This is a genomic window from Methylobacter luteus IMV-B-3098 (genome assembly GCF_000427625.1).
Classification (GTDB): domain Bacteria; phylum Pseudomonadota; class Gammaproteobacteria; order Methylococcales; family Methylomonadaceae; genus Methylobacter; species Methylobacter luteus.
In genome coordinates this window covers 3666210-3723880 of sequence record NZ_KE386569.1, presented here as the reverse complement: position 1 = coordinate 3723880, position 57671 = coordinate 3666210, and the positions used below count along the sequence as shown (strand labels likewise).

Here is a 57671-nt window from a genome sequence, read left to right as displayed (position 1 = left end):
CGAAACCAATGCCCAGGCGCGCGCCATCCGTACGGTAAACGCAGTGGAACCGACACCCGGCGCCAATCTCTACCTGACACTGGACATTGATCTTCAGAAAACCGCCTATGACGCGCTGGACACTTATAATGGCGCCGTCGTTGCCATTGACATCAAAACAGGCGGCGTTCTGGTATTCGCCAGCCGCCCCGGATTTGATCCCAATCCGTTTGTTGTCGGCATTAGCAACAATGCCTATCAGGCGTTGCAATCATCCGACGATCGGCCGCTCTACAATCGCGCATTACGGGGCTTGTATCCGCCTGGCTCAACGCTTAAGCCATTTGTCGGTCTGGCAGGACTTGAATATAACGTGATAGATACGCAGCACAGAATTTTCTGCCCGGGCTTTTATCAACTCCCGGGCGTCAGCCACCGCTACCGGGACTGGAAAAAGTGGGGCCACGGCTCGGTTAATTTAAACGATGCCATCATGCAGTCCTGCGACGTTTATTTTTATAGTCTGGCGTCCTCTTTGGGCATCGATAACATACATGATTTTTTACAGCAGTTCGGCTTTGGCGAGAAAACCGGCATCGATCTGGTCGGGGAAAAAGCGGGCTTGCTGCCATCTCGCGACTGGAAACGTCGACAGAGAAATCAGTCTTGGTACCCAGGAGAAACATTGATCACAGGCATTGGCCAGGGATTTACCCAGGTAACGCCATTACAGCTTGCCAGAGCCACGGCAACACTGGCTAATAAAGGCAATATTGTCACGCCGTTTCTGGTGGACAAAATCGTCAATACCGATACCACTACGCATGGCCCCGAAGCCCATAAAGGCGCCCTGCCGATTAAACAGGAAAACATCAATAGCATTCTTGTCGGCATGGTCAATGTGATCCATGGCGAGCGCGGAACAGCCAAGCCCATTGGCAAGGGCATTAATTATAAAATTGGCGGAAAAACGGGAACCGCACAGGTTTTCAATATCAAACAGGACGCCAAATACAACGAGAATGAAATCGACTTCAAACTGCGCGATCATGCGTTATTTATTGCATTCGCTCCGGCCGATGATCCTAAAATTGCAGTAGCGGTCATTGCCGAAAACGGTAGTCATGGCGGTTCAGTTGCAGGACCGATTGCCGGAAAAGTCATCAAGCAATATTTAGAGAGCGAAAATGAGAACTGAAACTCGCAGAGAACAATTCGAACCGCCTTCAGCTTTAGGCAATCTGCTCAGAAAACTGCATATTGATGTCCCTTTGTTTATCACGCTGTTCCTGGCGGCCATAGTCAGCTTCGTGATTCTTTACAGTGCCGGCAGCCAGAATATGGGCATATTGATGCGCCAGGCGGCCCGAGTCGGGCTAGCCTTTGGATTAATGACGCTGCTGGCCCATGTCAATCCTTATCAGTTTAAACGCTATTCGGCTGTGCTATTTGCCCTGGGCATTTTATTGCTCATCGCCGTACTGATCATGGGACAAATTGGCAAAGGCGCTCAACGCTGGCTGGATCTGGGCTTTTTCCGTTTCCAGCCGTCGGAAATGATCAAAATCACGACGCCCATGATGATTGCCTGGTATCTGGCCGAGCATTCACTGCCGCCCAAATGGAAGCAGCTTTGCATAGCCGCCGTACTGATCGTGATTCCGACTTTATTGATTGCCAAACAGCCGGATCTGGGAACCGCTTTGCTGGTGGCCAGCTCTGGCGCCGGCGTGCTGTTTTTTGCCGGTCTTTCCTGGCTTTTCATTCTGGCCGTTATTGCCATCTTGACCTCTCTAACCCCCGTTGTCTGGCATCTGATGCACGACTACCAACGCGACCGGGTGCTGACCTTCTTAAATCCCGAAGCCGACCCGATGGGCCGAGGCTATCACATTATTCAATCGAAAATAGCCATTGGCTCCGGCGGCATCTACGGCAAGGGCTGGCTGGGCAGCACCCAGTCGGAACTGGACTTCCTGCCGGAAAGCTCGACTGATTTCATTTTCGCCGTATTTGCCGAGGAATTCGGCCTTTTTGGCTGTTTGGGCCTGCTGGTTCTGTACCTGCTTATTATCGGCCGCTGTCTGTATATCGCCTCGCAAGCCCAAGATACCTATAGTCGATTATTAGCGGGCAGCCTATCCTTTACCTTTTTTGTGTATGTGTTTGTTAACATCGGCATGGTCATAGGCATTCTGCCTGTCGTGGGCGTTCCGTTGCCGTTAATCAGTTACGGAGGCACATCAATAGTGACGTTACTGGCCGGATTCGGTATCCTGATGTCCATCCATACCCATAAAAAACTTTTGCCGAACTGATGAAATTGAAAAATACGTTAAGGCGCATTCTGTTAAGCGGCCTCTGTTTAACCGCAGTCTCCTGTACCGCCACCATCAAAGAAACAGACAACAAGGATGCATTTATCCAGCAGATGGTCGCAACGCATCAGTTCGACGAATCCGAACTTAACGAACTCTTTCAATCGGTTCAAATAAAGGAAAACATACTTAAAACCATCTCGAAGCCGGCCGAAGGACTGCCCTGGTATAAGTATCGCAATATATTTCTAACCGAATCACGCATTGATGGCGGAGTGAAGTTCTGGCGAGAAAATGCGCAAGCGCTAGCTTCCGCCGAGCAGCAATATGGCGTTCCAGCAGAAATTGTTGTCGCTATTATAGGCGTTGAAACCCTCTATGGACAAAATACCGGCAACCATCGCGTCATCGATGCGCTGTCCACACTGGCGTTTGCCTATCCTCCGCGCAGCAAGTTCTTCCTCGGTGAACTTGAAAACTTTCTGCTGCTTTGCCGCGATGAACATATAAATCCCCTTGAACCCACCGGCTCTTATGCCGGCGCCATGGGTATACCGCAATTCATGCCTAGCAGCTTCAGAAACTATGCGATCGACTTTGATCACGATAGCCGCCGCGATATCTGGCATAACAATAACGATGTTATCGCCAGCATCGCCAACTACTTTGCCCAGCACCAGTGGCAACCGGGCCGTGCAATTGCTTTTCCGGTCAAAGCCAAAGGCGAAAAGTATAAGCCCATGCTCAAAGGCGACCTTAAGCCTGATTTAACTATTGCAGAGTTACAATCCCTTGATGTTGATACATCAGTATCATTACCTTTAAACAGCAAAATAAAACTTCTTATTTTTGAACAAGAACAAAACGAAGAACTCTGGGCTGCTTTAGATAATTTTTATGTGATCACCCGTTACAATCACAGCCCTTTATATGCTATGGCGGTTTACCAGTTAAGCCAGGCCATTTCAAACAAAAAGGCTTCAACATATGAATAAAATCATAGTCTCCATCTCCTTTTTCATTCTGAGCAGTTGTGCTACAGAGCAGATAGAAAACATCGAAACCTCTAAATCCGAGCCGGCTTTTAAAACTGTCGTTGATTCATGGTTTCATCCATCATCAGGAGACGAACAGAACGGCGCTGTATCCAAGGAAGCGTCTGAACAAGAAAATCTGTTGCCCAGTATCGCCCAATATCTGAAAAAGGGCATTGCTTCATGGTATGGCCCCCGCTTTCACGGCAAAAAAACCGCTAACGGTGAAATATTTGACATGTATGCCATGAGCGCTGCATCGAAAACACTGCCGATTCCGTCGTATGCTCGCGTAACCAACCTGGAAAACAAGCGCAGCGTTATTGTACGCATCAACGACAGAGGGCCTTATCACGGCAACAGAGTATTGGATCTGTCCTACACCGCCGCCAAAAAGCTGGGTATTCATAAGGCCGGAACCGGAATGGTCGAAATCAAGCCTTTAGCCCCTGAACAGGCCTTGCCGCAATTACAAGCGTCTGCGGCCAAGCAGAAAAAACAGGTTTATTTGCAAGTAGGTGCTTTCGGTAGCCAAAGAAAGGCCTTGAAGTTACAAAATAAAATCATTGCCCACCATTTGCCTCAACCTGAAATCCTGTCCTCTACCTACAAGAAAGCCACGCTTTATAAAGTTCAAATGGGCCCTATAAAATCGGCAGATGGTGCGGATAAACTGAATGAACAATTGGCAGAAATAGGCGTAACACATACTCAATTTGTCACAGAAACCAGACAAAATTAAAAAATCACATGGTACAATATAGGGCAACGATTTACCGAGCCCCTACCAGTACCTAACCATGATGTTTTTAAAAAGTTATACCCGCTTCTACTTTTTTATATTTTTTGGTTTACTGCTTGCCGCTTCCCAGGCGAACTCAGCAGATGAAGATATTTTAACCCCGACGGCACCCGCCGTTGCTGCAAGTGCTTATATATTGCAGGACTATGCCACAGGCAAGGTATTGGCGGAAAACAATGCCGATGCCAAAGTCGCCCCGGCCAGTCTTACGAAAATCATGACCGTCTATGTGGCATTCAGGGAACTCGACAGTGGTCACCTGCATCTGGAAGACAAAGCCACCATCAGTCAAAAAGCCTGGCAAACGCCCGGCTCGCGCATGTTTATTGAAGTCAACAACCAAGTCTCTATCGAAGATCTGTTACATGGCGTGATCATCCAATCAGGCAATGATGCCAGTGTCGCTTTAGCAGAACACATAGGCGGCAATGAGACGACATTCGCCGACATGATGAATCAGCATGCGGCGCGCCTGGGTATGGTCAATACCCACTTCGTCAACAGCGACGGATTGCCTGACCCGGATCATTACACAACGGCGCGCGATCTCGCGACGCTGACCCGGGCTTTAATCAAGGAATTTCCCGAGTACTACCGCTGGTTTTCACAGAAAGAATTTACTTATAACAAGATCAAGCAGCAAAATCGGAATAAATTGCTCTGGCGCGATGAAACAGTTGATGGCGTTAAAACCGGATTCACTGATGACGCCGGCTATTGCCTCGTTGCTTCTGCGTTAAGAAATGATATGCGTCTGATTTCTGTCGTGATGGGGACATCGAGCCCTAACGTCAGAGCCAACGAAAACCAAAATCTGCTGAATTACGGGTTCCGTTTTTTTGAATCGCACCGCCTCTATCAGGCCAAAACCCCTTTAACCGAGGCAAGAATATGGCGAGGTGACAGCAAAAATGTGTCACTTGGCTTGTCAGAAGATCTTTTTGCCACAGTTCCGCGCCGTCACTATAAAGATCTGAAAGCCGTTATCAATGTCGATAAAAATATTACCGCTCCCGTTAAGGAAGGCGAAAAATTCGGCTCGGTGACAGTCACCCTGGCAAATGAAGTGATTACCACTAAAGACCTGGTAGTGCTTAAAGCCGTGGAGAAAGGCAACATTCTTCAAAGAATTTACGATCAAGCCCTGCTGTTAATGGAAAAATAATGGAAAATAAAACGGTTTATTTAAACGGTCAGTATCTGCCTCTTAATGAAGCAAAAATATCGGTTCTTGACCGTGGTTTTTTGTTCGGTGACGGCATCTACGAAGTCATCCCAGCCTATCGTGGACAGTTATTCCGCTTTCAGGAACACATGGAGCGACTGGAAAACAGCCTTAGTAATATTCGATTGATTAATCCCCATAGCCGCGAGCAGTGGCTGAAGATTCTGACAGAGCTGCTGAGCCCAAGCGGGGACCAATATATCTATCTACAAGTTACACGCGGCGTAGCGCCTAAAAGAGACCATGCGTTTCCGGAAAAGACCGAGCCTACCGTCTTCGCCATGTGTTCAAACATAGTGCCGTTTGAAGGGCTTAACTCCGGCGTTAAGGCAATCAGCCTGGATGACAGCCGCTGGGAGATGTGCCATGTCAAGGCAACCACATTGCTGGCTAACATCCTGCTTAGACAACAAGCCGTGGAACAGGGCTGCGCTGAAGCCGTTTTAGTTAATAAAGACGGCTACGTGACCGAGGGCGCGGCAAGCAATATTTTTGCCGTTGTCGACGGCGTCTTGATTACTCCGCCTAAGAGCTGCGAGATATTGCCGGGAATTACCCGTGATGTCATTCTGGAAATCGCTCAGAAAAACAACATCCCTTACCGTGAGGAAGTTATTTCATTAGAGTCCTTGAAATCAGCCAGCGAGATCTGGTTAACCAGCTCCACACGCGAAATCATACCGGTTGTGGAATTTGACTCTCAAAAAGTGGCAGACGGCAAGCCCGGCCCGGTATGGCAAAACATGCATCGGCTTTTTCAAGCTTATAAGCAGTCCCAATCATGAGCGAAGAACAATCTCTTTTAGAATTTCCTTGCCAATTTGCTATTAAAGTAATGGGCAGAACCAGCCCGGATCTTGATGTGTTGGTCGTGGAAATTGTCCGCCGCCACAGCCCTGATCTCAGGGAGGGCGCCGTGACGTCCCGTCCCAGCAAGGCCGGCAATTATACCGCCATTACCGTGATAATAGACGCATCAAGCCGAGAGCAACTGGATGCCATCTACCGGGACTTAACAGCCAGCCCGCATATTCTGATGGCATTGTAGGCGAGGTTGGCGTAGCATGACCTGATGTTTTGCTGGCGAAATAATTCTCCAAAACATTTCTAATCACCGATACACAGGGAACCGGGCGACTACTCGGTATTATCTATGTTTCTCCGCGGCAAAAGCCCGTCCAATACCATGCAGATAATGATTCGAAACCTGGGTTTGCAGCATTACGAAACGACGTGGCAGGCTATGCAGCAGTTCACGCTGGAACGTACTGAAGAAACGGTCGATGAAATATGGATCGTGGAGCATTTTCCTGTTTATACACTGGGCTTAAACGGCAAACCCGAGCATCTGCTCGATGCAGGCGCTATCCCCGTCATTCGTTCCGACCGGGGCGGCCAAGTCACTTATCACGGCCCCGGTCAACTGGTCATTTATACTCTACTGGACATTAAACGGCTAAAAATAGGCGTCAGGCAGCTGGTAACGATTCTGGAGCAAGCTATGATCAGCGCTTTGGCCGGCTATGGCATTACCGCACTCGCCAGGACTGAGGCGCCCGGCGTCTACGTGGACGGCAAAAAAATCGGTTCAATTGGCATGCGAATTAAGAAAAATTGCAGCTATCACGGCCTAAGTTTCAATAACCAAATGGACCTGAGCCCTTTTGACTCTATCAATACTTGCGGTTATCCTGAGCTGGAAGTGACCCAATTGGCTGATCTGGGTGTCGCTGTTAAAAATTCCGAACTCGCCTTGCCTGTTATCCAGGCCATAACCACGGCTATACAACAATGACTCATCAAGCGCCTTCCCGTTCCACGCCCGAATCTCATCAACGCAATGCCGAGAAACTGGCAAGAATTCCGATCAAAGTCGAGCAGGCCCAGACCACTTTGCGCAAACCCGAATGGATACGCATAAAAATATCGGCCAGCGATGAAGTCAACCGGATAAAACAGTTATTGCGCCAAAACCAGTTGCATACGGTTTGCGAAGAAGCCGCCTGTCCTAATTTGGCAGAATGTTTTCAGCATGGCACCGCGACCTTCATGATCATGGGAGATTTATGCACGCGCCGCTGTCCTTTCTGCGATGTTGCCCACGGCAAGCCACTGGCGCTCGACAAAGACGAACCGCAACATCTCGCCCAGGCCATTCAAACGTTGGCTTTGAAATATGTCGTCATTACCTCTGTGAACCGCGATGATTTGAAAGACGGCGGCGCGGGCCACTTTGCCGACTGCATCGGAGCGATTCGACAATCGACACCGACAACCAAAATCGAAATTCTGGTGCCGGATTTTCGTGGCCGCATGGATAAAGCCATTGCAATACTGGCCGGGCAACCCTGCGATGTATTCAATCATAATCTGGAAACGGTTCCCAGGCTGTACCAGCAAGCACGCCCCGGCGCCGACTATTTGGGATCATTGCAATTACTTCAGAAATATGGCGAGGCGCAGCCTCAGACTCCCATCAAATCTGGACTGATGCTCGGCCTGGGAGAAGAACCGTCTGAAGTCCATCAGGTTATGAAAGATTTACTGGACCACGGCTGTTCCATGCTGACTCTGGGCCAATATCTGCAACCCAGCAAGGCTCATTTGCCGGTCAAGAGCTATATTACTCCGGAACAATTCGAGGAATACAACGCTACAGCAAAGACATTAGGCTTCAAACAAGTTGCCAGCGCGCCATTAGTCAGATCATCTTATCATGCTGACGCCCAGGCTAAAGCCGTTATAAGCGAATCATCTGATTAACCAGCCGACAAATACTTATAGAAGAGCGCCGGACGCCCAATTGCGATTGAAAAAACATGCTTTCTGTGGCCAAATCGAGGACTGACTGCCCACTTGCTCGGCAAGACTTTTAACAATTCTATCGACAAAACACTTCGGTATACCCGGAGGATTAACATATGGCAGTGAAAATTTCTCGTTTTCTGCCGATCTACTGGCTGAACTCATCGGAATTCCCGCGAAAAAGCGAAGATGAAGCATTAAATGCAGCCGCCCTGTTCGGAATAGATGAACAGAATCAGGCTACTTTTGCCCAAGCGACCGTTAAACTAGCTTCCTGGCGCATATCAACCGGGGTTAAATATAGAACTACGCGCTTGGTACACTGTCCGCACTAAATCAGTGCTGGAGTCGGCGGGTCTTATTCCTTGTTCAAAAACAGCCTTAGCTATAGCTTCATTAACACCACCTCGAACATAACAATTTCCGCTATGAGATTGAGCCGGGTCTGGACTTTGCGCTCGGCCGACTGTTTTACTCATCCTTAGGAACCAGTCAACGTACCTTTGATTCAAAGAATCTGTAAATGCTTTCAACTGGGCCTGAAACACAATTTCGCTACTGATGCCGTTCAGGCAATCAGAGGGCCTTGCAGCAAAGCTGGAATAAACGAGAAGACTTTAATCAGGCCCAATTATTCTACCGGTATTGCTTCTGATGTCTATCAAGAGAGTGTCTAAGTGTCTAAAATTTTCAGCCTTATTCTATTCTTCTGCACATTATCGGCTTGTTCGGGCTTATTGTTTTATCCGGATAAACCATTAGTCAGAACGCCTGAAGCGCTAGGGCTTGCTTATCAAGATATCCTGTTGGAAGCCAGAGATAGCTTGAAAATACACGGCTGGTTTCTGCCCGCGCAAGGCGACTTAAAAGGCAGCGTCTATTTTCTGCATGGCAATGCTCAAAACATTAGTACCCATGTGCAAAATATAGCGTGGTTGCCACAATACGGTTATCAGGTTTTTTTAATCGATTATCGAGGCTTTGGCCGCTCAGGTGGCGCGCCTCGTCTACCGGAAATTTTTATGGATGTTGAAGCAGGTTTTAACTGGCTGCTTGACCATGCCGACCATAAACCCATATTTTTATTGGGTCAAAGCATGGGCGCCAGTCTGGGCATCTACTTTACGGCGACAAATCCTGAAGTTAAACGACATCTTGCCGGCATCGCCAGTGATTCGGCGTTCAGCAGTTATTTTGAAATCGTCCGTCATGTGGCCGCCTCTAATTGGCTTACTTGGCCATTCCAGTATCCTGTAGCCTCGCTAATGAACTATCCTTACAACCCGATTGATGTCATTGCCGACATCTCGCCTGTTCCGCTATTACTGACTCATGGTCGCAAGGATTTCGTCGTGCCTTTTTCACAAGGAGAGCAACTTTACCAGGCGGCAAGACAACCTAAAATGATGATCCAATCGGAAACCGGTCATAATGAAACCTTTCATCTTCAAAACAACCGTTTGAACTTATTAAATTTCTTACAACAACATAGCTTGACTCAGCAAGCGTGGCCCAGCCCGATAGTAAAATCTGAAGCCGGCCTTTTACAAAAATTCTAGATATAAAAAAGCCCCAGCTGTTTTCATACAGCCAGGGCTTGCTTAAAGCGACAGGCTTTAAGACAGCACGATTACATCATGCCGCCCATACCGCCCATGCCACCCATGCCGCCCATATCCGGCATGCCATGGCCTTTTTCTTCAACCGGCGCATCAGCAACCATGACTTCTGTAGTAATAATCAGACTTGCAATAGAAGCAGCATTTTGCAGCGCAAAACGGGTTACTTTGGCAGGATCAAGAATACCCATTTCGATCATATCGCCATACTGACCAGTTGCTGCGTTGTAACCGTAGTTACCTGTGCCTTTAGCGACCTCGTTCAGTACCACAGACGATTCGTCACCGGCATTGGCAACGATTTGACGTAACGGCTCTTCCATCGCGCGACGCAAAATGTTGATACCAACATCTTGATCGTGATTGATGCCTTTCAGGCCTTCCAACGCTTTCAGAGCACGAACCAGAGCAGTACCACCGCCTGCAACCACGCCTTCTTCAACCGCTGCACGGGTAGAGTGCAGCGCGTCTTCAACGCGTGCTTTTTTCTCTTTCATTTCAACTTCAGTTGCCGCACCGACTTTAATAACAGCAACACCCCCGGCTAATTTAGCCAGACGCTCTTGCAATTTTTCTCTATCATAATCGGAAGTTGCTTCTTCAGCTTGTTTGCGAATTTGCGCAATTCGGCCTTTGATGCTTTCTTCAGAACCCGCGCCATCAATAACCGTGGTATTTTCTTTGCCGACTTGGACTTTTTTAGCAGTACCCAACAAGTCGAGTTCCGCTTTTTCCAGAGACAGACCGACTTCTTCAGAAATCACAGTACCACCTGTCAGAACAGCGATATCTTCCAGCATGGCTTTACGACGGTCGCCAAAACCAGGTGCTTTGACCGCCGCAACTTTAACGATGCCGCGGATCGTGTTAACAACCAGAGTCGCCAGCGCTTCGCCTTCCACATCTTCGGCGATGATCAATAATGGACGGCCGGATTTGGCAACGCCTTCCAGTATCGGTAACATGTCGCGGATGTTGGAGATTTTTTTGTCGTACAGCAGGATGAACGGATTATCCAGTTCAGCGCTCATGCTGTCTTGGTTGTTGATGAAGTAAGGAGACAGGTAACCGCGGTCGAACTGCATGCCTTCTACGACGTCCAGTTGATTATCCAGACCTGAACCTTCTTCCACAGTGATGACGCCTTCCTTGCCGACTTTTTCCATCGCTTCGGCAATGATTTGGCCAACAGATTCGTCAGAGTTTGCAGAGATAGTACCAACTTGTGCAATCGCTTTGTTATCTGTGCAAGGTGCAGCTGAAGCTACGACAGACTCAACGGCTTTAGACACGGCCAAATCGATACCGCGTTTCAGATCCATTGGATTCATGCCAGCGGCAACGGCTTTTAAACCTTCATTAACGATAGCTTGGGCCAATACAGTCGCAGTGGTTGTACCATCGCCGGCTACATCGGAAGTTTTTGAAGCCACTTCCTTGACCATTTGCGCGCCCATGTTTTCGAATTTATCTTTCAATTCGATTTCTTTCGCAACCGATACACCATCTTTAGTAATGGTCGGTGCACCGAAACTTTTGTCCAATACCGCATTACGACCTTTTGGGCCCAGCGTTACTTTTACTGCGTTTGCTAAAATGTTAACGCCTCTCACCATGCGGCTACGTGCGTCATCGCCAAACAATACGTCTTTTGCTGCCATTTTTATTCCTTAATTTTTTAGTTAAAAATGATTGTGATTAATAAGACTCAGGCTTAAGCTAAAACGCCCATGATGTCTTCTTCACGCATAACGATAAGCTCTTCACCGTCAACTTTAACTTCGTTGCCGGCATATTTGCCAAACAGTACTTTATCGCCGACTTTAACATCCAATGCGCGGACATCGCCGTTATCCAGCACTTTACCGTTACCTACGGCCAAAACCACACCTTGGCTTGGTTTTTCTGCCGCAGAACCAGGCAGAACAATACCACCAGCGGTAGTAGTCTCCTCTTCAACACGTTTAACAATCACTCTATCGTGTAACGGACGTATTTTCATCAATGTCTCCTAACAGTTAAATATAAAAGGTTAATCCAGTTGTTAGCACTCTCTGGCAATGAGTGCTAATAATAATCAGCTTTTGCAGTCTGTCAAGTTCTTTGGCATCATCTCTTATCCTCATACGCAGACCACACGACTAATGAATGACAACCAACTTCTACGCTATAGCCGTCAAATCATGCTGCCTCAAATTGATATTGAGGGGCAGCAAAAACTCCTGGAGGCCAGGATACTGATCGTCGGCGCCGGAGGTCTTGGATCCCCTGCGTCAATCTATCTGGCCGCTGCCGGTGTCGGTAGCATTACGATTTATGATGATGACGAAGTAGACTTATCCAATTTACAAAGACAGATTGCTCATCACACCAGCGATATAGGGACTGACAAAGTAATTTCAACCCAACGGACACTTAAAAATCTAAACCCGGAAGTCAATGTGCAGGCACTGAAACAGCGACTGGTGGGCGAACAGCTTGAAATAGCCGTGGCATCGGCCGATGTGGTATTGGATTGTTCTGATAACTTCTCGACACGCTTCGCCATCAACAGCGCATGTGTCAAACATCGAAAACCGCTGGTTTCAGGCGCGGCCATACGTTTTGAAGGCCAAGTAGCTGTATTCACACCGGGCAGGAACGACAGCCCTTGCTACAACTGTTTATATAATTATGATGGCGAAGAACAACAGACTTGTGCAACCAATGGCGTGATAGCGCCTATTACAGGCATTATCGGCAGCGTTCAGGCACTGGAAGCCATGAAGCTGATTATGAATATCGGGGAAACGCTGACCGGTCGGTTACTGCTGCTAGACGGTTATACGATGGAATGCAATACCATGAAACTGCGAAAAAACCCTAACTGCCCGACCTGCGGTATCTTTTGAATTTTTATGGTTTGAGATGGACTTTCCGGACCTCCAGGGGCATCCGGAAAGTCCAAAATGATGTATTACTTTTTGCTAACGAACCCCTTGACTAAACTAATCGCTTTTTCCGCTAAATCATTTATCACAGACGGGCTGTCGCCATGCGGTTCGGTTTCACCGAAAGGCTTGGCGTTTCTCTGTGAAAACTTATAAATGAAATAACCCAGTGGCGCAAACGAAAACGCCGCAAGAAGGACCATGCCTAAAAACAGCACAATGACTCCACTCATAACACCTCCTCATGATTTTATCAATATCTATTATTATTCTTAGGTGAAATTGGATAATACTCTCTATATATGAAAAAAAACACCCCGAACAAATCAATTAAAAATCAAATAAATTTAATCATTTTTTTATCGTTTTCGATCAGTAGCCGAATTCCGCAGAAGACAAGAGCTCCCTGCCAAAAGTTGCGTAAAAAAACTGTTCATCGTATACTTCGGGCCAGCTTACTTGATCAAGCTAGCCTATAACATAAAAATCTTCTGGAGGTTAATACGATGAAATGGGAAACACCAAGTTATACAGACCTGCGTTTCGGTTTCGAAGTTACAATGTATATCTATAACCGTTAATCCATTCGGTTCAGATTAAAAAGGGGCTCCGTATGGGCCCCTTTTTTTTGCCTGCTTGCTTTTATTCCCGTATCATTCATTTCTTCACGGATTTTAAATATCTTTCAAACTATGAAGATCAGAGTTTTAGGTTCAGGCGCTGGTGGCGGCTTTCCTCAATGGAACTGCAATTGCCATAATTGCCACCGCTTGCGCCATAATCAAATGAACGGCAAAGCCCGTACCCAGTCATCCATTGCCGTAAGTACCGATAACAGAAATTGGCTGCTGTTCAATACTTCTCCCGATATTCGCGCACAACTGGAAGCTTTTCCTGCTATCCAGCCTAGAGAAGGCGTCCGCGATACCGGTATCAAAGCTATTATGCTGATAGACAGCCAAATTGATCATACCACCGGTCTGCTCATGCTCAGAGAAGGCAAGCCACTGGAGGTCTATTGCACCGACATGGTCAAACAAGACCTGACCACAGGCTTTCCTCTGTTCAACATGTTGGCGGATTACTGTACCGTCAATCATCATCCGATTCCCGTCGACGGCAGCTGCTTTACCATTCCGGGCATTAATGACTTACGCTTTTATACTCAAGCCTTAAAAAGCAAGGCACCGCCCTACTCGCCGCATCGACATGACCCGCACGAAGGCGACAATATCGGCGTTATTATCGAGCAGATATCCACAGGCAAAAAATTGTTTTATTCTCCGGGCTTGGGCGAGATTGAGCCTCATGTCATGGCGGCCATGCAAACTGCGGACTGCCTAATGGTAGACGGCACATTCTGGACTGAGGACGAAATGTGCACGCAGCATATCAGCCCTAAAAAAGCACGCGAAATCGGCCACTTGCCGCAATCCGGCCCGGGCGGCATGATAGAAGTATTAAACGGCGTCGAAAAAGCCCGCAAAATATTGATCCATATCAACAACACGAATCCGATACTGGACGAAGATTCCGAGCCGCGTAAGACACTCGATGCGGCCGGCATTGAAGTATCTTATGACGGATTAGAAATTGATTTATAGAAGGTACATTATGAGCTGCTCTGACAACCAAGCGTGGACCAAAGAAGAGTTTGAAGCCCAACTGCGGGGCATGGAGAAGTATTATCACATTCATCACCCTTACCATACGCTGATGAATGAAGGCAAACTCACTAAAGAACAGCTACAAGGCTGGGTTGCCAACCGCTTTTATTATCAGGTCAGCATTCCCATTAAAGACGCTAATATTTTAGCTAACTGCCCGGACCGTGAAACACGCGCGCTCTGGGTTCAGCGCATTCTGGATCATGACGGTCATCCTGGCGATCCCGGCGGCATTGAAGCCTGGATACAACTGGGCATGGCGGTCGGCTTGACGCGCGAAGAAATCACTTCACAAAAATACGTCCTGCCGGGTGTTCGTTTTGCCGTCGATGCTTATGTGAACTTCGCGCGCAGGGCCGAATGGCATGAAGCAGCCAGTTCATCGCTGACCGAACTGTTCGCGCCTAAAATCCACCAGCAACGCCTCGACAACTGGCCCGAACATTACCCGTGGGTAGACAAGGAAGGCTACATCTACTTCCGAAAACGCCTGACTGAAGCGCGGCGCGATGTAGAGCACGGCCTGACGATTACACTGGACTGGTATAAAACCCGCGAACAGCAAGAGCGCATGATCCAAATCCTGAAATTTAAACTGGATGTGCTCTGGACCATGGCCGATGCAATGTATATGGCTTATATTCATAATATGCCGCCATATTTCAATATTGAAGCATAAGCGAACTGTAAATCTATCAAACCATTTTCATCGCAGAGGCACAGAGAAAGCATTTAACATTAAACTCAGTGCTCTCTGCGGTTTTTGTTTTCAGGGTAATGACGAGATTATTTTCCAATCTTCTTCTCGTAACCAACCACTACCGAACGATCAAAATGACTATCAATCCCGATCTCCCCTTCAAGTTTTCACCCATGCACCGACTGCAATGGGAAGAAGTCCAGCAGAAAGATGTTATTCTCTATCCGGAAGGCATGGTGGAGCTTAACCAGAGTTCCGCGGAAATCCTGAAATTGTGTGACGGCACGCGCAATCTTGCCCAAATCGTCAATGATCTGGAACAGAAATTCGCCACCACGGGTCTTACCAATGATATTACCTCTTTCCTGGAAATTGCTTTAAAAAATGGCTGGATTCAACAAAACTAAAATCACACCGCCTCGCTGGCTGCTGGCGGAACTCACCTATGCCTGCCCGCTGCAATGCCCTTACTGCTCCAACCCGATCGACTACGCGAAACACCAGTCCGAATTGACGACGGAAGACTGGAAACGCGTACTGAGCCAAGCGCGCAAAATGGGCGCGGTGCAACTAGGCTTTTCAGGCGGCGAACCACTGACACGTAAAGACCTGGCCGATCTAGTCAAACATGCACGGGAACTGGGTTATTATTCCAATTTGATCACCTCAGGTTACGGCCTGACCGAAGAAAAAATAATTCAGCTCAAGGAAGCGGGGCTCGATCATATTCAGGTCAGCATTCAGGCCAGCACGCAGGAATTGAGCGATCATCTGGCCGGCACGGAGTCCTATCAACATAAAAGAGAAGTCGCGCATCTGGTCAAGAAACACGGCTATCCGATGGTGCTGTGCGTGGTCATACATCGCGAAAACATCCATCAGATGCCTCAAATACTGGAGATGGCCGAAGAACTCGGTGCTGATTACCTGGAACTGGCTAATACTCAATACTATGGCTGGGCGCATGCCAACCGCGATTTATTACTGCCCACCAAAGAACAGTTCGAGCAAGCCGAGCAAATCGCTCAGGCCTTTAAAGAAAAAGTCGTCGGCCGGATGAAAATTTACTATGTCGTACCGGATTTCTATGAGGACCGTCCCAAAGCCTGCATGAACGGCTGGGGCACGACGTTCCTGACCATCGCCCCTGACGGTGCCGCGCTGCCTTGTCACTCCGCGCGCGAACTGCCGGGCCTCGATTGCCCCAACGTCAAGGACTACAGCATTGAACAGATCTGGAACGAGTCAAAAGCATTCAATTTCTTCCGCGGCTTTGAATGGATGAACGAACCGTGCCGCAGTTGCCATGAGAAGGAAAAGGACTTCGGCGGTTGCCGCTGTCAGGCCTATCTTTTGACGGGCGACATGTACGATGCTGATCCGGTCTGCAGCAAATCGCCGAACCACGCCGTCATTCAACACGCAATAGATTCTGCCAGAGCTACAGCCTTAGCTGCCGATGAGAAACCGCTGATTTTCCGCAACAGCAAAAACTCGCGCACCTTATCTTAAAAAACTGCACGCATCCAGGGCCGAATTCATTCGGCCCTGGACAATCTAGCAGCCTGCATTAAGCCTACAGCCCCTGCCAGGGTTCATATAAACCCTCCACATTGACACCGAACATATCCAGGACCCGACCCACGGCTTCATCAACCATCGCCGCCATCGAGTCCGTTTTACTGTAAAAAGCCGGCATCGGCGGGAAGATAATGCCACCCATTTCGGTCACAACGGCCATATTCCGGATATGGACCAGATTCAGTGGAGTTTCCCTGGGCATGACCACAAGCCGGCGCCGCTCCTTTAATACGACATCGGCGCCACGCGAGATCAGGTTGTCGCCAAAACCATGCGCGACCGCAGCCAGCGTTTTCATTGAGCATGGCGCGATAACCATGCCTTCCGTCTTGAAGCTTCCACTGGCAATACTGGCAGCAATGTCATCAATACCATGCACCACATCGGCCAACTCATACAGCTCTGAGCGCCCCATATCCAGCTCATGCTTCAGATTCACAAGACCGGCCGATGAAATCACCAGATGCGTTTCCCAGTCGTCCAGCTGCAGCAATACCTGCAACATTCTTACACCATAGATCGCGCCGGTAGCGCCCGTCATGGCGATGATCAAACGTTTTTTATTCATCTATTCAAATAAACCTATGAGGTAAAAGCCCGCTTCTCAGCAAATTTATCAGTCGCTGAAACCAGCGCATCGACCATTTCTTCGCCTTGGGCGACATGCCCGGAATTGGGCAGGACAATATATTCAGCCTCGGGCAATACCTGATGCAGCTTCATGCCGGCTTCCATGGGACACACCAGATCATTGCGCCCATGAATGATGGCAGTTGGAATCGGGCGCAACCTGTCGCAATTCTCCAGAATCTGATTCTCGCGAATAAAATAATGATTTCGGGCGTAATGCATTTCCATGCTTACTTGTTTGACCATTTTTTCCGTGACATGATCGGTTTCCGAACCGGGCCGATAATCCCTGCCTAAAGCTACCTGCCCGCCCCATGCCATCCATGCCTTGGCGACACGGCGCTTTGCCACTTCATCATCACTCCATAATGCATCGCATATCCCTTGCACCGGATTTTTGCGGCTCGATTCGGGGATACTTTCAAGCAGGTGCTGCCATTGTTCAGGATAAATCAGCCCTGCGCCTGATTTAGCGAACCAGTCCAGATCCTGCCGCCTTACCAGGAACACACCGCGAATTATCATGCCCATCACTTTCTCGGTATGCTGCTGTGCATATAGCAATGCCAGCGCACCACCCCAGGAGCCGCCGAACAGCAGCCATTGATCGATGCTGAGCCGTTTGCGGATGCGTTCCATATCATCGATCAGATCCTGTGTGGTATTGCCTTCAAGCTCGCCGAACGGCACAGATTGACCGCAGCCGCGTTGGTCAAACAGAATAATGCGATATTTTTCGGGATTGAAAAAGCGCCGGTGATCAGGCTTGGTGCCGGAGCATGGCCCGCCATGCAGAAAAATCACCGGCAGGCCGCCTGGATTGCCGGATTGCTCTACATAAACAACATGTTTGCTACCGGTTTCCAGAAAAAATGTTTGGTAGGGCAGGATTTCAGGATAAAGGGGTTTCATGGCTTATAGCATTCATTTTGCTTGGCTTCTGCGAGCGCAGAAACCAGAAAAAATGCTATTTTACCTTGAGCCTTTCGCCTTGCGCTTATTTTTTCTCCGTGCATAAAAAAAGGGAGGGGCACACCCTCCCTTTTTTATAGGATCAGTTTTTAAGTTCTTAGCTTAGAAGCCTATTCCTAAGTAACCACCGGCTGTGAAACCATCGGTATTTACCCCGTCAGCAGCCCCACCGGTTAGATGGTAACGGGCATCAGCACCGATGAAGATATCTTTCCATACTCTGTAATCCGCACCGCCACCGAACATGATGCCTGGATTCAACACGGTAATAGACTCAGAGGGCGGACTGATAACGTGCAAACCTAAACCGACTGGGATGACCCAAGGTCTGAAGTCACTGCCTTCCATGAATTTGATTTTAGGCGCTGCGGTCAAAGTTAATTGATTGACAGTCACAGAACGAGGATTTAAAGCGCCGCCAGCTAACTGAGTTGGCATATTTGCTAAAGCATTTCCTTGTACATTCGCGCCAAACTCTTTGTATTCGAACATCAATTCAGCCAACACTTGGGTATTGTCCATCAACCCCCAGACATCATGAGTCAAACCAAAATCAAAACCTGCACCGATATACCATGCATCGGTATCAGACTGATCTTGGGCACCAACTGGCGCTACAGTACTTTCAATGGAAACACCATTTCTAGCGTTATCTGAGTGAGCATAACCGCCACGGAAGAAAAGAGTATTATCGTGGTGATCGTCTGCTTCAACAGGTTGAGATTTAACCGATGTCATCCATTGATCCAGTTCCTGGACTTTTTCAGATTCTGCGGAAGGACGAGTTGATTCAGCTTTGACGCGGTTCAGTTCAGACTGCATGGACTGCATCATTTGTTGCATCTGGTTCATTTGGGCTTCTAGTGCTTCGGCCCTGCTGTTGGCAGACTCGGCAACTCGCTCTGCTTTGGAATGAGCGACTGCTTGTGGAGAAACCAGGGCACCCGCCATGGTTAATGTTGCTGTGGCGATACCCAGCGCTAATTTAGTTTTTGTAAAAGTCATTACTTCCCCCTCATGAGGTGGTTGTTATTATTTATAAAATTTGCCTTCTTACAACAAAGCCTTTTTCACGGGCTAAATATAGCAGTAAAACTGATTCGCTACAAGTTTTAACATCAATTTTTTTGCAAAAAAAAGTCCTTAATTATCAATAAGTAATCAAAGAAGATTAGTTTTATTTATTAATTTGTATTTAAAAAACAACAGATTTGTCTCAATGTAGCCTCTTAAGCTCGACTAAATTTTTTGCCGTGCTGCGCAATCTTTTGGGTAAGTTATAATGCAAATATTTACCATTAGCAGCATATTTGCTTATCCAAATATTTTTTATCTTATGAACAACAAAATCCCGGATATTACTATTATAGGCGGGGGCGTTATCGGCCTCTTAACCGCTCGTGAATTTTTCCAGGCAGGCGCTACAGTGACTGTTATCGAAAAAAATCAGATCGGGCGGGAGTCCTCGTGGGCCGGCGGGGGCATTTTGCTGCCGCTTTATCCGTGGCGACAACCGGATGCAATTACGCGACTGGTCATACAAAGTCTGATTTTATATCCCGCGTTGGCTTCGCAACTGAAAGCCGAAGCCGGAATAGACCCGGAATGGAATCCCTGCGGATTGCTGATGGCTAAAAATCCTGATATTGCTGCCGCCACCAATTGGTGCCGCGCTAACGACGTCCGTTTTGAATCAGCCGGCGCCGAATTTTTCAATCTGCTCAATACACAACCCGATAACCCGCTCTGGATGCCTGATATCGCACAGGCGCGCAACCCCCGTCTGGTCAAATCGCTAAAGCAGGACCTGATAAACAAAGGCATCCGCCTGATTGAACAATGCGAGCTAGAAGACGTTACGCTGGCGCAAGGCCGCATTACCTCTATCACCACCAGCACCGGCCAGTTTGCTGTCAACCAATTGATTCTTTGCGCGGGCGCCTGGACCGGACAATTGTTTCAACAGTTTTTTCCGTCTATTGGCCATGCGCCTGAAATCGCACCTGTCAAAGGCCAAATGCTGTTGTTTGACGCCAGGCCGGACACATTGCCGTACATGGTGCTGGATGAAGACCAATACCTGATTCCGCGCCTGGACGGAAAAATCCTGGCAGGCAGCACAGTGGAACAGGATGATTTCAACAAGACTACGACGACGGAAGCCCGGGACCGGCTGGAGAGTTTCGCGTTAAATCTGCTGCCCGCGCTTAAAAACTATCCGCTGATAAACCATTGGGCCGGTTTACGGCCGGGCACCAAACATGGCGTGCCGTATATTGATAAGCATCCTGAAATCGCTAATTTAAGCCTGAATGCCGGCCATTTCAGAAACGGATTGGCGATGGGGCCCGCTTCGGCGCAACTGATGGTCGATCTTATCCTGGACCGCCCTGCGGTTGTGGCGTCGGAACCTTATAGATTATCGAGCCCACATTAGTCAGAAAGCCGCCCAACGGATTTTTTATTGAACTTATTTGCCCGAAGCACTAACACAGCCTATGAATCTTTATCCCTTACTCCGCCCTCTGTTATTTTCGCTTGATCCGGAAACAGCTCATGAAGTCACACTGAAACTATTAAATGCGGCGCATGCGTCCGGCTTATCAAAATTGATCTATCCGGCCATCGAAGACAAACCGGTCAGGCTCATGGGTCTGGAATTCAAGAATCCTGTCGGCCTGGCAGCAGGCCTGGACAAGAACGGCGACTACCTGGACAGCTTGGCCGCTTTAGGCTTCGGCTTTGTAGAAATAGGCACCGTAACACCGAGGCCGCAGCCGGGCAATCCGAAACCACGGCTGTTCAGGCTGCCTGAGCACCAGGCTATCATAAACCGCATGGGGTTTAATAATCATGGAATCGATCACTTGCTGGCACAGGTCAAACAAAGCCGTTACACCGGCATATTGGGCATTAATATCGGTAAGAATTTCGACACTCCGATTGAAAACGCCGTCGACGATTATCTGATCGGCTTGCGCAAAGCCTATAGCTCGGCCAGTTACGTCACGATCAATATTTCATCTCCAAATACGAAGAATCTGCGTCAACTGCAACAAGGCGATGAGATCAAAAGCCTGATTTCCGCGTTAAAAGAAGAACAGCTCAAGCTACAACAGGAACACGGCAAATACGTGCCTCTGGTACTGAAAATCGCGCCGGATCTGACAACCGATGAAATCAATCATATTGCCAAGCTGCTGCTGGAATTTGAAATCGACGGCGTCATCGCCACAAATACCACTATTGCGCGCGACATGATTGCAGGGCATCCACTGGCGCATGAAATGGGGGGATTGAGCGGCGCACCGGTCAAGGATAAGTCTACCGCAGTCGTGCGCGAACTGACCGCCGAATTGAATGGTCGCTGCCCGATTATCGCGGCCGGTGGGATTTTGAGCGCTGCCGATGCCCAAGAAAAAATAGCGGCAGGTGCAAGTCTGGTGCAGATATACAGCGGTCTTATTTATAAAGGGCCGCAGTTGGTAGAAGATATTGTAAAAAGCCTGTGATTTGACCAGGGCGATCAGCGCATCGCCCTGTCACTTGAATGGTTTATTGCCCGGCAATAGACATGCGTTCAACCAGTATTGAACCCGTACGGATATTGCTGCGGTAATCGACATCGCTGCCGACGGCCACGATATTTTTAAACATGTCTCTCAGATTTCCGGCGATCGTGATTTCTTCGACCGGATATTGTATTTCGCCGTTTTCGACCCAGAATCCGGCAGCGCCGCGCGAATAGTCGCCCGTCACCGTATTGACGCCTTGCCCCATCAGTTCTGTCACCAATAAACCGGTATTGAGCTGTTTTAACATGCCCAGATAATCATATTCACCAGGATCAATCGTTAAATTATGCACGCCGCCGGCATTGCCGGTACTGCGCATGCCGAGCTTGCGGGCCGAATAGGTGCCCAGAACATAGCCGCGCAGAATGCCGTTGCTGACGATATCGCGCGTTTGAGTAGCGACGCCTTCGCCATCATAATTGGCACTGCCCAAGGCACCTTTTAAACGCGGTTGCTCGTGAATACGGACAAATTCGGGAAAAACTTGCGTATCGAGCGTATCGAGCAAAAATGATGATTTGCGGTACAAGTTACCGCCGCTGATCGCGCTGATAAACGACCCCAGAAGCCCCGAAGCGACCTCGGCCGCGTACATGACCGGACATTGCCGAGTGCTTAAACTGCGGCCCTGCAAGCGACGGAGGGTCCGTTCAGCAGCTTTTCTGCCGACATCAGCGGCCGACTCGAGATTGTGAGCATTTCTGGACACAGTGTACCAGTAATCGCGTTGCATGCTGTCTCCGCGTTGTGCCAATACAGAACAGCTCAGTGAGTGACGGGTCGAGGCATACCCTTGCAGAAAGCCCAGTGTATTGCCCATAACCCGGATGCCCTGATGGGTATTGACCGATGCGCCTTCAGAATTGCTGATTTCCGCATGATAGCCGCGCGCGGCATTTTCGCACTCGATAGCCAGCGCGATGGCCTCATCGGCGCGCAGATCCCACGGATGACTAAGTTCCAGATCCGGAAATTCAGTCGCCAGCTGTTCTTTTTCCGGTAAGCCGGAATATTCGTCTTCGCTGGTATAGCGGGCAATACTACAAGCCGCGCTGACGGTTTCCCTGATCGATTCCGGCGATAAATCCGTCGAGCTGGCGGAACCTTTCCGCTGGCCGAAGTAGACGGTCACGCCAAGCCCCTGATCGCGATGATGCTCTATCGTTTCGACATCGCCGAGGCGAGCCGTTACGGATAAGCCGCTTTCCTGACTCAAGCCGGCTTCGGCTGCGCTGGCGCCTTGGTTTTTAGCCTCATCCAGTATGGACTGAACAATCGTTTTTAATCGGCTGATTTCTTCCTGGGTCTGCAACATATGTTCTTAAGTTATTGTTTTTAGGTTTAAGTGCCGCCTAAAAGTGTCTTTTGTATTCACCACAAAGAAACACAAGATGTTTATCTTCGCAATCCTCGCGGCAGCTATAAATTCTAATGGTTCATCTTCATCTAAACACTGGTGCCACCGACGGTCAGCCCGTCAATTTTCAGCGTAGGCTGACCGACGCCGACCGGTACGCTCTGGCCGTCCTTGCCGCAGGTGCCGACGCCGCTGTCCAGTTCCAGATCGGTGCCCACCATGGACACCTTGGTCAGTACATCGGGACCGTTGCCGATGAGGGTCGCGCCTTTGACGGCCTGCGTGATTTTTCCATCCTCGATCAGATAGGCTTCACTGGCGGAGAATACGAACTTGCCGGAAGTAATGTCAACCTGACCACCACCGAAATTCTTCGCGTAAAGACCCTTTTTTACTGATCTTATGATTTCTTCCGGATTATGCGGCCCAGGTAGCATATAGGTGTTGGTCATGCGCGGCATCGGCAGATGCGCATAGGATTCCCGCCGGCCGTTGCCGGTAGGCTTGACGCCCATCAGGCGGGCATTGAGCTTGTCCTGCATATAACCTTTCAGAATACCGTTTTCAATCAATACGGTTTTCTCGGTCGGCGTGCCTTCGTCATCGATGCTCAATGAGCCGCGCCGGTTTGGCAGCGTGCCATCATCGACAACAGTGCACAAATCGGAGGCGACCCGCTGGCCGACCCTGCCGCTGAATGCGGACGTGCCTTTACGATTGAAATCGCCTTCCAGGCCGTGCCCTATCGCTTCATGCAGCAAAATGCCGGGCCAGCCTGGCCCCAGCACGACAGTCATGTTGCCGGCCGGCGCCTCGACAGCCTCCAGATTGACCAGCGCCTGTCTGACCGCTTCCCTGCCGTATTCGAGCGCCTTGTCATGATCGATGAAACCGCTGTAATCGCTACGCGCCCCGCCGCCCATGCTGCCCTGCTCGCGTCGGCCATTTGCCTGTACGATCACAGTGACATTCATGCGCACCAACGGCCGGACATCGGCCGCCAGCGAGCCGTCCTGATTGGCTACAAGAATACTTTCATGAACACCGACCAGGCTGACGATGACTTCTTCAATACGGCTGTCCAGCTTGCGAGTCTCGATGTCGACCCTGCGCAACAAATCGATTTTCTGCTGGTCCGCCAGGGATTTCAATGGGTTCAGCGGCGCATAATAGAGCGGCCAGTTGGCTGCTTTCACGATGCCGACTTGTGCTTCCTGTCCTTGCCGGACGATGGCTTTAACATTGCTGGCCGCCTCCAGCAGTACTGGCAGTTCAATCCGGTCGCTGTAGGCAAAACCGGTTTTTTCGCCCGACACTGCACGTACGCCGGCGCCCTGCTCGATGTTATGGCTGCCTTCTTTTATGATGCCGCCCTCCATGATCCAGGATTCGAAATGGCTGGACTGAAAATAAATATCCGCCGCATCAACCGGTGCGCTGAGCAGCTGGTTCATGATTTTTTCGATATCGCCATCCTGTATGCCGGCCGGCGTCAGGATTGATTGTCTTGCAAGGTTTAATAGTTCCATACAAAAATTTAAATTAGTGTTATTAGCGCAACAGATAGTTCCGGAGCGCTATTCTTTTTTCAGGTCATCGCGTAGGGTTTCATGCAATGACTTCAACAATCTCCCTGCACCATCGGTTGGTTTGCCATTATCAGATGAACTATCAGGGTTGGTTTTATCAACGGCTTCAGCGCTTATTGCCGTTCCGTCGTCTCTGGCTTCCAGTTTTAGCAAATAATCTTCTTCGGCATAGTCATCCTTGAAAAACGAGAAAGAGCTTCCAGGGTCATAATCGTCAGGATCATAGGTGACATAATAAGCCTTTTCCTCCCGGTTACGATCCGTAATTTCGATATCCTGTTGCTTTAAAGCTTGAGCAAGAGTGTTCCAGGCTTCGTCGAAAGGCTGCTTGATGACAAACAACGTTGAATTTGAATCAGTCATATAGACTTTAGTTCCGAGCCCGGTTTTGGCTTCCTCTTCCGACTCGGAGTTACTGTCGGCTTCCTTTTGTTCATTGGCCGGTTTGTTGGCGACCAGTGTCGGAGGCCTTTCAAGCATAGAGGTGTCGCGGTAATGAGCCTCTTCCGTTGTTCCACAGGAAACCAAGACCGCAGTCAACAATGCAACAGGAATTAAATTTTTAACGGTTATTTGCATAGATGACTATATCTTTAAAAGAAACGACGATGATTCAGTGCCGGAAATGCGCCGCGGACTCTTTCCAGGCGCTCCAGATCAATATCCGCGCAGACGAAACCGCCGCCGGTTTTATAGCAATCCAGCACGACACCCCACGGGTCGATGATCATGCTGTGTCCAAAGGTCTTGCGGCCATTCAGATGAAAGCCGCCCTGGTTGGGCGCGATGACGTAGCACAGATTTTCCACTGCACGCGCACGCAGCAATATTTCCCAATGCGCCGCACCTGTTTCGGCGGTAAACGCGGAGGGAATCACCAGTATTTCCATACCTTGCTTTACCATCTTGCGGAAAAACTCAGGGAAGCGCAGGTCATAGCAAACCGCCACACCGAGCTTGCCGAAAGGCGTATCGATCACCAAGGGATCAGTGCCGCATTCAATCGTATCCGATTCGCGGTAAACCTCATTCGTACCCGGCACGCTGACATCGAACAAGTGCACTTTATCATAGCGCGCCACTCGCTCGCCCTGGTCATTGTAAATAAGACAGGCCGCCCGCGTTTTATTGTCATTGTCGCCAGCCAATGGAATAGTGCCTCCGACCACCCAAACGCGGTATTTTTTAGCGACCGAGGACAAAAAATGCTGGATAGGCCCGGAGCCATCAGGCTCTTTCGCATTGAGCTTATCCGATTCATGCTCACCCATCAGGGCAAAATTTTCCGGCAAGGCAACCAGCTTTGCGCCGGCTTTTGCCGCCTCGCCAATCAACTTGTCGGCTTCCAGCAGATTAGCGCTGATACTGGGACTTGATGCCATTTGTATGGCCGCACATTTATTCATATTGACTCTCTTTATTATTCTCACGTTGCTGTAACCAGGGAAAATTGCTAATACCATTCCAGGTTTTCTGCAACAGACCATCGTTTTCATGCAGCGGAATAATTTCCGCATTCCCCCACTCGCCTTTCACGCGATACTGCGAACCGAAGAAGAAGCCTTCTTTGTCTTCGCCGGTCAACGAGCGCGCGACCAAGCCGGCTATTTTTCCCATAATTGTACCAGCAATAGGCACGGCCTCAGAACTTTTAGGCACGACATTCACATCGTGATCTATGGTTCCATTGGCAAGATCCGTATCCCCGCTAATAGTAATCTTTGCAGGCACGGCATCGACGGCTAAATCATGGGTATTAGCCACCCCGTTTAATAAATCAAAGTGCCCTTTGATGCTGTTAAACGTCAGTCCTTCCTCATACACATCGCTAAAATCAAGCTGTATGCGCTTGAGCCATTGAGCCATGGCCAGCATGCCCAGTACACGGCCGAACCCCGGCTCTATGCTCAGGATACGCCCGTTTATTAAATCGACATCGACCCGCCCATTCAGACTCGCCAACGAAAATTGAAACGGCGCGCCTTGCCAGTGCAGGTCATAATTCATGGCTCCGCTGGTTTCGGTCATGTCTTCTGTAATGCCGAGCCGTGCGAGCAGCCGGCCCCAGTGCGGCGTCTCCAGCCGACCTGTTATCTGCGACTCATACTGTCTCCATGTTCCTGACAAGGTCAATTTCTCATCCGTCCCGAGCAGTTCCACACGCTTGAAGCGGATGCCTCCCGGCATGCGCTCGGTTTCCAACAGCAACTGCCCGATATTGACTGAATGCCATAGCGTTTCACGGCTCGTAATATTCAATAAAGGCGTTTGTTCAGGATGCATGGCTGCGCCCTCGAGCCTGATCTGCCTTAAAGCCGAAATGTCCAGCGAATCCATATTCAGCTTAATGCTATCGCCATCATTAAGGCCAGTAGGCAGTTGGATTTCTCCTTTGGCGAATGAACTGCGAATATCGCCGAACCAATAGCCGCCGTCACGCTTTAGCGCCAAATCGAAAACGCCCAGCTCGGTTTTTTTCCAGATGCCCCGATCACTATGAATTTTTATTTCCCTGATGTCGCTCGTCATATCATCGCCATCTTCCTGGTTCTGAGCGGCTGCTTTCGACAGGCTTAACCATTCCGACAAATCCAGCCTGTCACGATTGATTTCCAGCTTGAGCCCTGCTTCCCCAGGCTGGTTCACTTCGCCGGCACCGACCAGAACATGACCCGAATAAATACGCTGCTGCTTCGCATTCAAGCTAATGGCCGCTTTCAGTTTGTTGTCATAATTCAATTCTATCGGCAATAACGCTTCACTAGTCAGGTTAAACCTCAGCGATAATGGTCTTTCCTGTCCAGCATCCTTGCCTAATGTATCAGGCAAATCCAGCGCTACCCCGGCCAATGTGGACTGAACTGTCAGTTCGGGTGACTTATCGCCATACGGCAATCGCAGTTGCAACTGATAAGCGGTTTCCCCTTCGGCAATATGCCACCAGGGCATTGTGAATTGCGCTTGCAGGTCATCCACGCCGGCACGACCCGCTACACTGACCATAGTCTGCATCTCATCGCTGTTCAGGTTAATCCGAATGGTATGGCCTAATGCCGTCGCATGGATCGTGTCGCTATAAAGCCCTTGCTCATTGAATTTCAAGGCGCCGGAAATGTCTTTCACCGGCAAATCCAGCGAGCTTACGGTCAGCTTGGCATTGTTCAGCTGCGCTGTTCCGTCGACTTTGGCATCGACCGTATCAACTAAAGGAATCCGCAACTCCAGCGCCACCTCGGTATTTCCGGCCGGCGTAATGACATCCCGCAAAGCATCGTATGTCGAATGCAACGGCGTTTGTTGCATAAAGCCCAGAGCCTGGCCGATTTCTCCAGCCACCAGTCCCTGGATCTGCAAATACTCACTTTCCTCCATCGATGGAATAGCCACTTGCGCCTGCTTAATCGCAACTTTGTCGCTTCTTCCCTGCTTCACGTCAACAAGCAAGCCGTCTTTTAAAAACATCACGTCCGCGGCCATGTTTGCTATGTGCGGCCATTCCGGGTGATAAGCCAGTTCCAGCTGTTCAGCCTCAAACAGGGTTTCAAAGACGCCGCTGCCATTTTTGAACGGGAAATCGCCGGGATTACCGTAAAACAACATGCCGCCTTTTTTTATGCGGCCGCCGATGAATGCCTGGTCCAACCAGTCAACGACCGGCTTTCCCATAATATTCGCCGGCAGATAATGTTTGACTTGGCTGACGTCATGCCCGACGAATGCGCTTTGCAGGTCCATGAAAACCTGTCCATCGGTTTTGGGAATAACGATGCGCAACCGATTTTCGCTCTGAAAATCAGCGTTATCGAGCCTGATCATCGGGCTGGCCAAAGTCCAGCCCGAGTCTGTTTGCCGCCAATCTATAATGCCATTCAGCTTGCCGATGGACAGCGCATTACGGAACAGCTCCGGCGACATTAGCCGGGCCTGTTCAGTCGCCAGGCGCACGGTGCCACCTTGATCGGTGCCTTTTATGTGGCCGGTTAAATTCTCCATGCCGGGGATCGAAGGCTGCGGAGCCATGCCGATGCCGGTAAAGCTGCCGTTAATGGCGAATTGATCCTCTTGCAGATTGGCAAACACGGAAAAATTCTCGATCAAGCCTCTTAATCGGGCTTGCGTCAGTGCCTTTGACTGCTGCTCCGACAAAGGGGCGAAGAAGCCGATAATGCCGGACGCTTCGTGCAGATCCAGCTGCTTGACGAACACGGCCAGCTTTCGGGACAAGTTGTCTTCAGTAAAATTACCGGACACACTGAAGTCGGCAGCCGGCCACTTTTTACTCGTGCCGTTAAGAGCATCGGCTGTTTCCAGCCAGAAATCCCTGACATAAAGCCGCCACTGATTGTCTTTGGCCTGCCATTGAAACCGGGTTTTCAGCCTGTCAACCGGAAATGTGCCCTTGTCTTTCCGGACAAGTTTCATCTGTTGAATTTGCGCTTCGCCAATAATCGACACAGGCTGGGAATTTTGCCAATCAGTCCAGGCTTTAAAATCGCCGATGCCGGAATCGATCTGCACAGTCAACGGCAGGCCGAGTTTATCCCACTCGGCCAGTTTTATCTTGCTGCCTTCAATAAAAACCGTGCCGTGAATGCTGGAAGATTCAAAAACATTGCCTTCCAGATCCATCGACACTTTTAATGCATTGCCGTACTGTGGCGGAAGCTTCATGAGCATGTTAATGCGGTGGCGTTTGGCATCGGCGGCATTAATGATCGCCAGATCCACATCATTGAATATCAGAGGCTGGCTGTTGTTTTTTTCGTCCTGCCAATTGATTTCACTGTGTAAAACCTCATATTTGCCACCCTGCATTAACCACAACGGTTGCCCATCACTGGCTTTCAGTCCGACGATGGCAAAACTTCCGTCGGGTTTATACTTTACGGTCAGTTTGGCGCCGACCAGCGTGACCCATGAAGAAGACAACAATTGCCTGTTGATCAACATATCGAGCAAATTGATGCCCAGGCGTATTTCGCTAAATTGGATGGGCGGTTTCTTATGCGTGTCCGAAGATAAAATAGCAATATCTTTGAGCACCAATTCGGGGCTAAACCCTCGCATTTTTGCGCCTAACCGGCCTATTTCCACAGGCGCGCCAATGAGTTCTTCGATACTGCCTGCCAGATTGGATTTATAACTCTCGATTCCGGACAATAACACACGCACGCCACTCAAGCCGATGGCTATCGCGACCAAGGACCAGAAAATAAGATGCCGCGTTGCCCGCGTAAGATGGTAAATTACAAAAACAGGCACAATATTGAAAGTTCTGCTACTGGTATCCTGCGCTTTATACAAACGCTGTTAGTTTTCTTTGGCGAGTGACCCCGCTCTACGGTTTTGTATCTTAAAGCAGAACTACATCATACTGCTCCTGATTATATTCCGCCTCCGCTCTGAATTTGATCTGCACGCCCAGGAACGCCTCCAATTCGGCCAGCATATCGGCTTCCTCGTCGAGCAACATTTCCACGACTTCATTGGATGCCAGCACCAGCAACTGCTGGACATTGTATTGCCTGACCTCGCGGATGATTTCCCGGAATATTTCCAGGCACATGGATTCGGCCGTTTTCAGAACGCCGCGCCCGCCGCAGGCCTTACAGGGTTCGCAGAGCACGTGCTCCAGGCTTTCGCGGGTTCTTTTGCGCGTCATTTCCACGAGACCCAGCACCGACACCTCGGTGATCTTGGTCTTGGCGTGGTCTTTTTCCAGATTGCGCTCCAGAGCCTGCAGGACCTGTTTCTTATGCTCTTCGCTTTGCATATCGATAAAATCGATGATGATGATGCCGCCCAGATTCCTCAGCCTGAGCTGGCGCGAAATCGTCTGGGCGGCCTCCAGATTGGTCTTGAAAATGGTTTCTTCCAGATTACGGCCGCCGACATAACCGCCGGTATTGACATCGACCGTCGTCATGGCTTCGGTCTGATCGAACACCAGATGCCCGCCCGATTTCAATTTGACTTTGCGCTCCAGCGCTTTTTGGATCTCGTCCTCGACACTGTAAATGTCAAAAACCGGGCATTCGCCAGTGTAATGCTCGATGACCGGCACCATTTCCGGCACGAACACTTCAGCGAACTCGATCAGACGATGATAGGTTTCCTTGGAATCCACGCGAACCCGCTCAATGCCTTCCTTATATAAATCCCTTAAAGTCCTGACGCTGAGCGGCAAATCCTTGTGGATGAACTGCTTGGGTTTGGCCGTGGCGATTTTGGCCAAAATTGATTCCCATAATTTCAGCAAAAATGTCATGTCCGAAAACAATATCGCCTCTTCCACACACTCCGCCGCTGTTCTGGCAATAAAACCGCCGCAGTCATACTGCTGCCGGAAGGACTCAATGCACGCGCGCAGCCGGGCTCTTTCGACTTCGCATTCGATGCGCTGAGATACGCCGGAATTGTTGGCATAAGGCATATACACCTGATACCGCGAGGGAATTGATATCTCCGTCGTTAAGCGCGCGCCTTTGGTGCCAATCGGATCCTTGACGACCTGCACGACGATGGGCTGACCCTCATGCAGATAATGTTCGATATTTTCCGAGCGTTTTTTTTCCAATTCCTTGCTGCACAAATCGGAAATATGCAGAAACGCGGCCCGGGGCAGGCCGATATCGACAAACGCCGCTTGCATGCCGGGCAGTACCCTGCACACTTCGCCTTTATAAATATTGCCCACCAGGCCTATCTGCCGGCTTCTTTCAATGATCAGTTCCTGCAGGACGCCGTTTTCGATAACGGCCACGCGTGTTTCGGGCGGGGTAACATTGATTAAAATTTCTTCGCTCATTTAAAAAAGCTCTATTCCTTGTTTAGCCAATAGTTTAGCGGTTTCGAATAAAGGCAAGCCGACCACGCCGGAAAAGCTCCCCTTTATAGACGCTACAAAAATCCCGCCCATTCCTTGAATGGCATAGCTTCCAGCTTTATCGACCGGCTCGCCGCTGTGCCAATAAGCCAATATTTCCCGCTCCGTTAGAGGCCTGAACGTGACGTCGGTAATGCTGACAGCCTGCCAGTGTTCGCACCCTCTGAGCGAAATCGCGCTATAAACCTGATGCGTCCTACCCGATAGCTGTGTCAGCATAGCGACCGCATCCTTTCTATCCTTGGGTTTTCCCAGAATCAAATCATCCAATACCACGGCCGTATCGGCCGCCAGAACCGGTACACTGGCGCCCAGTTGCTCAACACAGGCGGCCGACTTCTCCGCCGCCACGCGCTTTACATAATCCAGCGGCGCCTCGTTGACGCGAGGTGTTTCATCAAGGTCAACCGGATTGACCGCATAAGTGACCTTGATTTGGTCCAGCAGTTCCTTTCGGCGAGGCGAGGCTGAAGCGAGAATAAGCTGAACAGTCATTATCGATGATAGGGATGATTGTGAAGGATGCTCCAGGCGCGATAAATCTGCTCGGCCACGATGATCCGCACCAAGGGATGCGGAAATGTGAGCTTTGACAAGCTCCAGGATTCCCTGGCCATTTGCTTGACCGCATCGGACAGCCCTTCCGGCCCGCCGACCAGTAATGCGATATTCTGCCCGCCTTCCAGCCAACGTTCCATGGCCTGCGCCAGTTCGGGAGTCGTCCAGGGCTTTCCAGGGATGTCCAGGGTCACGATATGCGCGCCCTGAGGGATGGCTGCCAGCATACGCTCGCCTTCTTCCTTGACGATTCTAGCAACATCGCTGTTCTTCCCCCTTTTACCTGGAGCAATTTCTTTAAGCACAAGCTCGCATTCACGCGGCAAGCGCTTGGCATATTCATCATAGCCTTGCTGTACCCAGCCGGGCATACGGTTTCCTACTGAAATCAGATTTATTTGCATGCGGTGCAGAATACAGAGATCACGGTTTTGATGCAATGCAGCCTGTTAGACAAGATCGGCCATTAATAAATAATTTTGCCGATCGATCATCAGGCGCATATTGGCGAAAATGACACGACCTGTAGCTTAACAGCTCAGTCATATCAATCTGTTAGCGCAAATGTATAGTGTAGTCGTTATGACTCCGTTCTTGCTTGATTTTTTAACTTGATATACGAAAACTTTCGGGAGAACCCAACCCGTTTATTTGCAACAGGCTGGTTTCAGATGAACGGCACTCAAATTCTGTGCCGGATAAGAATTAAAGGGATTTTTGCTTACTTATTACATAATGCTAAATTAAGCAATTCAAGCTGCCTGGACAGGGATGGCGTGTGAGGAACGTAGAACTTCGTTCTTTTCGTTGAAATAAACCAACGTAGGCTTGTAGTTTGCCAGCTCTTTTTGATCCAAAATGGCATAAGCGCAAACAATGATCAGATCGCCAGGACAGGCCATTCGGGCCGCAGCCCCATTAACGGAAAACAATCCGGAACCTTCTTCCGCGCGAATGGCATAGGTCGTAAAACGCGCCCCGTTATTAATATTGTAAATCTGTATCTGCTCGTATTCTCGAATGCCTGAGAGATCAAGAATATTGCCATCGATTGCACAAGAACCTTCATAACCCAATTCCGAATGGGTTACTGTCGCTCTGTGTAATTTCGCTTTAAGCATCGTAAGTTGCATATTAAAAAACAATATAAATATTTTTAAGAACCGCGCATTATGCATTAATTGCATAATAGCATCAACTTTTTAGATATCAAAAAACCAACAGTGTCCAGTCTTTTCCATCATCACTTCAGGCATGTCGAGTTGCACCCAAATAAGTGAATTCGAGCAAGCACGTTCAATAAATCAAACACATAAATCATTGACTGTGATTTATCTGGAAAAATAGACATTATCAATCAACCGAGTACTCCCCAGCTTTGCCGCCGCCAATATAACTAAATCCTTGTCCTCTGTTTCAGCTTTTTTTAGATCACTGCTGCGGCATATGGAAAAATAATCAGGTCGAAAACCGACTTCCTGTAAAGACAATATTGCCCGAATCTCTATATCCGCATAAGGCTGCTTGCCTGCCAAAACGGCATCGCGCGCCACGCACAAGGATTCATAGAGTTTGGGCGCCGCCTTTATTTCTTCCGAGGATAAATAACCGTTTCTGGAACTCATGGCGAGACCGCTGGGTTCCCGCACCGTGTCTACACCGACGATTTCCACTGGAAAATTCAGATCCTTGACCATGGTCCGTATAACGGCCAACTGCTGAAAATCCTTTAGCCCGAACAGGGCGATGTCCGGTTGAACCAAATTGAATAGCTTACAGACGACTGTCGCCACGCCGTTAAAATGTCCAGGTCTGGACGCTCCGCAATGCAATTCGGATAGCCCGGCCACCGATACGGTTGTTTTGGCATCAGGCGCGTACATTTCCGAAACAGAAGGCAGAAACAGCAGGTCTGCCCCGGCAGTCTCGAGTTTTTCCTGATCTTTCCTCTCAGTGCGCGGATACGTCTCAAAATCTTCCCCTGCTCCGAACTGGGTGGGATTGACGAAAATACTGACCACCACATGATCGGCTTGTTTCCGGGCCTCACTGACTAGTTGCAGATGTCCCGCATGCAGATTGCCCATAGTCGGCACAAAAGCAAGGCGCTTACCGGCCAGGTGCCAATCTGAAATGGCTTCGCGCAGCTCAGATACTAAAGTAACTTTCCGCATGATATTAAAAGCTGTGTTCAGGTGCTGGAAACTGTGACTGCTTAACGGCCACATGATAAGCGGCAATGGCCTGCCCGATATCGGCAGCGCCCTGCATGAAATTTTTTGAAAATCGCGGCCGCTTGCCGCCGCCGATATTGAGCATATCGTAAAGCACCAGCACCTGCCCGTCGCAATCGATGCCGGCCCCAATACCGATAACCGGAATAGTGAGCTCAGTGCTGATATCCCTGGCCAGCTGTGCAGGCACGCATTCCAGAACCAGCAGCCCCGCCCCCGCTTGTTCCAGCTTACGCGCATCGGCAATAATTTTTTCGGCTTCGAGGCGCTCTTTACCTTGCACTTTATAATCGCCTAGCTGATTGATGGATTGCGGCAACAAGCCTAAATGCCCGCAAACCGGAATGCCCTGATCGACCAGAAAACTGACACAGCTAATGCGCGCCCCTTCGAGTTTGACCATTTGCGCGCCACCGGCCTGCATCAAACGGGCAGCGTTTTCGGCCGCCATAAGCGGCGAGGCATAACTCATAAAAGGCAAGTCAGCGATAATAAACGCCCGTCGCCTGATATGGCTGACACAACGGGTATGATAAACCATATCATCCATGGTAACCGGCAGGGTTGTATCACGCCCCTGAATAACCATACCCAAAGAATCTCCCACCAGCATCACATCGATGCCAATACTGTCGATCAGCATGCTGAAACTGGCATCATAAGCGGTGAGGCAACTAATTTTCTCACCGCGCAGCTTCATCGCCGCCAGATCATGGATCGATAATGGTTTTACCGTGGATAGCGAAGAATACTGAGTCATTTTAAGCCAACCGTTTCAAACCGTTCAAAGGGCAGTTTTTAATCAAATCGGCAATATGGCCCTTGCCCGGCACCAGAAGTTCCGGCGCAATTTCATACAAGGGATACAACACAAAGGCCCTCTCGGCAATGCCTACATGTGGGACAATCAACTCAGGCAGGTCAATTTGCTGCTGACCATAAATCAACAGGTCCAAATCCAGCGTCCTGGCGCCCCAACGCTCGCCTTTTCGTACTCGGCCGTGCTCATGTTCAATGCGTTGAAGATTCCTCAGCAAATCCATAGCCGGCAAGTTGGTCGTGATAGCCATAACCGCATTGACATAATCAGGTTGATCCTGCGGCCCCATCGGTGGACTATGGTATAAGCTTGAAAAGGCAAGCTCTTCAATGCCCACTAATCCGGCGATTGCCGTATGCGCCGATTCAATTTGCCCTGTCGGGTTTTCAAGATTGCTGCCCAAGCCTATGTAAGCGATAACCTGGTCTTTGCCTGAGCTTTTCATAGCTGAACTCATTTCAAAGCAAACATTTTAAATACCTTTATCCTGAGAGGCCGTCTTTTTACGGTAAGTCCTTTTCCGCTTTGCCTTGCCGACTTGAGCGCCACGCGGAGGTCGGGTCATTTTTCTTTGTTCGGTTTCGTCGGCCGCCTGATATTGACCCCACCATGCTGCTACTTCAGGATCAGCGCCGCCTGTCTCTGCACGCAGCACCAGAAAATCATAGGCCGCTCTAAAACGCGGATGCGTCAATAAGCGACTGGGTCTGGAGCCGATACGCATATTGAATTTGGGTTGCAGCGTCCAGACTTCGCGCATAGACATGGTGATATGGCGCGGTAGAGAGGTGCTACTATTCTGCCTGGAGATCACTTCATTGGCGGCTTCCTGATAGGCCATGGATTCAGCCATGCCTCTCGCTATTTTTTCCTTGGCCCGTATCGCCACCGGTTCCCATAAAAAAGCAGACCATAGAAAATAAGCTGTAACGGTTTTGCCTTCGGCAATCCTGTTATCGGAATTTTCCAGCGCTTTGATCAGGAACAATTTGGGGAAACCGTCTTCCTCGACCGCCAGACTGCTCTCTGTGTCGGGAAACAATATCTGAAAAAGCCCATAATGCCTGAGCATTTCAAAAGTCTGCAAGGCGTAGCCCGATAAAAACAGTTTCAAGGCTTCATCATAAAGCCGGGCAGCCGGTATGCCGTACAATAATTCGGCGAGATCATGAATAGGCTTCTCACAAGCAGTATCCAGATTAAAACCGAGCTTCACGGCAAAACGCACAGCCCTTAGCATACGCACGGGGTCTTCGCGGAAGCGCGTTTCAGGATCACCGATCAGCCTGAGTGTCCCGGTTTTATGATCATCCATGCCGCCGGTGTAATCGACTACCGAGAAATCCTTGATGTTGTAATAGAGCGCATTGACCGTAAAATCGCGCCGCCAGACATCTTCCTCAATCGTGCCGTAGACATTATCGCGCAACAAGCGTCCTTCCTTGTTGAGCATCTGCTTATCGTCCTGAGCATCTCCCGCTCCGCGGAAAGTAGCCACTTCAATAATTTCGCGACCAAAATGCACATGCGCAAGGCGGAACCTGCGACCGATTATGCGACAATTGCGGAAAATCTTCCTGATCTGCTCAGGATCCGCATCCGTCACGACATCAAAATCCTTGGGTTCCCGCCCTAGCAATAAGTCCCGCACACAGCCACCGACAAGATATGCCTGGGATCCTGACTTTTGCAATCGATACAAAACCTTTAATGCATTTTCGCTGATCTGGGACCGCGAAATATTATGCTCGGCACGCGCATATATTCTAACTGCCGGCGCACTAATTGCTGGCGCAGCATCCGCTTCAGCTTCATTTCTGGCTGGATTAATAATTTTTTTAAAGAAGTTTAAAATGGTCTTTATACCTTGTCTGATTTCTAAATTCTAATAATCATATCATTTCATATGATTCTAGCCCAATTGACAACTTTCTTTTCTTTTACATTCCCCTTTTTATTATAGTAAAATCACAATCCTGATTTTTAATAGCAGTCCCGATCGACTCGATATTTTGTTTTTTAACGGTTTATAAAGATCAGACAACCTTTTTTTTAACTACTCGCACAAATCATTAACGTGCTTGACGGAATTGTTATGTTCAAAAAGATTATAAATGGCTTCATTGACCAACCTTTGTTAACCAGCCTTTTTGTAACAGATTTCTTAATTCTTCTGTTCCATAAACCGCCTTTCCTGTTCTCATTGGCGATGCTCGGAGCGTTAATTGCGATGTGCATGTATTTCGGTCAAAAATTGGCTTTATTTAAAGTCTAATTGTCTCGTCCAATCCGGAAAAAGCAGCTAAAACCAGATAATGGCTTATTGTCAGTACCTGGTTTTTTGCGCCGTTTAGCGGCCATTATTTACGACCTCTTCCTGCTACTTGCCCTTTTGTTTTTCGCGACAGCACTGCTGCTGCCGTTGAATGCCGGGGAAGCCTTCACTCCCCAACAATTTTTTTATCCTATTTATCTGCTCGTTATCAGCTTCTTTTTTTATGCCTGGTTCTGGACTCATGGCGGACAAACCCTGGGACTACGAACATGGAAATTGAAAGTACTGACCTTCAAAGGCGAACCCATCAGTTGGAAGCAAGCTTTTTTGCGTTTTTTAGGCGCTATAATTTCCTGGTCTTTTTTTGGGCTGGGCTTTTTTTGGATTCTGATCGATAAAAATCGTCGCGGCTGGCATGACCACTTATCGAAAACCGCCTTGTTTTTTGACTCGCAAGATACACGGCGTTAATAAGGCCAATCAGATCAAGAATTGACATGACGGCACATTATACCAGACATCTTTCTTACAAACTCACAAGCCCTTTCCCAGCAAAGAAATCGGATAATGACTTATTGGCCGGCTCCGGCAACCTGCTGGCATGCTTAGGATCAGTTTCCATTGAAACAAATGTCCATCCTATTGGTCGACCTTATCAGCAACCTTGATTCAGAAGACAAAAAAGCTTTACCCTATCTAAACGTCATGCTCACTTAAGCCGTATTGAGATGTGGCAAATTAACCCCTGACCTTTTTCTGGATGTGCTGCATAAAGCGCATCAATGCAGCCATGAGCCTACATTCTTAAAACCATGAACAATCCATTACTGCAGACTTCAGCATTACCGTTGTTTTCACAAATCAAACCCGAACATATTGAGCCGGCCATCGATCAGCTATTGGCCGAAGCCAGATCCGTTGTCGAACAGCATCTTCAGGCTGCTACCGAATACACCTGGGAAAATCTGATTGAACCGATTGAAAACGCTGAAGATCGCCTGAGCAAGGCCTGGTCTCCGGTCAGCCATATGAATTCGGTCATCAACAGCGATGCCCTGCGCGATGCGTATAACGCCTGCCTGCCCAAGCTAAGCGAGTACTCGACTGAAATGGGCCAAAACGAAAGGTTGTTCAATGCCTACCAGTCCATTGCCGACAGTGATACGTATGCCACACTTGATGTCGCGCAGCAGAAAATCATTCAGAACGCGTTAAGAGACTTCAGATTATCCGGGATTGATCTGGATGCCGAAAAAAAGCAGCGCTATAAAGAAATAAGCCAGGAATTATCGCAGCTTGCCAGCAAGTACGAAGAAAACCTGATGGATGCGACCAATGCCTGGAGCAAGCTGATCAGAGACGAAGATGATCTGGCCGGTCTGCCCGAATCCGCACTGGCTGTGGCCCGGCAAACCGCTGAAAGTCATAATGAAGAGGGCTGGATGATCACGCTGCAGTTTCCCTCCTATAGCGCGGTCATGACTTATGCCGACAATCGAGAATTGCGCCGTGAACACTATGAAGCCTTTGCGACACGCGCCTCGGACCAGGGCCCGCACGCCGGTCTTTATGACAACAGTGAAATCATGGAAAAAATCCTGGCCTTGCGTCATGAAAAAGCCCTGTTGCTGGGCTTTAAGAATTTCGCGGAACTGTCACTGGCTAAGAAAATGGCCGAAAAGCCGGAGGATGTAACCGGCTTCCTGGAAGACCTGTCCGACCGCTCCTGGCGTCAGGCGCGCAAGGACTTAGTGGATCTGCGGCAGTTCGCCAAGCAACATTATGGTATCGGTGATCTGCAGCCCTGGGATATCGGCTATTACTCGGAAAAAATGCGCCAGCATCATTACCAACTCTCACAGGAAGCAGTGAAGGCCTACTTCCCTATAACACGCGTCTTGCCGGGTCTGTTTGCGGTCGTTGAAAAACTGTTCGGCCTGAATATCAGCGAAATTACCGGCTTCGACAGTTGGCATCCCGATGTGCGTTTTTTCGAGATTCACGACCAGCACGGCCAATTGCGCGGGCAGTTTTATACCGACCTGTATGCGCGCCCGAAAAAGCGCGGTGGCGCCTGGATGGATGATTGCGTGAGCCGCAAGAAATCCGGCGATCGCATTCAAACGCCGGTCGCGTACTTAACCTGCAACTTTACGCCACCCGCCGGCAATGACCCGGCGTTATTGACGCACGATGAGGTCACGACCCTGTTCCACGAATTCGGCCATGGCCTGCACCACATGCTCACACAGATCGATCATTTAGGCGTGTCGGGCATCAACGGCGTCGAGTGGGATGCGGTCGAACTGCCCAGTCAGTTCATGGAAAACTGGTGCTGGGAAAAAGAAGCCCTGGCGCTGATATCCGGCCACTATCAAACCGGCGAGTCACTGCCCGAGGATCTGTTCAATAAAATGCTGGCCGCCAGAAACTTTCAGTCCGGCATGATGATGGTCAGACAACTCGAATTCAGCCTGTTCGATTTCAGAATCCACCGGGATTACGACCCTAAAAAAGGCGGCCGCATTTACCAGACGCTGGAGCAGGTCAGAGATATGGTCGCCGTCATCAAACCACCCAAATTCAACCGTTTTGCGCACAGCTTCTCGCATATTTTCGCCGGCGGTTATGCAGCCGGCTATTACAGCTATAAATGGGCCGAAGTGCTGTCCAGCGACGCTTTCTCCTTATTTGAGGAAAAAGGCATTTTTGATCAGGAAACCGGTCACGCCTTCTTAACGAATATTCTCGAGAAAGGCGGCAGCGAGAATGCCATGGATCTGTTCGTCTGCTTTCGTGGCCGTAAACCGACCATCGACGCGTTACTGCGGCACAACGGCATAGCGGCATGAAATACAAGGATCTGCGCGACTTTATCAGGCAACTGGAAAAACAGGGCGAGCTGAAACGGATTACTGTTCCTGTCGATCCTTACCTGGAAATGACCGAAATCTGCGATCGAACCTTGAAGCAAGGCGGCCCGGCGCTGTTGTTCGAATACCCGACAGGCTCCAACATTCCGGTCCTGGCAAACCTGTTCGGTACGCCGCGCCGCGTTGCCATGGGCATGGGCGCCGAATCGGTCACGGAACTGCGTGGCATCGGCGAATTGCTGGCCTACTTGAAGGAGCCGGAGCCGCCCAAGGGCATGAAGGATGCCATGGAAAAGATTCCGGTTTTCAAGCAGGTATTGAATATGGCGCCCAAACTGATCAAGGATCCGCCCTGTCAGGAACTGGTGCGCGAGGGCGATGAAGTCGATCTTGGCGATTACCCGATTCAAACCTGCTGGCCCGATGATGCAGGCCCGTTGATCACCTGGCCTTTGGTCATTACCAAAGGCCCGAATAAAGACCGGCAGAACCTGGGCATTTACCGCCAGCAAGTCATCGGCAAAAATAAGGTCATCATGCGCTGGCTGGCTCATCGCGGCGGTGCCCTGGACTTCAGGGAATGGCAGCAGACCCATCCCGGCAAGCCTTTCCCTGTTGCCGTAGCTTTGGGCGCGGACCCGGCCACGATACTGGCCGCTGTCACGCCGATTCCCGACACACTGTCCGAATATGCCTTTGCGGGCTTGTTGCGGGGCAGCAAAACGGAAGTGGCCAAATGCCTGAGCAACGATCTGCAAGTCCCGGCCAGCGCCGAAATCGTCCTGGAAGGCTTTATCTATCCCGGCGAAACGGCCCCTGAAGGTCCGTTTGGCGATCATACCGGCTATTACAACGAGGTCGATGAATTTCCGGTCTTCACGATAGAACGCATCACCCAGCGTCAGGCGCCCATCTATCACAGCACCTACACGGGTCGGCCGCCTGATGAACCCGCCATCCTGGGTGTGGCGCTGAATGAAGTCTTCGTGCCGATCCTGCAAAAGCAGTTCCCGGAAATTATTGACTTCTACCTGCCGCCGGAAGGCTGCTCCTACCGTATGGCCGTGATCAGCATGAAAAAACAATATGCCGGCCATGCCAAACGCGTCATGCTCGGCACCTGGTCATTCCTGCGCCAGTTCATGTACACCAAATTCGTTATCGTCGTCGATGATGATGTCGACGTGCGCAATTGGCAGGATGTGATCTGGGCCATAACCACGCGCATGGACCCGGCGCGCGATCTGACGATATTGGAAAATACGCCCATCGATTATCTTGACTTCGCCTCACCGGTATCGGGCCTAGGCTCTAAGGTCGGATTTGACGCGACTAACAAATGGCCGGGGGAAACCAACAGGGAGTGGGGCCGGCCTATCTCCATGTCCGAAGAAATCATTAAAAAAGTAGACGAAATTTGGGATTCTCTATTTTAAAGCCGAGACTATCACAGCCACAAATCTTGGTGAATGACGCCGATATATTGGAAACTAGTGAGATACACCCGAATAGGCAGCGCAGGTCCAGGTGAAAGCCGCATGGAAAGCTATGACTAAAGCAGAGCCATGCGCCTCTTCCATGCAAGGTTTCGATAAAGCCGGTCACGCATTTGACCGTTGAACATGAACTCCGTATTTACCGAAGCGGCCGGCAATCAGCTACGGACAGCTTTTCTTTGCAAAAATGACACCGACAATCCAGGGCGAGCCTCAATAGCGCCAGCCCTGGATAATTTTTATTTATTAGGATATGGTATCAATCCGGCTGACGATTTCGCTGGAGGCCAGCTCCAGCCCGGATTTATAACATTCACTGGCTTTATCTTTATCTCCGCGAGCAAACAGCAAATCACCCAGTAACTGATAAGCCTGCACAGTCGGTTCGACGGTAATGCTATGATTGAAGTATTTTTCAGCTTTTCCGGCATCACCGCATTTAAGGCTTAATTTACCTATGACCGACAGCAACACCGCATCGCCGGCATGTGAAGTGAGCCATTGTTCCGCCGTCTCAAGCTGTCTGACCGCATCGCCTGACTTTATACTGCCAAACAAGACCAGCAGGGTTTGATCCCAGTTTGCCGACAAGGCTTTAACCAGTTCATCCTCAACCTTGGCACCAGCGCCGGCCTCGATCATCGCGGCAAAATAGATCGCCGAGACACCATGCATACTTTTTATGTAATCAGGAATTTCCGCCCAAAGCGATTCAATTTCATTAATATCGCCATTTTCGGCCGCCTGTTTTAACAGTTTGCTGAATGCCTCTGTTTCCAGCAATTTTATCTCTGCTTCCATCAGAACTTTATTATTGTGTAATGACGGAATCAGTTTCCGTATGCCTTCCCAGTCGCCGATATGTTGATAAGTTTGATGCAATAATTTCAGCACGTTGGCATGCGTCGGATCTATGGAATGCAGCCGGGTCAGCGTTTCCAGGGCTTGATCAAACTGGTTCCCTGATAAGTGCAGTTCCGCCTGAGTCAAGCCGATCGCGACATCGGAACCAGGCGCCTGATCCGCGGCTTTTCTCAGGTACTCGTCTCTTTTATCAATCGCACCACGCGATTGCGCGGCCTTTGCGGCAGTCAGGTAGTGTATCAACGGAGCACCGCTATGCGATGCATGTTTGATTAACACTTTTTCGGCCTTTTCCCAATTGCCTTCGGCAGAATCTACCAAGCCTGCAATCAGGGCTTCCTGGGAACGGTTGAATTTAATATTCCTTCCGCGTGCTTTGATTTGCCCGGGCAGTCTGAGCAGCCAACCCAGAAATCTGAAGAATAAATAGAAGACAAAAAAGCCTATGATCAGGCTGACGGCAAAAACAACCAGCGAGGTCTCTATAGACCACGAACCAATGCCGATCAGCACATAACCGGGGCTTTCAAAACTGCTCAGCCATTCATTGACTAAAAAAGCGGCCGCAATCGCAATTAAAAGAGCCCCCAAAAAGAAAAGTATGGTTTTCTTCATCACAGACTCTCTATTACTGCTCAGCAGGTGCGGGTGCTGGAGCCGGCGCGACTGCCGGTTCTGATTCTTGTTTGGGTACAGGTGCTGGCTCTGGTGCCGATGTCGGCGCCGCTTCCGGAGACGGCATGGCTTTGTCAGTTTCCAGTCTGAGTTTGACAATGTCCTTGAGCATTTTCAAAGACAGGCTGATGTCAGGAAACTGGCTTTGAATCTGAACACCCTTCATCCTGTCGAGTTCGGCAATAAAATTTTTCGCCTGCGTATTCTGCATAAAATGTTGCTCGGTCCATTTTTTTGCATCCGTCAGGCTAGCTTGATAAAGCGGCTCGTTATGCTGAACCAGTGCAACTTTAACCGTTTCCAGCTTTAACCTTAACTGCTCTTTAATGAACTGAGCTTCTTCCTGGGTCAATATTGCTTTGATCGGCTGTTCGGTATGCCGGATCGTGACAATTTCTTCCAATTCATTCAATGCAGAATCGATAAGGTCTTGTTTGTCCTGGGTTTGATCAACCGGTTTTTCAGGTTTTTTTGGAGATGTCGGTGTCTTTCCGGCATACGGCAATAACAAGGTCAAATTGTCAATCTGGCCGGCCTGTGTCTGAATGGATGAATAAATGCCGACAATATCGGGAACTTCGACTCTGTTAAGAGCGGCAATATCCTTGGCGATCTGCTCGCGCACTTTGAATACCGCCGCGTCACCGCTTTCGCGCAAGCGTTGATCGGCCGCTTCCAATGCCGCACGCGTGGTGTTCACGTCGCCTATCAGGTGCAAACGCTCGCTGGCGGTACTGAGCAGATATTCGGCATCGGCAATCAGCCAGTCGCCGCGTGTCTTGCCAAGCTGACGCTGTACCTGTTGAATGGCGCTATTTAATTCTTTGCGGGTGCTGTCAAGTTTTTCGTTATGTAACCGGGAAAAATCCTCGAGCGTTTTGGTGAAATGTGTGTCTTTGCCGGCAATGCTGGCTTCCAGGGTTGCCAATTGCGACTGCACGGAGGCCAATTGCGATTGATAACCGCTGATCTGCTTCGACAACTCGATCAGTTGCATATCACCCTTGTCGACTTCACCGCCTAAACTGGCCTGCTGCTCGCGCAGTTGTGTAAAAAGGAAGAATCCGGCGCCCGCCAATCCGATAATAATGAGCAAAATAATGATGCCAAACCAGAATCCGCTACGAGACCGGTGAACTTTATTACTCTCGCTCACATTCTGTTCCTGTTTTTCACTCAATTCGGCCACACTATTCCCCATTACATATTATTGTTACTGTCTCAAGAATTGCTGTATCAGCAGGATTTTCCGTCACGGCAATTCGCTTAAACCCCATTCCTGCAGCTAATTGCCTAATCCTATCGCTCACCACCACCATGGGTATTGGCAATAACAGCTGATGATTATTTTCGCCCAGCATGATCAATAAATTCTGTAAGGCTTCACCGCTGGTTACCGTAATAACATCCAGGCGTTGCTGGGCAAGTAATTGGACTACCTGCGAGCTATCAATGCTGGGAATTGTTCTTTTGTAAACTTCCAAATACTGAACCACTGCCCCCCGACTGCGCAGTGTATTAGCCAGTTCTTCTCGCCCGCCTTCTCCTCGTACGATCAGGCAGGCCTGTCCTTTTACCTGTTGCATCTGCGGCATAGCCAACAATGCTTCACTGGTATAACCCTGTTCAGGCACCACATCGACAGTCAATCCGGCGGCTTCCAATGCCTGAGCGGTTGCTCGCCCCACTGCGGCAAAACGCACGGTCTTTAATCGATCTATTTTGCCATTATTCGCTTTCAGTGCAAAATTTACTGCATTTGGGCTAATAAAAACAACCCATTGGAATTTGTCGAGGTTTTTTAACGCATCCTGAACCTCTTCAATATTGTCACGCGCAACAATATCGAGCACGGGAAACCGAACGACCTCGCCTCCGCGTTCCTGAATCAAGCGGCTTAGATTTTCAGCCTGATGCGCCGGCCGCGTCACTAAAACCCGCGCACCGTTCAATCCTCTGATCAATGAAACAACGCTTGCAGAATCTTATCTGCGCCACAGGCCAATAAATCTTCCGCGATAGAGCGTCCAATGGACTCGGCCTGATCCGGAGTACCTGATTGCGCGGCGCGATAAATCACCGTACCGTCGGGGCTGCCGACCAATCCGCGCATGACCAGCTGATTACCTTGCAGTTGCGCAAAACCGGCAATCGGCACCTGGCAGCCGCCGTTCAGACGCGCATTCATCGCTCTTTCGGCGCTGACGCAAATGCTGGTTTCATGGTCATGCAGGGCGTTCAGCATCTCGTTGACTTCTGTATCATCCGCGCGGCATTCTATGCCGATAGCCCCTTGCCCTATGGCCGGCAGGCTGATGCCGGGATCGAGGCATTCCGTAATCCGACCGGCCATGCCCAACCTTTTCAATCCGGCCGAAGCCAGGATGATGGCATCAAATTCGCCGGCATCGAGCCTGGCCAGTCGCGTATTGACATTGCCTCTCAGTGACAGGATTTCCGCCCCGGGATATCGCTCTTTTATCTGGCACTGCCGGCGCAAGCTGGAGGTGCCGATTCGGGCATCAGCCGGCAACTCTTCCAATGATGCATAACGGTTCGATACAAAAGCATCGGTTGGATCTTCTCGTGTTAAAATAGCGGCCAAGTGCAGCCCTTCCGGAAATTCCACCGGAACATCTTTCATCGAGTGCACGGCGATATCGGCCGTTCCTTCCAGCATGCCCTGTTCCAGTTCCTTAACAAACAGCCCTTTGCCGCCAACCTTGGCCAAAGGCGCATCCAGGATTTTATCGCCGCGAGTAGTCATTTTTACCAGCTCGGTTTTCAGGCCCGGAAAAGCTCGTTCCAGACGTTCGGCGACATGTTCTGCCTGCCACAGCGCGAGAGGACTCTTGCGCGTGGCTATACGAATAATTTTTTCAGCCAAAATAAACCCTTCTATTTTGAATATAAAAAGCGCATTGTAACTCCATTTAACGCAATGGCGTCTTATTGCGCTTAAAATCTTTAAAACAAGTGCGCACTTTCGCAGCCAGCCTGCGGCTAACCACCAGTTTCTCGTCAATGCCCTGGCATTTGACCTGCAACTGTCCATCCGGCTGTTTCTCCAGATCTTCAATATGCAATAGGGAAACCAGCGCATTGCGGTGTATGCGGATAAATAGCCCCCCAAATTCGTCTTCCAGCGCCTTCAACGGCTCATCAAGCAAATGCTCTTTCTGCGGCGTTCTGACGATGACGTATTTTTGATCGGCCTGAAAAAACACAATGTCTTTAACCGGGATCAGATGCAGTCTTGTCTGCACCTGCACGCAAAGATGAGATCGCACGGATCTCTCGGGCAGCCATTGCACCAATCCGTCCCATTTTGCGCGGCTGAACACCTTCGCTTTCTGGATAGCATTAAGCAAGCGATCCTTACGTATCGGTTTCAGCAAATAATCGACCGCATTCGCGTCAAAAGCCTGCAGGGCATGCTCATCATAGGCCGTCGTGAAAATAATGGCCGGCGGCGATTGTGTCTTTGTCAGTTCCCTCGCCACGTCCAGCCCGTCCATGTCAGGCATTCTGATGTCCAGCAGCAGAATATCGGCCCCTGTTTCCTGCCATTTTTGCAATGCTACGCGGCCGTTTTCGGCCTCCGCAACGATTTGGACATCCTCAGCCAATTCATTGAGCAGGCTTTTCAAACGCAACCTGGCCAGTTTTTCATCATCGGCGATTAAAACTTTCATGATGCGAGTTGATAAGGAATCATTATATCCACGTGATAATTGCCTTCTTTGACATACCGATCGATGCGACCGTTGCCCGCGAAACATCCCGCTATTCTGGCCGCCAGATTGGCCATCGCGACCTGATTGCCTTTGCGCTGACGATGGGCTCCGTCAGGCGGCAGCGTGTTTCTTACCGACAGCACAATTCCGCCAATGCTCCTGGCCCCCTTGATGACAATTTCGCCACCGTTCGGATCGGGTTCCACGCCATGGTAGATCGCGTTTTCAACTAGCGGCTGCAGACTAAGCGGCGGCAGCAGGACGTCCTTGGGCAAGTCGTCGATATCCCAGCTGACTTTCAAACGCTCGTCCAGACGGTGAAACTCGATCGCCAGATACAGGTTTACCAGCTTGATCTCCTCGTCCAGTCGGACCAGACGGGCATGATCGACCAGCATGCTCGCGCGAATCAGTTCCGCCAGATCTTCCACCAACTCTTCCGCCAGTTCGGGCTGGATTCGGGTCAGGCTGGCGATGGTGTTTAAACTGTTAAACAGAAAATGCGGCCTCATCCTTGCCTGCAACGCATCCAGGCTGGCGGTAGCCTGAGCTTCAACCTGTTGCCGCCATAGATGCAAGACAAACAGATAGCGCAGGACTGCCAATGAAACCAGACTGCTAATGCCTACCGTACGCCAGTAAAACTCTGCCTTTTGCACCGGCTTTATCAATGGGATTAAAAGATTCGCATCCGGCAACACATCAGCCACCAGCCAGCAAACCAAAACGCTAATCAATTGTATAATGCAAAACGCCGCCAGCCCGACGACAAAATCATTGCCGCGCGCCAGCTTTTTCTTTAGCAGACACAAGCTGGCCGCACTCATCAGGGCGATCCACAGCGCGAGCAACGACCTGATGCCGAATTCGGATAAAAATCCCAACACCGACGTATCGGTTGCCAATGTCAGTAAAAACGCCAGCAATTCGGCTAGAAAGAACACGGCCAGCAGCATTCTGACTGAGCAAAAATCCGGCAGGAAAATCTTCTCTGCTTTTAAATTCATAACCAACAGTTTAGTTGTATAATTCGGAATTTTCCGTTAATTGCATTAAAAAATCGCCATGACCACAGTTAATTCCGACAAACTTTCCAGTGCCCGCTTTGCCGAGGCGACCGATGCCTTCGTCGAGGTATTCACCGCTTCGGTGGATTTTGACAAGCGCATGGCGGAGCAGGATATTCAAGGTTCCATCGCACATGCCACCATGCTCTGCAAGATCGGCATCCTGACCGAGCAGGAACGCGACGCCATCATCGGAGGCCTGACCCAAATCGGGCAGGAAATCAGGGCCGGCAATTTTGTCTGGTCGATCAAACAGGAAGATGTGCACATGAACATCGAAGCGCGGCTGACCGATATGATCGGCATCGCCGGCAAGAAACTGCATACGGGCCGCTCGCGCAACGACCAGGTAGCGACCGATATCCGGCTTTATCTGCGTAGCGAGATCAATAGCATCAGCGATCAGCTCATGCGCCTGCAGACTGCCATTCTCGATCTTGCCGAAAAAGAAGCCGACACGATCATGCCCGGCTTCACACATCTGCAGGTTGCCCAGCCGGTCACGTTCGGCCACCACCTGATGGCCTGGTTTGAAATGTTGAGCCGCGACTACGAAAGACTGCAGGACTGCAAAAAACGCCTCAACATCATGCCTCTGGGCGCTGCCGCATTAGCCGGCACCAGTTACCCGATCGATCGTCAGATGACGTCCGACCTGCTCGGCTTCAGCCGCCCGTCGGCCAATTCGCTCGATTCGGTCAGCGACCGGGATTTCGCCATTGAATTCACTGCGGCCGGCAGCCTGATCATGATGCATTTGTCGCGTTTTTCCGAGGAGCTGATCCTGTGGTCCAGCGCCCAGTTCAACTTTATCGATATTCCGGATGCGTTCTGCACCGGCTCGTCGATCATGCCGCAAAAGAAAAACCCTGATGTGCCCGAACTGGTGCGCGGCAAATCCGGCCGCGTCACCGGCCACCTGATGTCGCTGCTGATGCTGATGAAAAGCCAGCCGCTGGCTTACAACAAGGACAATCAGGAAGACAAGGAACCGCTGTTCGATACGGTCGACACCCTGATCAACTGCCTGCGCGCCTTTGCCGACATGGTGCCGCATATTATTGCCAAACGGCAGAACATGTACCATTCGGCCAAACGCGGCTTTGCCACGGCCACCGACCTGGCCGATTACCTGGTACGCAAGGGCATGGCTTTCCGCGATGCGCATGAAGTGGTAGGACAGGCCGTGCGCCTGGGTCTTGACAGCAACCGCGATCTGTCGGAATTGTCACTGGCGGAACTTCAACAGTTTTCAGCGGCGATTACGGCCGACGTGTTCGATGTGTTGACGCTGGAAGGTTCCGTCGCGGCCCGTAAACATATCGGCGGCACGGCGCCCGAAACCGTAAAGCGGGCTATTCAGGCCGCGCGGCAAGGCATGCCGACGGGCCAATAGCCGCCGATCTCAAGGTGCAAGCCCTCATAGCGCTTTGCACCTTGAGGCATCTGCCTCAATGCAGGATTGATCCGGGCCGGCTCCTCACCTCTCACTAACCGGGAACAGCATACTTGCCGATAGCGGCTGTTGAAAGACGCCTTATCGAGAGCCGCATAAAAACCCGCACCTTCATCCCAACTTGTATTACCCGTATCGATTCGTCACTTTCCGCATTGAGCATCAATAGTCCGGAACAATTGCAAACCATTTATCACCTAACCTAAATAAACAAAATACAGAAGCCAAACTAAATGCCTGATTTAATGTCATGCAGCTATTAACGGATATGCCGGATTATCTTTTATAGCTGACGTTTCGCATGGCCCAAGTCCCGCATCAATGGACTAACCGCCTTGGCTTTTGGTATAGTCACCGAAGTTACGGAATTTCGGAGTATCCGTTCCAATTAGCCTTTCAAACTATCTATCTGGAGAAATTCTATGCCAATTAAAGTTGCAATTAATGGTTATGGTCGTATTGGCCGGAATATCGTGCGCGCTTTGTACGAATCAGGCCGCACCGATGAAATTCAAATTGTTGCAATCAATGATTTGGGCAGCAGCGAAACCAATGCGCACCTGACTCAATACGATTCGGTGCATGGAAAATTTCCTTTTGAAGTCAACGTCGATGGCGACTATATCGTTATCAACGGCGACAGGATCAGGGTATTCTCGGAACGGGATCCCTCCAAATTGCCATGGGCCGACCTGGGCATTGATGTCGTGCACGAATGCACCGGCTTGTTCACCAGCAAAGCCAAGGCATCGGCCCATATCAGCGCCGGCGCCAAAAAGGTCATCATTTCAGCGCCCGGCGGCAATGACGTCGACGCCACTATCGTTTACGGCGTCAACCATAATGTGCTGAAAGCATCGGATACCGTCATTTCCAATGCCTCATGCACGACCAACTGCCTGGCGCCACTGGTCAAGCCTCTGCATGATGCCTTAGGGATTCAAAGCGGCTTGATGACCACGATTCATTCCTATACCAATGACCAGGTTCTGACCGATGTCTATCACAGCGACCTGCGCCGCGCCCGCTCGGCGACACAATCGATGATTCCTACCAAAACCGGCGCCGCCGCGGCCGTAGGACTGGTTCTGCCCGAACTGGCCGGCAAACTGGACGGTTTCGCCATGCGCGTGCCGACCATTAACGTATCCGTAGTCGACCTGACCTTCCTGGCTTCCAGAAACACCAGCAAGGAAGAAATCGACGATATCCTGAAAGCCGCCGCGGCCGGCCCTTTGAAAGGCATTCTGGAAATCAACACCAAACCGCTGGTGTCAATCGATTTCAACCACAACCCGGCTTCCTCGATTTATGAAGCGCCGTCTACCAAGGTCATGAACGGCAACTTCGTCAAAGTCCTGTCCTGGTACGACAATGAATGGGGCTTTTCAAACCGCATGCTGGATACCTCCATTGCTTTAGTCAACGCCAAATCATGATGCTAAGACGAACCAAAATTTTAGCCACGCTAGGACCTGCAACCGATCAGCCCGGCGTCCTCGAAGGCTTGTTTCATGCCGGGGTCGATGTCGTGCGCCTGAACTTCTCGCACGGCTCGGCTCAGGATCATATTAACCGGGCCAATGCCGTGCGCGAACTCAGCCGGAAAACCGGCCGGCTCGTGGGCATTCTGGCTGATCTTCAGGGCCCGAAAATTCGCATTGCCCGCTTCAAAAACGGCAGTGTCTTCCTGAACGAAGGCCAGGATTTTGCGCTGGACATCAATCTTGATGAGAACGAGGGCGATCATTCGCAGGTTGGCATTACCTACGAGCCGCTGGCCCTGGAAGTCAAGCCCGGCAGCCGGCTGCTGCTCGATGACGGGCGCATTGTGCTGGATGTGGTCAGCGTCGACAACATGCGCGTCAATTGCACTGTCGTCGTCGGCGGCGTGCTGTCCAACAACAAGGGCATCAACCTGCTGGGCGGCGGACTTTCGGCTGCGGCCTTAACGGACAAGGACATGGAAGACATCAAAACGATTGCCGAAATAGGCGCCGACTATGTGGCCATCTCGTTTCCCCGCTCGGCCGATGATCTGCACAAAGCCCGCCGCCTGCTGCGCGAAGCCGGCTGCGAAGCCGGCATCGTGGCCAAGGTCGAACGCGCCGAAGCGCTGAAGGGGCTCGATGCGATCATTCTGGCTTCCGATGCGATCATGGTGGCCCGCGGCGACCTCGGCGTCGAAATAGGCGATGCCAACCTGCCCGCCGTGCAAAAACACATGATCAAGCGCACGCGCGAACTGAATCGCGTCGCGATTACGGCCACGCAAATGATGGAGTCGATGATAGACAATCCGATTCCAACGCGCGCCGAAGTCTTCGACGTGGCGAATGCCGTTTACGACGGCACCGATGCGATCATGCTGTCGGCCGAAACCGCCTCCGGAAAATACCCGATCAAAGCCGTTGAAGCGATGCATCGCATCTGCATAGAGGCTGAAAAACAGCCCAGTGTCCGCGTCTCCGATCACCGGGTCAGCATTCAGTTCGAGCGCGTCGATGAGGCGATCGCCATGTCGGCCATGTATATGGCCAACCATACCAAGATCGCCGGTATTGCCGCGTTGACGGAATCCGGCTCCACGGTACTGTGGATGTCCCGGATCAGTTCGGGCATTCCTATTTTCGCCTTCAGCAGTCACCAGAAAACCTTGGGCCGTGTAACGCTGTACCGTGGCGTTTTTCCGGTTTATTTCACGCATGAAGCGCAGGATCATGCCGAAGTAAACCGCGAAATCATCGATCAATTAAAAAAATACCAGAACGTCAAGGACGGCGATAAATTCATCATCACCAAAGGCGATCTGACCGGCGTGCAAGGCGGCACCAATGCCCTGAAAGTATTCACGGTCGGACAGGGCTTAACGCCCTAAGACAGCTTGTGCCCGGCCAGGGCCGGGCACAAAATGCTTGCTCTAGGGGAGCCTTACAAAACGAAATTTTTCCCGACGCACGAAATTTTCAAAGGCCGTGCCGACGGCCGACAGTCGCTTGCCTTCGCGGCGCACCATATACCAGGTTCTGACCAGCGGAAAGAACTGCACATCCAGAATGACCAACCGCCCGGTCTTGACTTCGCTATCGATCGTATGCTGAGACACCACCCCCAAGCCAAGGCCCTCCTCTACGCCGAGCTTGATGGCGCCGTTATTGTTCAGCTCCATATTGGCTGAAATTTTCATGCCATTTTCAGCAAAAAACCGTTCCGTTGAGGTCCGGGTTCCCGAGCCTTGCTCACGCATCAAAAAAGTCTCATTTTTCAGCTCGGCCAGCAAAATGCCTTTCTTATCCTTTAAATGGTGATTGGGCGGCGCAATCACGACCAGCGGATTTTCCAGCAAAGGCTCGGACATCAGATCCAGCCCTTCCGGCGGCTTGCCCATCAACACAATATCCGTTTCATTATTCTCCAGCAGCTGAATCAAACCCTTGTGGTTGGTCACTTTCAGATTGACATTGACCTTTGGATACTGCTTGCAGAACCCGGCCAGCAAGCGGATCGCAAAATACTGTACCGTGCTGGCGACGGAAACCAATAGGCGACCACCTTCCGAGCCTTTTATTTCATCCAGAATCAGGTCGGCCTCGGACATCTTGGCGATGATATCCTTGCTCAAGCGGTACATCTCTTCGCCGGCTTCGGTCAAATAGATCTTGCGCCCCAGTCGCTCGAACAAGGCCAGCCCTGCCGCATCCTCGAACTGTTTGATTTGCATCGATACCGCCGGCTGAGTCAGGAAAAGCTCCTCCGCGGCCCGCGTGAAACTCAAGTGCCGAGCCACCATTTCAAACACTCTCAGTTGCCTAAGCGTTACGTTCACAAACTACTCCCAAACCTTATGCATTTAGCCGAATTCACTCGCTTTTCATTATAATACCCCAGCTTTGGCCTTTGATGATCTTAATCTCCGTATTTTTCCAGGGAAAAAGCACTGCCCCATCCGAATAACTGCAGAATCATTTGTAAGCCGGACAATAATTTGTTTATATACGTTTTATGCAGAACCGAGCTTAAATTGCTCCACCATCCTCACGCGCCAGCGTAGGAATATATAACAAACCAAACCAGGATCAAGATATGTCACAGAAAATCTTAGACGTAGTTAAACCCGGCGTTGTGACGGGCTCCGATGTCCAGAAAATCTTCGCGATTGCCAAGGAAAACAACTTCGCGCTGCCTGCCGTCAACGTCATCAGCACCGATTCGATCAATGCGGTACTGGAAGCGGCTGCCCAGGCCAGATCGGCCGTCATCATCCAGTTCTCCAACGGCGGCGCCCAGTTCGTGGCCGGCAAGGGCCTCAAGCTGGAAGGCCAGCAATCCCACATCCTGGGCGCGATTTCCGGCGCTCAACATGTGCATACGGTGGCCGAATACTACGGCGTGCCGGTCATTCTGCATACCGACCATGCGGCCAAAAAGCTGCTGCCCTGGATCGACGGCCTGCTCGATGCCGGTGAAAAACATTTCGCCGAGACCGGCAAACCGCTGTTCAGCTCCCACATGCTGGACCTGTCCGAAGAACCCCTGAAAGAAAACATCGAAATCAGCGCGCGCTACCTGACCCGCATGGCCAAGATGGGCATGACTCTCGAAATCGAACTGGGCTGTACCGGCGGCGAAGAAGACGGCGTCGACAACACGGATATGGATCATTCTGCGCTGTACACGCAGCCCGAAGATGTGGCCTATGCCTATGAACAACTGATCAAGATCAGCCCGAATTTCACGATCGCGGCCTCGTTCGGCAACGTGCACGGCGTTTACAAGCCTGGCAACGTCAAGCTGACGCCGACCATTCTGGCGAATTCGCAAAAACATGTATCGGAAAAATACGGCGTGCCGCACAACAGCTTGAATTTCGTGTTCCACGGCGGCTCCGGCTCGTCCGCTGAAGAGATCAAGGAATCGATCAGCTACGGCGTGATCAAGATGAACATCGACACGGATACGCAATGGGCTTACTGGAGCGGCATCCGAGAATTCTACCGGAGCAACGAGGGCTATCTGCAAGGGCAGATCGGCAATCCCGACGGCGACGACAAGCCCAACAAGAAATACTATGACCCACGTGTCTGGATCCGCGCGGCCCAGCTCAGCATGGTGGCGCGCCTGCAACAGGCTTTCAAGGAATTGAATGCGGTTGATTCCCTGTAAACAGGTAAAACTCCGGCTGTTCCTCTAGCTTCAGACATAACCACGAAGGACACGAAGAAAAAACAAAATAAAAACTTCGTGTCCTCTGTGTTCTTCGTGGCGAATTATGAATTTATTGATGGACGACTTTTTTAGGCAGGTTGCCTACAGCATCGTAGGGTACGCACAGCGTACCTTTTTTTAAATTCGTACGAACGGGCAGATTTTGAAAGGTATGCATTGCATACCCTACAAAGCTTCCAGCTTGGCATAAGCCAGCATCAGCCATTTTATGCCGACCGCTCTGAAATTGATCTGCACGCGTTCATGCGCGCCTTCGCCTTCCATTTGCAAGACCACGCCCTCGCCGAATTTCTCATGACTGACGCGTTGCCCCAGTTTGTATTTTCCTTCCGTCATTAAGCCAGGCGCTTTCGGTTTGACGGCCGTTACGGGACGGCTGACATTGGCCCGCATTCTGACTTCCTGAATGAATTCGGGCGGAATCTCGCGCAGGAAACGCGACGGTCTCGGGTACGACTCACGACCGTATAAACGCCGCGATTCGGCATAAGTCAGATAGAGCTGTTTCATGGCGCGCGTCATGCCCACATAGCAAAGCCGGCGTTCCTCTTCCAGGCGGCCCGCGTCTTCAACCGATTGCAGGGACGGAAACAGCCCCTCCTCCATGCCGACCAGAAATACCAGCTTGAATTCCAGCCCCTTGGCCGAATGCAGGGTCATCAGCTGCACGCAATCCTCAAAATCATCGGCCTGCATTTCGCCGGCTTCCAGCGCCGCATGCGCCAGAAACATATCCAGCTCGCCGAGGTTTTCCTCATTGTCGGCATCAAAATCGAAAAGGCGCGCCGCGTTGACGAGCTCCTCGAGGTTTTCGACCTTTTCTTCGCCTTTATCGGCTTTATCGTTTTGATACAGCGTGATCAAGCCGCTTTTTTCGATCACCAGTTTGACTTTCTCAAACAGCTCCAGGCCCTCGGCCTGTCCGGCCATCTGCTCGATCAACTGCATGAATCCGCCTAAGGCATTGGCTGCACGCGCGGATAGCCGACCTGACCTGTGCATTTCCTCGGCCGCGGCCCATAAAGAAATGCGCTGATTGCGTGCGAGACTGCGCAGATCATCCAGGGTTTTAGGGCCTATGCCGCGTGTCGGTGTGTTGATGACCCGCTCGAACGACGCGTCATCATGCCGATTCGAGGTGAGGCGCAGATAAGCCAGCGCGTTCTTGATTTCGGCCCGGTCGAAGAACCGCAGGCCGCCATAGACGCGATACGGCGTGCCGGTCGCCATCAGGCGTTCCTCAAACTGTCGGGACTGGGCGTTGGAACGGTATAAAATGGCCACATCGCTACGCGCTCCGCCTTCATTGATCCAGGTCCTGATGCGCTCGATGACAAAATAAGCCTCGTCCTGTTCATTGAAGGCCGCGTACAGCGAGATCAGATCGCCGTCGCCGGTATCGGTCCACAGCTCCTTGCCCATGCGGCCGTCGTTATTGGCGATGACCTTATTGGCCGCTTTCAAAATATGGCCGGTCGAGCGGTAATTCTGCTCCAACTTGATGACCTGGTGATTCGGGTGATGTTTCTGGAAATTGTAGATATTCTCGATTTTGGCGCCGCGCCAGCCGTAGATGGACTGATCGTCGTCGCCGACCACGAACAGGTTATCCTTGTCCTGGGTCAACAATCTCAACCAGGCATACTGAATCGTGTTCGTATCCTGAAACTCGTCGACATGCACCTGCCTGAAACGCTGCTGGTAGAACTCCAGCACGTCCTGGTTATCGCGCAGCAACTCATGCGCGCGCAGCAGCAGCTCGGCAAAGTCGACAAGGCCGGAACGCTCGCAGATCTCTTCGTAGGCGCGGTAAATGATCAGCATCTGGCGTTGATACAGATCGCCGGTCTCGAGTATGTGACGCGCCCTGATGCCTTCGTCCTTCTGCGCGTTGATATACCACTGTATCTGCTTCGGCGGCCATTTCTTCTCATCGAGATTCAGTGTCGCCAGCAAACGCTTGATAAGCCTTAACTGATCGGACGAGTCCATGACCTGAAACGTCTCCGGCAGTTTGGCCTGTTGCGCGTGCCGCCTTAACAGGCGGTGCGCGAGACCGTGAAAAGTCCCTATCCACATGCTGTGCGTCGATATGCCCAGCAAGTCTTCGATACGGCCGCGCATCTCTCGTGCGGCCTTGTTCGTGAAGGTGACGGCCAGAATGCTGTGCGGCGACAAGCCTTCGACCTGAATCTGCCAGGCGATGCGATGCACCAGAACCCGGGTCTTGCCGCTGCCGGCGCCGGCCAGCACCAGCATGGATTGGGATGGCGCCGAAACAGCCTGGCGCTGGGCATCATTTAGAGGGTCTATAATTCTGGTAATATCCATGTGTTATCGCTTGCACATTTTTTGGAGCTGTGTATATTGTTTCGGATTTAGTCAGACGGGCAAAACCATTGCCTTGTTAAAAATAATTACTATCACAAAGAAGGTTTTCAAGATGAGCTTTGATTATAAACGTATGATTAAGTTTGAATATAATATTGGCGACAAGGAAAAAAATTACCGCATGGCGGGCGGCGCCGTATTACTTGCCATCTCAATTTTCACGGCCAAAATCATTTTATTGGTTCTGGGTCTGGTGCTGGTTGCCACCGGCTACTCAGGCTGGTGCCCTGTCTATTCAGGCTTCCATAAAAATACCCGCGATACCGGCGGCAGCGACGCCACAGCCGGCTAATTCAATCGCCTGACTACAAGGACGTAGTTTCCAACGCT

The 57671-nt window shown here is 50.4% G+C and carries 55 protein-coding genes (1 of these 55 only partly in view); 28 read left to right on the top strand and 27 right to left on the bottom strand.

Going from position 1 to position 57671, the window contains the following annotated elements:
- The 11 genes from mrdA to METLU_RS25885 form a co-directional block, all read left to right on the top strand.
- A protein-coding gene (mrdA, locus tag METLU_RS0119715; protein ID WP_027159736.1) for a penicillin-binding protein 2 crosses the window boundary here: on the top strand, positions 1 to 1177 show its 3' portion. It extends 668 nt beyond the left edge of the window; only the last 1177 of its 1845 coding nucleotides appear in the window; its start codon lies beyond the left edge, outside the window; the stop codon is at positions 1175 to 1177.
- The gene (gene rodA / locus METLU_RS0119710; protein WP_027159735.1) at positions 1167 to 2297 is read left to right on the top strand and encodes a rod shape-determining protein RodA; all 1131 of its coding nucleotides are present in this window, start codon (positions 1167 to 1169) and stop codon (positions 2295 to 2297) included. The genes mrdA and rodA overlap by 11 nt, the downstream gene beginning before the upstream one ends.
- Positions 2297 to 3292, top strand: coding sequence for a lytic murein transglycosylase B (mltB, locus tag METLU_RS0119705; RefSeq protein WP_027159734.1), 996 nt, complete (start codon positions 2297 to 2299; stop codon positions 3290 to 3292). The genes rodA and mltB overlap by 1 nt, the downstream gene beginning before the upstream one ends.
- Positions 3285 to 4073, top strand: coding sequence for a septal ring lytic transglycosylase RlpA family protein (locus METLU_RS0119700; protein WP_027159733.1), 789 nt, complete (start codon positions 3285 to 3287; stop codon positions 4071 to 4073). The genes mltB and METLU_RS0119700 overlap by 8 nt, the downstream gene beginning before the upstream one ends.
- Positions 4074 to 4131: 58 nt before the next feature.
- Positions 4132 to 5298 carry a D-alanyl-D-alanine carboxypeptidase family protein gene (locus METLU_RS0119695; RefSeq protein WP_027159732.1) on the top strand — a complete coding sequence of 389 codons (1167 nt, stop codon included), beginning with the start codon at positions 4132 to 4134 and terminating at the stop codon, positions 5296 to 5298.
- A complete protein-coding gene (locus METLU_RS0119690; protein WP_027159731.1) occupies positions 5298 to 6143 on the top strand; it encodes a D-amino acid aminotransferase in 846 nt (281 codons plus the stop codon). Before METLU_RS0119695 ends, METLU_RS0119690 begins: the two co-directional genes overlap by 1 nt.
- Positions 6140 to 6406 carry a YbeD family protein gene (locus tag METLU_RS0119685; protein ID WP_027159730.1) on the top strand — a complete coding sequence of 89 codons (267 nt, stop codon included), beginning with the start codon at positions 6140 to 6142 and terminating at the stop codon, positions 6404 to 6406. Before METLU_RS0119690 ends, METLU_RS0119685 begins: the two co-directional genes overlap by 4 nt.
- A gap of 138 nt (positions 6407 to 6544) precedes the next feature.
- On the top strand, positions 6545 to 7153 hold the full coding sequence (lipB, locus tag METLU_RS0119680) for a lipoyl(octanoyl) transferase LipB (RefSeq protein ID WP_027159729.1): 609 nt from the start codon (positions 6545 to 6547) through the stop codon (positions 7151 to 7153).
- Positions 7150 to 8121, top strand: a complete 972-nt coding sequence (gene lipA, locus METLU_RS0119675) for a lipoyl synthase (RefSeq protein ID WP_027159728.1) — start codon at positions 7150 to 7152, stop codon at positions 8119 to 8121. The genes lipB and lipA overlap by 4 nt, the downstream gene beginning before the upstream one ends.
- A 158-nt stretch (positions 8122 to 8279) precedes the next feature.
- Positions 8280 to 8498 (top strand): hypothetical protein, encoded by a 219-nt coding sequence (locus METLU_RS0119670; RefSeq protein ID WP_027159727.1) that lies wholly within the window; start codon positions 8280 to 8282, stop codon positions 8496 to 8498.
- Positions 8499 to 8987: 489 nt separating this feature from the next.
- On the top strand, positions 8988 to 9722 hold the full coding sequence (locus METLU_RS25885; protein ID WP_196806569.1) for an alpha/beta hydrolase: 735 nt from the start codon (positions 8988 to 8990) through the stop codon (positions 9720 to 9722).
- 71 nt (positions 9723 to 9793) lie between these two features.
- Here the strand turns inward: METLU_RS25885 and groL are convergent, their stop codons facing one another.
- On the bottom strand, positions 9794 to 11443 hold the full coding sequence (gene groL / locus METLU_RS0119660; RefSeq protein WP_027159726.1) for a chaperonin GroEL: 1650 nt from the start codon (positions 11441 to 11443) through the stop codon (positions 9794 to 9796).
- Between the two features lie 53 nt (positions 11444 to 11496).
- Positions 11497 to 11784 carry a co-chaperone GroES gene (gene groES / locus METLU_RS0119655; protein ID WP_027159725.1) on the bottom strand — a complete coding sequence of 96 codons (288 nt, stop codon included), beginning with the start codon at positions 11782 to 11784 and terminating at the stop codon, positions 11497 to 11499.
- A gap of 142 nt (positions 11785 to 11926) precedes the next feature.
- Between groES and METLU_RS0119650 the strand changes: the two genes are divergently transcribed.
- The gene (locus METLU_RS0119650) at positions 11927 to 12673 is read left to right on the top strand and encodes a HesA/MoeB/ThiF family protein (RefSeq protein ID WP_027159724.1); all 747 of its coding nucleotides are present in this window, start codon (positions 11927 to 11929) and stop codon (positions 12671 to 12673) included.
- A gap of 65 nt (positions 12674 to 12738) precedes the next feature.
- Here the strand turns inward: METLU_RS0119650 and METLU_RS0119645 are convergent, their stop codons facing one another.
- On the bottom strand, positions 12739 to 12945 hold the full coding sequence (locus METLU_RS0119645; RefSeq protein WP_027159723.1) for a hypothetical protein: 207 nt from the start codon (positions 12943 to 12945) through the stop codon (positions 12739 to 12741).
- A gap of 273 nt (positions 12946 to 13218) precedes the next feature.
- On the opposite strand from METLU_RS0119645, the gene pqqA reads away from it, so the two are divergent.
- From pqqA to pqqE, 5 genes are all read left to right on the top strand, one after another.
- On the top strand, positions 13219 to 13293 hold the full coding sequence (gene pqqA, locus METLU_RS27490) for a pyrroloquinoline quinone precursor peptide PqqA (protein ID WP_006892363.1): 75 nt from the start codon (positions 13219 to 13221) through the stop codon (positions 13291 to 13293).
- Between the two features lie 111 nt (positions 13294 to 13404).
- Positions 13405 to 14316 carry a pyrroloquinoline quinone biosynthesis protein PqqB gene (gene pqqB / locus METLU_RS0119640; protein WP_027159722.1) on the top strand — a complete coding sequence of 304 codons (912 nt, stop codon included), beginning with the start codon at positions 13405 to 13407 and terminating at the stop codon, positions 14314 to 14316.
- Between the two features lie 10 nt (positions 14317 to 14326).
- The gene (gene pqqC / locus METLU_RS0119635; protein WP_027159721.1) at positions 14327 to 15058 is read left to right on the top strand and encodes a pyrroloquinoline-quinone synthase PqqC; all 732 of its coding nucleotides are present in this window, start codon (positions 14327 to 14329) and stop codon (positions 15056 to 15058) included.
- 155 nt (positions 15059 to 15213) lie between these two features.
- On the top strand, positions 15214 to 15486 hold the full coding sequence (gene pqqD, locus METLU_RS0119630) for a pyrroloquinoline quinone biosynthesis peptide chaperone PqqD (RefSeq protein ID WP_027159720.1): 273 nt from the start codon (positions 15214 to 15216) through the stop codon (positions 15484 to 15486).
- Complete coding sequence (gene pqqE / locus METLU_RS0119625; protein WP_027159719.1) at positions 15464 to 16591, top strand: pyrroloquinoline quinone biosynthesis protein PqqE; 1128 nt, start codon at positions 15464 to 15466, stop codon at positions 16589 to 16591. The genes pqqD and pqqE overlap by 23 nt, the downstream gene beginning before the upstream one ends.
- 64 nt (positions 16592 to 16655) lie before the next feature.
- Here pqqE and METLU_RS0119620 read toward each other — a convergent pair whose 3' ends face one another.
- From METLU_RS0119620 to METLU_RS0119610, 3 genes are all read right to left on the bottom strand, one after another.
- Complete coding sequence (locus tag METLU_RS0119620) at positions 16656 to 17228, bottom strand: UbiX family flavin prenyltransferase (protein WP_027159718.1); 573 nt, start codon at positions 17226 to 17228, stop codon at positions 16656 to 16658.
- A gap of 14 nt (positions 17229 to 17242) precedes the next feature.
- Positions 17243 to 18202 carry a prolyl aminopeptidase gene (gene pip / locus METLU_RS0119615; RefSeq protein WP_027159717.1) on the bottom strand — a complete coding sequence of 320 codons (960 nt, stop codon included), beginning with the start codon at positions 18200 to 18202 and terminating at the stop codon, positions 17243 to 17245.
- A gap of 162 nt (positions 18203 to 18364) precedes the next feature.
- Positions 18365 to 19267 (bottom strand): porin family protein, encoded by a 903-nt coding sequence (locus METLU_RS0119610; RefSeq protein ID WP_027159716.1) that lies wholly within the window; start codon positions 19265 to 19267, stop codon positions 18365 to 18367.
- A gap of 331 nt (positions 19268 to 19598) precedes the next feature.
- Between METLU_RS0119610 and thiO the strand changes: the two genes are divergently transcribed.
- Together thiO and METLU_RS0119600 are read left to right on the top strand one after the other, a co-directional pair.
- Positions 19599 to 20699 carry a glycine oxidase ThiO gene (gene thiO / locus METLU_RS0119605; RefSeq protein ID WP_027159715.1) on the top strand — a complete coding sequence of 367 codons (1101 nt, stop codon included), beginning with the start codon at positions 19599 to 19601 and terminating at the stop codon, positions 20697 to 20699.
- 61 nt (positions 20700 to 20760) lie between these two features.
- Positions 20761 to 21774 (top strand): quinone-dependent dihydroorotate dehydrogenase, encoded by a 1014-nt coding sequence (locus tag METLU_RS0119600; RefSeq protein WP_027159714.1) that lies wholly within the window; start codon positions 20761 to 20763, stop codon positions 21772 to 21774.
- Positions 21775 to 21817: 43 nt separating this feature from the next.
- On the opposite strand, the gene pmbA is transcribed toward METLU_RS0119600, so the two are convergent.
- The 13 genes from pmbA to pcnB form a co-directional block, all read right to left on the bottom strand.
- Positions 21818 to 23152, bottom strand: a complete 1335-nt coding sequence (pmbA, locus tag METLU_RS0119595; protein WP_036243313.1) for a metalloprotease PmbA — start codon at positions 23150 to 23152, stop codon at positions 21818 to 21820.
- Positions 23153 to 23283: 131 nt separating this feature from the next.
- Positions 23284 to 24723 carry a metalloprotease TldD gene (tldD, locus tag METLU_RS0119590; RefSeq protein ID WP_027159712.1) on the bottom strand — a complete coding sequence of 480 codons (1440 nt, stop codon included), beginning with the start codon at positions 24721 to 24723 and terminating at the stop codon, positions 23284 to 23286.
- A gap of 48 nt (positions 24724 to 24771) precedes the next feature.
- Positions 24772 to 25362: an outer membrane protein assembly factor BamC gene (gene bamC, locus METLU_RS0119585; RefSeq protein WP_081679142.1), complete on the bottom strand. Its 591-nt coding sequence runs from the start codon at positions 25360 to 25362 to the stop codon at positions 24772 to 24774.
- A gap of 14 nt (positions 25363 to 25376) precedes the next feature.
- A complete protein-coding gene (locus METLU_RS0119580) occupies positions 25377 to 26189 on the bottom strand; it encodes a carbon-nitrogen hydrolase family protein (protein WP_027159710.1) in 813 nt (270 codons plus the stop codon).
- Entirely contained in the window at positions 26182 to 30045 is a 3864-nt protein-coding gene (locus METLU_RS0119575; protein WP_196806567.1) for a YhdP family protein, read from the bottom strand. The genes METLU_RS0119580 and METLU_RS0119575 overlap by 8 nt, the downstream gene beginning before the upstream one ends.
- 91 nt (positions 30046 to 30136) lie before the next feature.
- Positions 30137 to 31591: a ribonuclease G gene (gene rng / locus METLU_RS0119570; protein WP_027159708.1), complete on the bottom strand. Its 1455-nt coding sequence runs from the start codon at positions 31589 to 31591 to the stop codon at positions 30137 to 30139.
- Positions 31592 to 32164 (bottom strand): Maf family protein, encoded by a 573-nt coding sequence (locus tag METLU_RS0119565; RefSeq protein ID WP_027159707.1) that lies wholly within the window; start codon positions 32162 to 32164, stop codon positions 31592 to 31594.
- Positions 32164 to 32631, bottom strand: a complete 468-nt coding sequence (gene rlmH, locus METLU_RS0119560) for a 23S rRNA (pseudouridine(1915)-N(3))-methyltransferase RlmH (protein ID WP_027159706.1) — start codon at positions 32629 to 32631, stop codon at positions 32164 to 32166. Before rlmH ends, METLU_RS0119565 begins: the two co-directional genes overlap by 1 nt.
- 348 nt (positions 32632 to 32979) lie before the next feature.
- A complete protein-coding gene (gene panD, locus METLU_RS0119555) occupies positions 32980 to 33360 on the bottom strand; it encodes an aspartate 1-decarboxylase (protein ID WP_027159705.1) in 381 nt (126 codons plus the stop codon).
- 198 nt (positions 33361 to 33558) lie between these two features.
- Positions 33559 to 34401: a pantoate--beta-alanine ligase gene (gene panC, locus METLU_RS0119550; protein WP_027159704.1), complete on the bottom strand. Its 843-nt coding sequence runs from the start codon at positions 34399 to 34401 to the stop codon at positions 33559 to 33561.
- A gap of 4 nt (positions 34402 to 34405) precedes the next feature.
- Positions 34406 to 35221, bottom strand: a complete 816-nt coding sequence (gene panB / locus METLU_RS0119545; protein WP_027159703.1) for a 3-methyl-2-oxobutanoate hydroxymethyltransferase — start codon at positions 35219 to 35221, stop codon at positions 34406 to 34408.
- A gap of 1 nt (position 35222) precedes the next feature.
- Positions 35223 to 35726 (bottom strand): 2-amino-4-hydroxy-6-hydroxymethyldihydropteridine diphosphokinase, encoded by a 504-nt coding sequence (gene folK, locus METLU_RS0119540; protein ID WP_027159702.1) that lies wholly within the window; start codon positions 35724 to 35726, stop codon positions 35223 to 35225.
- A 27-nt stretch (positions 35727 to 35753) separates the two neighbouring features.
- Positions 35754 to 37145: a polynucleotide adenylyltransferase PcnB gene (pcnB, locus tag METLU_RS0119535; protein WP_051300020.1), complete on the bottom strand. Its 1392-nt coding sequence runs from the start codon at positions 37143 to 37145 to the stop codon at positions 35754 to 35756.
- A gap of 231 nt (positions 37146 to 37376) precedes the next feature.
- Between pcnB and METLU_RS28810 the strand changes: the two genes are divergently transcribed.
- The 4 genes from METLU_RS28810 (at position 37377) to ubiD (ending at position 41865) form a co-directional block, all read left to right on the top strand.
- Positions 37377 to 37556: a hypothetical protein gene (locus METLU_RS28810; RefSeq protein WP_027159700.1), complete on the top strand. Its 180-nt coding sequence runs from the start codon at positions 37377 to 37379 to the stop codon at positions 37554 to 37556.
- The gene (locus METLU_RS25880) at positions 37557 to 38027 is read left to right on the top strand and encodes an RDD family protein (protein ID WP_036243311.1); all 471 of its coding nucleotides are present in this window, start codon (positions 37557 to 37559) and stop codon (positions 38025 to 38027) included.
- A 341-nt stretch (positions 38028 to 38368) separates the two neighbouring features.
- The gene (gene prlC, locus METLU_RS0119520; protein WP_027159699.1) at positions 38369 to 40408 is read left to right on the top strand and encodes an oligopeptidase A; all 2040 of its coding nucleotides are present in this window, start codon (positions 38369 to 38371) and stop codon (positions 40406 to 40408) included.
- A complete protein-coding gene (gene ubiD / locus METLU_RS0119515; protein ID WP_027159698.1) occupies positions 40405 to 41865 on the top strand; it encodes a 4-hydroxy-3-polyprenylbenzoate decarboxylase in 1461 nt (486 codons plus the stop codon). Before prlC ends, ubiD begins: the two co-directional genes overlap by 4 nt.
- A 306-nt stretch (positions 41866 to 42171) precedes the next feature.
- Here the strand turns inward: ubiD and METLU_RS0119510 are convergent, their stop codons facing one another.
- From METLU_RS0119510 to METLU_RS25870, 6 genes are read right to left on the bottom strand one after another with little or no spacing between them, the layout of a single operon-like run.
- Positions 42172 to 43404, bottom strand: coding sequence for a heme biosynthesis HemY N-terminal domain-containing protein (locus METLU_RS0119510; protein ID WP_027159697.1), 1233 nt, complete (start codon positions 43402 to 43404; stop codon positions 42172 to 42174).
- A 13-nt stretch (positions 43405 to 43417) separates the two neighbouring features.
- Entirely contained in the window at positions 43418 to 44653 is a 1236-nt protein-coding gene (locus METLU_RS0119505; protein ID WP_036243926.1) for a uroporphyrinogen-III C-methyltransferase, read from the bottom strand.
- 1 nt (position 44654) lies between these two features.
- Positions 44655 to 45428: a uroporphyrinogen-III synthase gene (locus METLU_RS0119500; RefSeq protein ID WP_027159695.1), complete on the bottom strand. Its 774-nt coding sequence runs from the start codon at positions 45426 to 45428 to the stop codon at positions 44655 to 44657.
- Positions 45425 to 46351, bottom strand: a complete 927-nt coding sequence (gene hemC, locus METLU_RS0119495; RefSeq protein ID WP_027159694.1) for a hydroxymethylbilane synthase — start codon at positions 46349 to 46351, stop codon at positions 45425 to 45427. The genes METLU_RS0119500 and hemC overlap by 4 nt, the downstream gene beginning before the upstream one ends.
- Positions 46352 to 46397: 46 nt before the next feature.
- Positions 46398 to 47159, bottom strand: a complete 762-nt coding sequence (locus tag METLU_RS25875; protein ID WP_036243308.1) for a LytR/AlgR family response regulator transcription factor — start codon at positions 47157 to 47159, stop codon at positions 46398 to 46400.
- Positions 47156 to 48208 carry a sensor histidine kinase gene (locus METLU_RS25870; protein ID WP_036243305.1) on the bottom strand — a complete coding sequence of 351 codons (1053 nt, stop codon included), beginning with the start codon at positions 48206 to 48208 and terminating at the stop codon, positions 47156 to 47158. Before METLU_RS25870 ends, METLU_RS25875 begins: the two co-directional genes overlap by 4 nt.
- A 58-nt stretch (positions 48209 to 48266) precedes the next feature.
- Between METLU_RS25870 and argH the strand changes: the two genes are divergently transcribed.
- The 3 genes from argH (at position 48267) to pyk (ending at position 52602) form a co-directional block, all read left to right on the top strand.
- Positions 48267 to 49664 carry an argininosuccinate lyase gene (gene argH / locus METLU_RS0119480; protein WP_027159693.1) on the top strand — a complete coding sequence of 466 codons (1398 nt, stop codon included), beginning with the start codon at positions 48267 to 48269 and terminating at the stop codon, positions 49662 to 49664.
- A 482-nt stretch (positions 49665 to 50146) separates the two neighbouring features.
- A complete protein-coding gene (gene gap / locus METLU_RS0119475; RefSeq protein WP_027159692.1) occupies positions 50147 to 51163 on the top strand; it encodes a type I glyceraldehyde-3-phosphate dehydrogenase in 1017 nt (338 codons plus the stop codon).
- Complete coding sequence (pyk, locus tag METLU_RS0119470; protein WP_027159691.1) at positions 51163 to 52602, top strand: pyruvate kinase; 1440 nt, start codon at positions 51163 to 51165, stop codon at positions 52600 to 52602. The genes gap and pyk overlap by 1 nt, the downstream gene beginning before the upstream one ends.
- A gap of 42 nt (positions 52603 to 52644) precedes the next feature.
- Here pyk and METLU_RS25865 read toward each other — a convergent pair whose 3' ends face one another.
- Positions 52645 to 53550, bottom strand: a complete 906-nt coding sequence (locus METLU_RS25865) for a LysR family transcriptional regulator (RefSeq protein ID WP_036243303.1) — start codon at positions 53548 to 53550, stop codon at positions 52645 to 52647.
- Between the two features lie 257 nt (positions 53551 to 53807).
- On the opposite strand from METLU_RS25865, the gene fbaA reads away from it, so the two are divergent.
- Complete coding sequence (gene fbaA / locus METLU_RS0119460; RefSeq protein ID WP_027159690.1) at positions 53808 to 54887, top strand: class II fructose-bisphosphate aldolase; 1080 nt, start codon at positions 53808 to 53810, stop codon at positions 54885 to 54887.
- Between the two features lie 228 nt (positions 54888 to 55115).
- On the opposite strand, the gene uvrD is transcribed toward fbaA, so the two are convergent.
- Positions 55116 to 57281 (bottom strand): DNA helicase II, encoded by a 2166-nt coding sequence (gene uvrD / locus METLU_RS0119455; RefSeq protein ID WP_027159689.1) that lies wholly within the window; start codon positions 57279 to 57281, stop codon positions 55116 to 55118.
- Positions 57282 to 57414: 133 nt separating this feature from the next.
- Between uvrD and METLU_RS0119450 the strand changes: the two genes are divergently transcribed.
- Complete coding sequence (locus METLU_RS0119450) at positions 57415 to 57633, top strand: YgaP family membrane protein (protein WP_407939098.1); 219 nt, start codon at positions 57415 to 57417, stop codon at positions 57631 to 57633.
- Positions 57634 to 57671: the final 38 nt, after the last annotated feature.

Coding starts and splice junctions, on each gene's coding strand:
- rodA (WP_027159735.1), top strand. CDS start 1,167: ATGAGAACTGAAACTCGCAGAGAACAATTCGAACCGCCTTCAGCTTTA.
- mltB (WP_027159734.1), top strand. CDS start 2,297: ATGAAATTGAAAAATACGTTAAGGCGCATTCTGTTAAGCGGCCTCTGT.
- METLU_RS0119700 (WP_027159733.1), top strand. CDS start 3,285: ATGAATAAAATCATAGTCTCCATCTCCTTTTTCATTCTGAGCAGTTGT.
- METLU_RS0119695 (WP_027159732.1), top strand. CDS start 4,132: ATGATGTTTTTAAAAAGTTATACCCGCTTCTACTTTTTTATATTTTTT.
- METLU_RS0119690 (WP_027159731.1), top strand. CDS start 5,298: ATGGAAAATAAAACGGTTTATTTAAACGGTCAGTATCTGCCTCTTAAT.
- METLU_RS0119685 (WP_027159730.1), top strand. CDS start 6,140: ATGAGCGAAGAACAATCTCTTTTAGAATTTCCTTGCCAATTTGCTATT.
- lipB (WP_027159729.1), top strand. CDS start 6,545: ATGCAGATAATGATTCGAAACCTGGGTTTGCAGCATTACGAAACGACG.
- lipA (WP_027159728.1), top strand. CDS start 7,150: ATGACTCATCAAGCGCCTTCCCGTTCCACGCCCGAATCTCATCAACGC.
- METLU_RS0119670 (WP_027159727.1), top strand. CDS start 8,280: ATGGCAGTGAAAATTTCTCGTTTTCTGCCGATCTACTGGCTGAACTCA.
- groL (WP_027159726.1), bottom strand. CDS start 11,443: ATGGCAGCAAAAGACGTATTGTTTGGCGATGACGCACGTAGCCGCATG.
- groES (WP_027159725.1), bottom strand. CDS start 11,784: ATGAAAATACGTCCGTTACACGATAGAGTGATTGTTAAACGTGTTGAA.
- METLU_RS0119650 (WP_027159724.1), top strand. CDS start 11,927: ATGAATGACAACCAACTTCTACGCTATAGCCGTCAAATCATGCTGCCT.
- METLU_RS0119645 (WP_027159723.1), bottom strand. CDS start 12,945: ATGAGTGGAGTCATTGTGCTGTTTTTAGGCATGGTCCTTCTTGCGGCG.
- pqqB (WP_027159722.1), top strand. CDS start 13,405: ATGAAGATCAGAGTTTTAGGTTCAGGCGCTGGTGGCGGCTTTCCTCAA.
- pqqC (WP_027159721.1), top strand. CDS start 14,327: ATGAGCTGCTCTGACAACCAAGCGTGGACCAAAGAAGAGTTTGAAGCC.
- pqqD (WP_027159720.1), top strand. CDS start 15,214: ATGACTATCAATCCCGATCTCCCCTTCAAGTTTTCACCCATGCACCGA.
- pqqE (WP_027159719.1), top strand. CDS start 15,464: ATGGCTGGATTCAACAAAACTAAAATCACACCGCCTCGCTGGCTGCTG.
- METLU_RS0119620 (WP_027159718.1), bottom strand. CDS start 17,228: ATGAATAAAAAACGTTTGATCATCGCCATGACGGGCGCTACCGGCGCG.
- pip (WP_027159717.1), bottom strand. CDS start 18,202: ATGAAACCCCTTTATCCTGAAATCCTGCCCTACCAAACATTTTTTCTG.
- METLU_RS0119610 (WP_027159716.1), bottom strand. CDS start 19,267: ATGACTTTTACAAAAACTAAATTAGCGCTGGGTATCGCCACAGCAACA.
- thiO (WP_027159715.1), top strand. CDS start 19,599: ATGAACAACAAAATCCCGGATATTACTATTATAGGCGGGGGCGTTATC.
- METLU_RS0119600 (WP_027159714.1), top strand. CDS start 20,761: ATGAATCTTTATCCCTTACTCCGCCCTCTGTTATTTTCGCTTGATCCG.
- pmbA (WP_036243313.1), bottom strand. CDS start 23,152: ATGTTGCAGACCCAGGAAGAAATCAGCCGATTAAAAACGATTGTTCAG.
- tldD (WP_027159712.1), bottom strand. CDS start 24,723: ATGGAACTATTAAACCTTGCAAGACAATCAATCCTGACGCCGGCCGGC.
- bamC (WP_081679142.1), bottom strand. CDS start 25,362: ATGCAAATAACCGTTAAAAATTTAATTCCTGTTGCATTGTTGACTGCG.
- METLU_RS0119580 (WP_027159710.1), bottom strand. CDS start 26,189: ATGAATAAATGTGCGGCCATACAAATGGCATCAAGTCCCAGTATCAGC.
- rng (WP_027159708.1), bottom strand. CDS start 31,591: ATGAGCGAAGAAATTTTAATCAATGTTACCCCGCCCGAAACACGCGTG.
- METLU_RS0119565 (WP_027159707.1), bottom strand. CDS start 32,164: ATGACTGTTCAGCTTATTCTCGCTTCAGCCTCGCCTCGCCGAAAGGAA.
- rlmH (WP_027159706.1), bottom strand. CDS start 32,631: ATGCAAATAAATCTGATTTCAGTAGGAAACCGTATGCCCGGCTGGGTA.
- panD (WP_027159705.1), bottom strand. CDS start 33,360: ATGCAACTTACGATGCTTAAAGCGAAATTACACAGAGCGACAGTAACC.
- panC (WP_027159704.1), bottom strand. CDS start 34,401: ATGCGGAAAGTTACTTTAGTATCTGAGCTGCGCGAAGCCATTTCAGAT.
- panB (WP_027159703.1), bottom strand. CDS start 35,221: ATGACTCAGTATTCTTCGCTATCCACGGTAAAACCATTATCGATCCAT.
- folK (WP_027159702.1), bottom strand. CDS start 35,726: ATGAAAAGCTCAGGCAAAGACCAGGTTATCGCTTACATAGGCTTGGGC.
- METLU_RS28810 (WP_027159700.1), top strand. CDS start 37,377: ATGTTCAAAAAGATTATAAATGGCTTCATTGACCAACCTTTGTTAACC.
- prlC (WP_027159699.1), top strand. CDS start 38,369: ATGAACAATCCATTACTGCAGACTTCAGCATTACCGTTGTTTTCACAA.
- ubiD (WP_027159698.1), top strand. CDS start 40,405: ATGAAATACAAGGATCTGCGCGACTTTATCAGGCAACTGGAAAAACAG.
- METLU_RS0119510 (WP_027159697.1), bottom strand. CDS start 43,404: ATGAAGAAAACCATACTTTTCTTTTTGGGGGCTCTTTTAATTGCGATT.
- METLU_RS25875 (WP_036243308.1), bottom strand. CDS start 47,159: ATGAAAGTTTTAATCGCCGATGATGAAAAACTGGCCAGGTTGCGTTTG.
- METLU_RS25870 (WP_036243305.1), bottom strand. CDS start 48,208: ATGAATTTAAAAGCAGAGAAGATTTTCCTGCCGGATTTTTGCTCAGTC.
- argH (WP_027159693.1), top strand. CDS start 48,267: ATGACCACAGTTAATTCCGACAAACTTTCCAGTGCCCGCTTTGCCGAG.
- gap (WP_027159692.1), top strand. CDS start 50,147: ATGCCAATTAAAGTTGCAATTAATGGTTATGGTCGTATTGGCCGGAAT.
- pyk (WP_027159691.1), top strand. CDS start 51,163: ATGCTAAGACGAACCAAAATTTTAGCCACGCTAGGACCTGCAACCGAT.
- fbaA (WP_027159690.1), top strand. CDS start 53,808: ATGTCACAGAAAATCTTAGACGTAGTTAAACCCGGCGTTGTGACGGGC.
- uvrD (WP_027159689.1), bottom strand. CDS start 57,281: ATGGATATTACCAGAATTATAGACCCTCTAAATGATGCCCAGCGCCAG.
- METLU_RS0119450 (WP_407939098.1), top strand. CDS start 57,415: ATGATTAAGTTTGAATATAATATTGGCGACAAGGAAAAAAATTACCGC.